The 56,995-nt window shown below is 71.8% G+C and carries 52 protein-coding genes, 1 tRNA gene and 2 pseudogenes (2 of these 55 running past the window's edge); 35 read left to right on the plus strand and 20 right to left on the minus strand.

The window, feature by feature from the left end:
- Nucleotides 1-970 carry the beginning of an immune inhibitor A domain-containing protein gene (locus MILUP08_RS03085; protein ID WP_007454637.1) on the minus strand. It extends 1,823 nt beyond the left edge of the window, so 970 of the gene's 2,793 nt are visible here — the first part of the coding sequence; its start codon is at nt 968-970; its stop codon lies off the left edge, out of view.
- 242 nt (nt 971-1,212) lie between these two features.
- Nucleotides 1,213-3,177, minus strand: coding sequence for an acetate--CoA ligase (acs, locus tag MILUP08_RS03090; protein WP_007454639.1), 1,965 nt, complete (start codon nt 3,175-3,177; stop codon nt 1,213-1,215).
- A 643-nt stretch (nt 3,178-3,820) separates the two neighbouring features.
- Between acs and MILUP08_RS03095 the strand changes: the two genes are divergently transcribed.
- Nucleotides 3,821-4,567, plus strand: a complete 747-nt coding sequence (locus MILUP08_RS03095) for a Fic family protein (protein WP_007454643.1) — start codon at nt 3,821-3,823, stop codon at nt 4,565-4,567.
- 277 nt (nt 4,568-4,844) lie between these two features.
- Here MILUP08_RS03095 and MILUP08_RS03100 read toward each other — a convergent pair whose 3' ends face one another.
- Nucleotides 4,845-5,648, minus strand: coding sequence for an HAD family hydrolase (locus MILUP08_RS03100; protein WP_007454647.1), 804 nt, complete (start codon nt 5,646-5,648; stop codon nt 4,845-4,847).
- A gap of 380 nt (nt 5,649-6,028) precedes the next feature.
- Nucleotides 6,029-6,646 (minus strand): DUF4240 domain-containing protein, encoded by a 618-nt coding sequence (locus tag MILUP08_RS03105; RefSeq protein ID WP_007454649.1) that lies wholly within the window; start codon nt 6,644-6,646, stop codon nt 6,029-6,031.
- A gap of 103 nt (nt 6,647-6,749) precedes the next feature.
- Here MILUP08_RS03105 and MILUP08_RS03110 point away from each other — a divergent pair, with 103 nt between their 5' ends.
- The 9 genes and pseudogenes from MILUP08_RS03110 (at nt 6,750) to MILUP08_RS03145 (ending at nt 13,839) form a co-directional block, all read left to right on the plus strand.
- Entirely contained in the window at nt 6,750-7,301 is a 552-nt protein-coding gene (locus tag MILUP08_RS03110; protein ID WP_039905271.1) for an RNA polymerase sigma factor, read from the plus strand.
- The gene (locus MILUP08_RS03115) at nt 7,301-8,302 is read left to right on the plus strand and encodes a CU044_5270 family protein (RefSeq protein ID WP_007454652.1); all 1,002 of its coding nucleotides are present in this window, start codon (nt 7,301-7,303) and stop codon (nt 8,300-8,302) included. Before MILUP08_RS03110 ends, MILUP08_RS03115 begins: the two co-directional genes overlap by 1 nt.
- A gap of 221 nt (nt 8,303-8,523) precedes the next feature.
- Nucleotides 8,524-9,627 carry a septum site-determining protein Ssd gene (gene ssd, locus MILUP08_RS03120; protein WP_007454653.1) on the plus strand — a complete coding sequence of 368 codons (1,104 nt, stop codon included), beginning with the start codon at nt 8,524-8,526 and terminating at the stop codon, nt 9,625-9,627.
- Nucleotides 9,624-10,834 (plus strand): annotated as a pseudogene (locus MILUP08_RS03125) (TadA family conjugal transfer-associated ATPase). The gene ssd and the pseudogene MILUP08_RS03125 overlap by 4 nt, the downstream one beginning before the upstream one ends.
- A gap of 521 nt (nt 10,835-11,355) precedes the next feature.
- Nucleotides 11,356-12,090, plus strand: a complete 735-nt coding sequence (locus MILUP08_RS34325; protein ID WP_237747025.1) for a type II secretion system F family protein — start codon at nt 11,356-11,358, stop codon at nt 12,088-12,090.
- Nucleotides 12,091-12,209: 119 nt separating this feature from the next.
- Nucleotides 12,210-12,773: a type II secretion system F family protein gene (locus tag MILUP08_RS03135; protein WP_237747226.1), complete on the plus strand. Its 564-nt coding sequence runs from the start codon at nt 12,210-12,212 to the stop codon at nt 12,771-12,773.
- Nucleotides 12,774-12,795: 22 nt separating this feature from the next.
- Nucleotides 12,796-12,963 (plus strand): DUF4244 domain-containing protein, encoded by a 168-nt coding sequence (locus MILUP08_RS34250; RefSeq protein ID WP_007454658.1) that lies wholly within the window; start codon nt 12,796-12,798, stop codon nt 12,961-12,963.
- Between the two features lie 113 nt (nt 12,964-13,076).
- Nucleotides 13,077-13,389 (plus strand): annotated as a pseudogene (locus MILUP08_RS03140) (TadE family type IV pilus minor pilin).
- A gap of 24 nt (nt 13,390-13,413) precedes the next feature.
- The gene (locus MILUP08_RS03145; RefSeq protein ID WP_007454661.1) at nt 13,414-13,839 is read left to right on the plus strand and encodes an Rv3654c family TadE-like protein; all 426 of its coding nucleotides are present in this window, start codon (nt 13,414-13,416) and stop codon (nt 13,837-13,839) included.
- Between the two features lie 357 nt (nt 13,840-14,196).
- On the opposite strand, the gene MILUP08_RS03150 is transcribed toward MILUP08_RS03145, so the two are convergent.
- From MILUP08_RS03150 to MILUP08_RS03160, 3 genes are all read right to left on the minus strand, one after another.
- On the minus strand, nt 14,197-14,775 hold the full coding sequence (locus MILUP08_RS03150) for an LURP-one-related family protein (RefSeq protein WP_007454662.1): 579 nt from the start codon (nt 14,773-14,775) through the stop codon (nt 14,197-14,199).
- Nucleotides 14,776-14,895: 120 nt separating this feature from the next.
- Entirely contained in the window at nt 14,896-15,099 is a 204-nt protein-coding gene (locus MILUP08_RS03155) for a hypothetical protein (RefSeq protein WP_007454664.1), read from the minus strand.
- A gap of 99 nt (nt 15,100-15,198) precedes the next feature.
- On the minus strand, nt 15,199-17,634 hold the full coding sequence (locus MILUP08_RS03160; protein WP_083915796.1) for a DEAD/DEAH box helicase: 2,436 nt from the start codon (nt 17,632-17,634) through the stop codon (nt 15,199-15,201).
- A gap of 131 nt (nt 17,635-17,765) precedes the next feature.
- Between MILUP08_RS03160 and MILUP08_RS03165 the strand changes: the two genes are divergently transcribed.
- The 6 genes from MILUP08_RS03165 (at nt 17,766) to topA (ending at nt 25,848) form a co-directional block, all read left to right on the plus strand.
- Entirely contained in the window at nt 17,766-18,122 is a 357-nt protein-coding gene (locus tag MILUP08_RS03165) for an STAS domain-containing protein (RefSeq protein ID WP_007454668.1), read from the plus strand.
- Nucleotides 18,119-18,556 carry an ATP-binding protein gene (locus MILUP08_RS03170; RefSeq protein ID WP_039905274.1) on the plus strand — a complete coding sequence of 146 codons (438 nt, stop codon included), beginning with the start codon at nt 18,119-18,121 and terminating at the stop codon, nt 18,554-18,556. Before MILUP08_RS03165 ends, MILUP08_RS03170 begins: the two co-directional genes overlap by 4 nt.
- 316 nt (nt 18,557-18,872) lie before the next feature.
- A complete protein-coding gene (locus MILUP08_RS03175; RefSeq protein ID WP_007454672.1) occupies nt 18,873-21,233 on the plus strand; it encodes a sodium-translocating pyrophosphatase in 2,361 nt (786 codons plus the stop codon).
- Nucleotides 21,234-21,335: 102 nt separating this feature from the next.
- Nucleotides 21,336-21,878 (plus strand): hypothetical protein, encoded by a 543-nt coding sequence (locus tag MILUP08_RS03180; protein WP_007454674.1) that lies wholly within the window; start codon nt 21,336-21,338, stop codon nt 21,876-21,878.
- Nucleotides 21,869-22,627 carry a hypothetical protein gene (locus MILUP08_RS03185; RefSeq protein WP_007454676.1) on the plus strand — a complete coding sequence of 253 codons (759 nt, stop codon included), beginning with the start codon at nt 21,869-21,871 and terminating at the stop codon, nt 22,625-22,627. Before MILUP08_RS03180 ends, MILUP08_RS03185 begins: the two co-directional genes overlap by 10 nt.
- A gap of 347 nt (nt 22,628-22,974) precedes the next feature.
- Nucleotides 22,975-25,848, plus strand: coding sequence for a type I DNA topoisomerase (gene topA, locus MILUP08_RS03190; protein WP_007454679.1), 2,874 nt, complete (start codon nt 22,975-22,977; stop codon nt 25,846-25,848).
- Between the two features lie 105 nt (nt 25,849-25,953).
- Here topA and MILUP08_RS03195 read toward each other — a convergent pair whose 3' ends face one another.
- Nucleotides 25,954-27,270, minus strand: a complete 1,317-nt coding sequence (locus MILUP08_RS03195; RefSeq protein ID WP_007454681.1) for a D-arabinono-1,4-lactone oxidase — start codon at nt 27,268-27,270, stop codon at nt 25,954-25,956.
- A gap of 226 nt (nt 27,271-27,496) precedes the next feature.
- Here MILUP08_RS03195 and MILUP08_RS03200 point away from each other — a divergent pair, with 226 nt between their 5' ends.
- Nucleotides 27,497-28,102, plus strand: a complete 606-nt coding sequence (locus MILUP08_RS03200; RefSeq protein WP_051065650.1) for a TetR/AcrR family transcriptional regulator — start codon at nt 27,497-27,499, stop codon at nt 28,100-28,102.
- A 21-nt stretch (nt 28,103-28,123) separates the two neighbouring features.
- Here the strand turns inward: MILUP08_RS03200 and MILUP08_RS03205 are convergent, their stop codons facing one another.
- The gene (locus MILUP08_RS03205) at nt 28,124-29,329 is read right to left on the minus strand and encodes an amino acid deaminase/aldolase (RefSeq protein ID WP_007454685.1); all 1,206 of its coding nucleotides are present in this window, start codon (nt 29,327-29,329) and stop codon (nt 28,124-28,126) included.
- A 317-nt stretch (nt 29,330-29,646) separates the two neighbouring features.
- Between MILUP08_RS03205 and tmk the strand changes: the two genes are divergently transcribed.
- From tmk to MILUP08_RS03235, 6 genes are all read left to right on the plus strand, one after another.
- Entirely contained in the window at nt 29,647-31,737 is a 2,091-nt protein-coding gene (tmk, locus tag MILUP08_RS03210; protein ID WP_272944017.1) for a dTMP kinase, read from the plus strand.
- The gene (locus MILUP08_RS03215) at nt 31,737-33,017 is read left to right on the plus strand and encodes a DNA polymerase III subunit delta' (protein ID WP_007454688.1); all 1,281 of its coding nucleotides are present in this window, start codon (nt 31,737-31,739) and stop codon (nt 33,015-33,017) included. The genes tmk and MILUP08_RS03215 overlap by 1 nt, the downstream gene beginning before the upstream one ends.
- 122 nt (nt 33,018-33,139) lie before the next feature.
- Nucleotides 33,140-33,469, plus strand: a complete 330-nt coding sequence (locus MILUP08_RS03220; RefSeq protein ID WP_007454690.1) for a YbaB/EbfC family nucleoid-associated protein — start codon at nt 33,140-33,142, stop codon at nt 33,467-33,469.
- Between the two features lies 1 nt (nt 33,470).
- Nucleotides 33,471-33,776, plus strand: coding sequence for a hypothetical protein (locus tag MILUP08_RS03225; protein WP_007454692.1), 306 nt, complete (start codon nt 33,471-33,473; stop codon nt 33,774-33,776).
- Nucleotides 33,776-34,456, plus strand: coding sequence for a hypothetical protein (locus MILUP08_RS03230; protein ID WP_007454694.1), 681 nt, complete (start codon nt 33,776-33,778; stop codon nt 34,454-34,456). The genes MILUP08_RS03225 and MILUP08_RS03230 overlap by 1 nt, the downstream gene beginning before the upstream one ends.
- A gap of 285 nt (nt 34,457-34,741) precedes the next feature.
- Nucleotides 34,742-35,581, plus strand: coding sequence for a PSP1 domain-containing protein (locus tag MILUP08_RS03235; protein ID WP_007454697.1), 840 nt, complete (start codon nt 34,742-34,744; stop codon nt 35,579-35,581).
- A 103-nt stretch (nt 35,582-35,684) separates the two neighbouring features.
- On the opposite strand, the gene MILUP08_RS03240 is transcribed toward MILUP08_RS03235, so the two are convergent.
- A complete protein-coding gene (locus tag MILUP08_RS03240) occupies nt 35,685-37,421 on the minus strand; it encodes a metallophosphoesterase family protein (protein WP_007454699.1) in 1,737 nt (578 codons plus the stop codon).
- Nucleotides 37,422-37,563: 142 nt separating this feature from the next.
- Between MILUP08_RS03240 and MILUP08_RS03245 the strand changes: the two genes are divergently transcribed.
- A tRNA-Thr gene (locus tag MILUP08_RS03245) sits at nt 37,564-37,640 on the plus strand.
- Nucleotides 37,641-37,804: 164 nt separating this feature from the next.
- On the opposite strand, the gene MILUP08_RS03250 is transcribed toward MILUP08_RS03245, so the two are convergent.
- Nucleotides 37,805-38,557: an AraC family transcriptional regulator gene (locus MILUP08_RS03250; protein WP_039905278.1), complete on the minus strand. Its 753-nt coding sequence runs from the start codon at nt 38,555-38,557 to the stop codon at nt 37,805-37,807.
- Between MILUP08_RS03250 and MILUP08_RS03255 the strand changes: the two genes are divergently transcribed.
- The 9 genes from MILUP08_RS03255 (at nt 38,548) to MILUP08_RS03295 (ending at nt 45,533) form a co-directional block, all read left to right on the plus strand.
- A complete protein-coding gene (locus tag MILUP08_RS03255; protein WP_237747026.1) occupies nt 38,548-39,831 on the plus strand; it encodes an MFS transporter in 1,284 nt (427 codons plus the stop codon). The two genes, MILUP08_RS03250 and MILUP08_RS03255, sit on opposite strands and share 10 nt — an antisense overlap.
- Nucleotides 39,832-39,936: 105 nt before the next feature.
- Nucleotides 39,937-40,836, plus strand: a complete 900-nt coding sequence (gene rarD / locus MILUP08_RS03260; protein ID WP_237747027.1) for an EamA family transporter RarD — start codon at nt 39,937-39,939, stop codon at nt 40,834-40,836.
- 196 nt (nt 40,837-41,032) lie between these two features.
- Nucleotides 41,033-41,368 carry a hypothetical protein gene (locus MILUP08_RS03265; protein ID WP_007454704.1) on the plus strand — a complete coding sequence of 112 codons (336 nt, stop codon included), beginning with the start codon at nt 41,033-41,035 and terminating at the stop codon, nt 41,366-41,368.
- Between the two features lie 18 nt (nt 41,369-41,386).
- Nucleotides 41,387-41,692, plus strand: a complete 306-nt coding sequence (locus MILUP08_RS03270) for a pore-forming ESAT-6 family protein (RefSeq protein ID WP_007454705.1) — start codon at nt 41,387-41,389, stop codon at nt 41,690-41,692.
- A gap of 37 nt (nt 41,693-41,729) precedes the next feature.
- Entirely contained in the window at nt 41,730-42,089 is a 360-nt protein-coding gene (locus MILUP08_RS03275; protein ID WP_007454706.1) for a DUF6507 family protein, read from the plus strand.
- On the plus strand, nt 42,086-44,338 hold the full coding sequence (locus MILUP08_RS33580; protein WP_007454709.1) for a YwqJ-related putative deaminase: 2,253 nt from the start codon (nt 42,086-42,088) through the stop codon (nt 44,336-44,338). The genes MILUP08_RS03275 and MILUP08_RS33580 overlap by 4 nt, the downstream gene beginning before the upstream one ends.
- Before the next feature lie 4 nt (nt 44,339-44,342).
- Nucleotides 44,343-44,693: a toxin-antitoxin system YwqK family antitoxin gene (locus MILUP08_RS03285; RefSeq protein WP_007454710.1), complete on the plus strand. Its 351-nt coding sequence runs from the start codon at nt 44,343-44,345 to the stop codon at nt 44,691-44,693.
- Nucleotides 44,694-44,876: 183 nt separating this feature from the next.
- Nucleotides 44,877-45,071 (plus strand): hypothetical protein, encoded by a 195-nt coding sequence (locus MILUP08_RS03290; RefSeq protein WP_144056856.1) that lies wholly within the window; start codon nt 44,877-44,879, stop codon nt 45,069-45,071.
- Between the two features lie 30 nt (nt 45,072-45,101).
- Nucleotides 45,102-45,533 (plus strand): hypothetical protein, encoded by a 432-nt coding sequence (locus MILUP08_RS03295; protein WP_007454714.1) that lies wholly within the window; start codon nt 45,102-45,104, stop codon nt 45,531-45,533.
- A 39-nt stretch (nt 45,534-45,572) separates the two neighbouring features.
- Here the strand turns inward: MILUP08_RS03295 and MILUP08_RS03300 are convergent, their stop codons facing one another.
- From MILUP08_RS03300 to MILUP08_RS03335, 8 genes are all read right to left on the minus strand, one after another.
- Nucleotides 45,573-46,538 (minus strand): DUF6177 family protein, encoded by a 966-nt coding sequence (locus MILUP08_RS03300; RefSeq protein WP_007454716.1) that lies wholly within the window; start codon nt 46,536-46,538, stop codon nt 45,573-45,575.
- Complete coding sequence (locus MILUP08_RS03305; protein WP_007454718.1) at nt 46,523-46,882, minus strand: hypothetical protein; 360 nt, start codon at nt 46,880-46,882, stop codon at nt 46,523-46,525. Before MILUP08_RS03305 ends, MILUP08_RS03300 begins: the two co-directional genes overlap by 16 nt.
- On the minus strand, nt 46,879-50,841 hold the full coding sequence (locus MILUP08_RS03310; protein ID WP_007454719.1) for a type VII secretion protein EccC: 3,963 nt from the start codon (nt 50,839-50,841) through the stop codon (nt 46,879-46,881). The genes MILUP08_RS03305 and MILUP08_RS03310 overlap by 4 nt, the downstream gene beginning before the upstream one ends.
- A gap of 15 nt (nt 50,842-50,856) precedes the next feature.
- Complete coding sequence (locus MILUP08_RS03315; RefSeq protein ID WP_007454721.1) at nt 50,857-51,825, minus strand: tyrosine-protein kinase family protein; 969 nt, start codon at nt 51,823-51,825, stop codon at nt 50,857-50,859.
- A 16-nt stretch (nt 51,826-51,841) separates the two neighbouring features.
- The gene (gene eccD / locus MILUP08_RS03320; RefSeq protein ID WP_007454722.1) at nt 51,842-53,170 is read right to left on the minus strand and encodes a type VII secretion integral membrane protein EccD; all 1,329 of its coding nucleotides are present in this window, start codon (nt 53,168-53,170) and stop codon (nt 51,842-51,844) included.
- Complete coding sequence (locus tag MILUP08_RS03325; protein WP_007454723.1) at nt 53,167-53,421, minus strand: hypothetical protein; 255 nt, start codon at nt 53,419-53,421, stop codon at nt 53,167-53,169. The genes eccD and MILUP08_RS03325 overlap by 4 nt, the downstream gene beginning before the upstream one ends.
- A gap of 136 nt (nt 53,422-53,557) precedes the next feature.
- The gene (locus MILUP08_RS03330; protein ID WP_007454724.1) at nt 53,558-54,415 is read right to left on the minus strand and encodes a patatin-like phospholipase family protein; all 858 of its coding nucleotides are present in this window, start codon (nt 54,413-54,415) and stop codon (nt 53,558-53,560) included.
- Nucleotides 54,416-54,498: 83 nt separating this feature from the next.
- Nucleotides 54,499-55,143, minus strand: a complete 645-nt coding sequence (locus MILUP08_RS03335) for a class I SAM-dependent methyltransferase (RefSeq protein WP_039907204.1) — start codon at nt 55,141-55,143, stop codon at nt 54,499-54,501.
- Nucleotides 55,144-55,229: 86 nt separating this feature from the next.
- On the opposite strand from MILUP08_RS03335, the gene MILUP08_RS03340 reads away from it, so the two are divergent.
- Both MILUP08_RS03340 and MILUP08_RS03345 read left to right on the plus strand, forming a co-directional pair.
- The gene (locus tag MILUP08_RS03340; RefSeq protein WP_007454726.1) at nt 55,230-55,637 is read left to right on the plus strand and encodes a VOC family protein; all 408 of its coding nucleotides are present in this window, start codon (nt 55,230-55,232) and stop codon (nt 55,635-55,637) included.
- Between the two features lie 66 nt (nt 55,638-55,703).
- Nucleotides 55,704-56,060 carry a VOC family protein gene (locus MILUP08_RS03345; RefSeq protein ID WP_007454727.1) on the plus strand — a complete coding sequence of 119 codons (357 nt, stop codon included), beginning with the start codon at nt 55,704-55,706 and terminating at the stop codon, nt 56,058-56,060.
- Nucleotides 56,061-56,137: 77 nt separating this feature from the next.
- On the opposite strand, the gene MILUP08_RS03350 is transcribed toward MILUP08_RS03345, so the two are convergent.
- Nucleotides 56,138-56,995 carry the 3' portion of a glycosyltransferase gene (locus tag MILUP08_RS03350; RefSeq protein ID WP_007454728.1) on the minus strand. 408 nt of this gene lie beyond the right edge of the window, so the window shows 858 of its 1,266 coding nt (coding positions 409-1,266); its start codon lies beyond the right edge, outside the window; its stop codon occupies nt 56,138-56,140.

Genomic DNA, 56,995 nt, shown 5'->3' on the forward strand with positions numbered 1-56,995 from the left:
CGCGGTCGGCCTGGTCCTCCTTGTCGTAGTCGGCCCACGGGAAGCTCGGGTCCTTGGCGGCGAGCGCGTCGATCGCGTCGGTCGCCAGTCGGCCTGCGCCGGCCGGGTTGTCCGGGTGACCGTTCATCGACTGCTCCCGGCCGGGAACCCAGTTGCCGTCCTCGTCCTTGGTGCAGCGGTTGGCGGCGTACCAGCCCTCGGAGTGCGGCACGCTGATCCACGGGCTGGCCTGCCCGTCGACCGTGTACGCGTTCTTGGACATCTCCAGGTACATGTTGTGCATGGTCCGCCCGGAGATGTCGATGCCCTTCTTGCCGTCCGGGCCCTTCATGTCCTTGCGGATCCGCTCGGTGATGCCCTTCTTGCTGTACAGCATCTTGTCGTAGTGCTGCGGCGAGAAGTCCGGCACCCACATCGAGTTGTTGTCCTCGTGCGGCAGCGTCGCCGGGTTCGGGATGGTGTTGTGCTTCGGTCCGTTCTGCACGGTGCCGGGCACACAGGTGCGGTCCTCGAACACCGTCTTCGGGACCATCACGCCGGTGAAGTCGTCGTTCGCCTTGTCGTTGAACTCGACGAGCAGCGTCAGCAGCTTCGCCGTCTGCGTGGTGGGCGACTGCTTGATCTGCCGCGGGCTCTTGCCCGTCTTGATCGACTTGGCTTCGATCTGCGCGAGCTGGCGCGCGGTCACCGGGTTGCCCCGGGCGTGCTTCTGGTCGAACGCCCGCGCCGAGTCGACGGCGGGGGTGTAGACGCCACCCTTGCCCTTGACCTCACGGCCGGTGGTGTCCGTCTGCACCTCGGGCTCGGCGTAGTTGATGTAGTACTCGTCGGCCCCGATCACCGCCCGGGGGGTGGTGGACGGCTGCGCCGACGCACTTCCACTCACGGTCAGTGAGGTGGCCGCGAGGGCGATGACGGGTAGCGCGACGAGTAGTCGTCGACGTGACCCCGGATGGGAGTTTCTGTTCATGCCGCTCCGTTTCTCGGGCATGGGCGGAGGAAGCCGGCCGGCTCCGGGCGCGCGGAGACGCATCGAGGTCAGCCGACCTCGTGAAACTAAATGAGAAACACGGCGAACGGCGGGAACGTGATGGAGGCGTTATTCGTCCAACCACCCGCGGCGGGTCGCGAGGTGTGGTCGTACCTCCACAAAAGATGACGATGGGTGACGGTCCGTCCGGACCGTCACCCATCGATGGTGTACGCCTGTCGTCAGTCCTCGTCGGACTTCGCGCCGCTCATCCCGGAGGAGATCAGCTCCATCACCGAGGAGTCCTGCAACGTGGTCACGTCGCCGAGTGACCGGTTCTCGGCCACGTCCCGCAGCAACCGCCGCATGATCTTGCCGGAGCGGGTCTTCGGCAGCTCCGCCACCAGCATGATCTGCCGCGGCTTGGCGATCGGGCCGAGTGTCTTCGCCACGTGGTTGCGCAGGTCCGCGATGAGCTGCTCACCCGCCTCGCCGGCGATGTCGGTGCTGCCGCGCGGGATGGCAAACGCCACGATCGCCTGACCGGTGGTCGGGTCGGTCGCGCCCACCACCGCCGCCTCGGCCACCGACGGGTGCGACACCAGTGCCGACTCCACCTCGGTCGTGGAGATGTTGTGCCCGGACACCAGCATCACGTCGTCGACCCGACCGAGCAGCCAGATGTGCCCGTCGTCGTCCTTCTTCGCCCCGTCACCGGCGAAGTACATGCCCTCGAACCGCGACCAGTACGTCTCGATGAACCGGTCGTCGTCACCCCAGATGGTGCGCAGCATCGACGGCCACGGTTCGCGCAGCACCAGGTAGCCGCCGCCGCCGTTCGGCACCGACTGGCCCTGGTCGTCCACCACGTCGGCGACGATTCCCGGCAGCGGGGCCATCGCCGACCCCGGCTTCGCCGCCGTCACCCCCGGCAGCGGGGAGATCATGATGGCGCCCGTCTCGGTCTGCCACCAGGTGTCCACGATGGGCAGCTCACCGCCGCCGACGTGCTGCCTGTACCACATCCACGCCTCGGGGTTGATCGGCTCACCGACGCTGCCCAGCAGCCGCAGCGACGACAGGTCGAAGCCGGCCGGGATGTCCTCGCCCCACTTCATCATCGTCCGGATCAGGGTGGGCGCGGTGTAGAGGATGGTCACGCCGTAGCGGTCGACGATCTCCCAGAACCGACCCTTGTGCGGGGTGTCCGGAGTGCCCTCGTACATGACCTGCGTGGCGCCGTTGGAGAGCGGGCCGTAGACGATGTAGGAGTGGCCGGTCACCCAGCCGATGTCGGCGGTGCACCAGTAGACGTCCGTCTCCGGCTTCAGGTCGAAGACCGCGTGCGTCGTGTACGACGCCTGCGTCAGGTAACCGCCGGTGGTGTGCAGGATGCCCTTCGGCCGGGCCGTGGTGCCACTCGTGTAGAGGATGAACAGCGGGTGCTCGGCGTCGAACGGCTGGGCCGTGTGCTCGGCCGACGCCGTCTCCACCGTCTCGTGCCACCAGTGGTCCTTGTCCGACCACGCCACGTCCTCGCCGGTGCGGCGGACCACGAGCACGTGCTCCACGGACGGGCTGTTCGCCACCGCCTCGTCCACCGTCGGCTTCAACGCCGACGGCTTGCCCCGCCGGTAACCACCGTCCGCGGTGATCACCACCTTGGCGCTGGCGTCCTGGATGCGGTTGCTCAACGAGTCCGCGGAGAAGCCGCCGAAGACCACACTGTGCGCCGCGCCGATCCGGGCGCAGGCCAGCATCGCGACCGCCGCCTCCGGGATCATCGGCAGGTAGATCGCCACCCGGTCGCCCGCCGTGACCCCCAGGTCGGTGAGCGCGTTCGCCGCCCGGCAGGTCAGCTCGTGCAGGTCGGCGTACGTGAGAGTCCGCGTGTCACCCGGCTCGCCCTCCCAGTGGATCGCCACCTTGTCGCCCCGGCCCGCCTCGACGTGCCGGTCCAGACAGTTGTAGGCCACGTTGAGCTGCCCACCGACGAACCACTTCGCGAACGGCGGGTTCGACCAGTCGAGCACCTCGTCCCACTTCTTCGACCAGGCCAGCCGGTCGGCCTGCTTCGCCCAGAAGGCGAGCCGGTCGGCCTGAGCCTCCGCGTACGCGTCGACGGTGACGTTGGCGTGCGCGGCGAGTTCGGCCGGCGGGGGGAACTGGCGCGTCTCGTTCAGCAGATTGGCCAATGCCTCGCTCATGCCGTGACTCCTCGTCCTCGGGGTGACCTGCGTCTCGCTGGGCCTGAGGGTAGTCGCGGGGTCCCCGGCCGGCGACCGCTGCCCACCCCGTCGCGCCGAGTGGCCCCCGCCGCGCGCCCGACGGCCCACCCGCCCCGCCCGGGCCTCACCCGGCGTGCCCGACCTCGCCCGAGCGGCCGGCGAGCCTTGATCGACACGGCCCGTCTGGCCCGGGGCGTCGTCCGGCCTCGCCCAGGCGGTCCAGGGCCTTGATCGACACGGGTTCCGTCCTCGGCCAGGCGGTCCAGGGCCTTCATCGACGCGGGTCCGGCCTCGGCCAGGCGGCCCAGGGCCTTCATCGACGCGGGTCCGGCCCCGGCCAGGCGGCCCAGGGCCTTGATCGACGCGCGTCCGGCCCCGGCCAGGCGGCCCAGGGCCTTGATCCACACGGGTTCCGTGAAATCGCGGTATCCGGGCCGGTCTGACACCGCGGTTTCCCTGATGTCGTGTTGACCTTGCCCGGCGCCGAACGGGTGGGCCGAGGCCGAGGGCCGCGGGCCGGCGATCAGTCGCCGGGCGGCCGGGCCGGGCCGGCGGGGTGGCCCGGGTCGCGTTGCGGGCGGGTGCGGCCTGGCGGGCCGGGTCGGGTCGCTAGCGTGGCGGGATGACCACCGACCCGCTCGCCCCGCTGCTCGCGCTCGCCGACGTCGCCGCCGCCGTCGACCGGGCCCGTGAGCGCTTCGACCAGGCGCTCGGGCACCGCGCGCTGCGCCGCAACGGTGGCCAGGTCGCGGCCGAGGTCAGCCTCCGGTCGGCGGTGGCCAGCGCCGCGCTCGAGGGCGCCGTGCACGAGCGTGAGGAGGTCCGGGCCGGCACCGTCACCGACCCGGTGCTCCAGGGGGCACTGCGGGTCGCCGGGGCGCTGCCCGGCCTGAGCGAACTCTGGCCGAAGGCCCCCCGGCAGGCACTCGCCCGGCTGCACGTCCTCGCCGCCCGCGACATCGTGACGGAGGCCGAGCTGGGCCGACCGGTGGCCGACCCGGTGGTCGCGGCCCGCCTCGACGGGCTCGCCGGTCTGGTGGCCGGCGGCACGAAGGTCTCCCCGCTGGTGCTCGCCGCTGTCGTACACGGAGAGTTGTTGAACCTGCGTCCGTTCGCCGGGCCGTCCGGCGTGGTGGCGCGCGGCGCCGCCCGGCTGGTGCTGCTCGCCAGCGGCCTCGACCCGCGCGGCCTGCTCGGCGTCGACGTCGGTCACCGGGAACGGGAGCCCGAGTACGTGGGCTCGGCCGGCGCGTTCGCCACCGGCACCCCGGACGGGCTGCGCTCCTGGCTACGGCACTACATGGCGGCCGTCGAGGTCGGCGCCGACCAGCTCAGCGCGATCGGCGACGAGGTCCTCGCCGCCGCCTGACCGCGACCGCGGCGCCGCCCGCCGCGTGAGCGCGACCGCCGCCTGACCTCGACCGCAGCCTGATGCGCCGCGCGAGCTCGATCCGCCGCGTGAGCGCGGCCCGCCGCGTGAGCGCGGCCCCTGCGTGAGCGCGGCCCGCCTCGTGCGCGGCCCGCTGTAGGAGCGCGGCCCGCCCCGTGCGCGGCTCGCTGTATGAGTGCGGCCCGCCTCGTGCGCGCGGCCCCTGCGTGAGCGCGACCGCGGACAAGCGGGCGGACCGCCGACGATGCGGCGAAGGTCAGGCGGTGGCGGCGGCGCGGGTGCGACGGTGCCGCCCGTACCAGGCGATGCCGATGGCGACGCCCACGCCGACCCCCAGGGCTGCCGCGGCCACCGGAACGGCAGGCCGCTCCCGCCAGCGACGACCCAGCGGGATCGGATGCCGGAACTCCAGCACCGGCCAGGCGTTCTCCGAGGCCAGCTTGCGTAGCTGCCGGTCCGGGTTGACCACGCTCGGGTGGCCCACGCACTCCAGCAGGGGACGATCGCTGTACGAGTCGGAGTAGGCGTACGAGTCGGCCAGGTCGTAGCCGCGCACGGCGGCCAGCTCGCCAACCGCCTCGACCTTGCTCGGACCGGCCGCGTAGAACTCGACCTCGCCGCTGTACCGGCCGTCCCGCACCGCCATCCGGGTGGCGATCACGTCGGTGACCCCGAGCAGTTCGCCGATCGGCCGGACCATCTCCTCGCCGGACGCGGAGACCAGCACCACGTCCCGCCCGGCCGCCTGGTGCTCCTCGATCAGGACGGCGGCCTCGGCGTACACGTAGGGGTTGATCAGCTCGTGGAGCGTCTCCGCGACGATCTGGCGGACCTGTTCCACCTGCCAGCCCTTGCAGAGCGCGGCCAGGTAGTCCCGTGTTCGGGCCATGGTCTGCTCGTCGGTGCCGCCCAGCCGGAACATCAGCTGCGCGTACGCCGACTTGACCACGTCACGCCGGGTGATCAGCCCGTCCCGGTAGAACGGCCGACCGAACGCCAGGGCGCTCGACTTGGCGATGACGGTCTTGTCCAGATCGAAGAAAGCGGCACTTCGGCCCACGGCGCGAAAGTCTAGCCGGATGGTCTATCGTCGGCGGGTGCCCGGGGTCAGGCCACCCCTCGGACCTGCGGGCGGGTGCCTCCAACTCCGCTCGGCGTGACCGCGGTCACACTCCGCGAGGAGATTTTCGCGCTGAGTGGAGTGAACAACACTCGACGTGACGGGCCCGCTCAGGCAGACTTGTTCGCACGACGAGCTTTCACATCCCGAAACAGACAGACCCTCGGCGGTTGCACCCCCCGTGACCGCCGAGTGGTTCGGCTCGACCCCCCCGGAGCCGAACCGTCGACGACCCCCGTCTCCCCCCGACGGGGGTCGTCCCTTTCCGGGGGAGCGCTCCCGCGCGGCGCAGCTGACCCCTCCTCCTACTGCACCGCGAGCTACTGCACCGCGAGTCGGCGGGCGCGGAACCGCTCGAAGAGCCGGGGCAGCCGCCTTCGCCACTCGTCCTCGTCACTCAGGTCCCAGCGCTCGTCGGCAGGCTCCGGGCCGGGGTGTGGTGGAGTAGTAACCGCGGACTGTGCCGCCTCGGCGGCGTCCCAGAAGGCCTCATCGTCACCCGTCAACCGCTCGTACGCCGTCTGCGCGGCGAATTGAAGAGCCTCGTCGCCGATCCACAGGTCGCGGCCTTCCGCTGCGCTGATCTGCCGTACCGCCGGATGGTCGGCGAGCGAGTCGGGGTCACGCGCAGCCGACTCGAAGGCGGCTCTGCCCAGGCCGACCAGCCCTGCCTGGAAATCGGAGAATCCGTCGTCGGAGAGAAACCCGTACTCGATGATCCAGCACGCCGCGCAGACATCCCAGGTGTCGGCGTGGTCGGCCACCTCGTCCAGCACCTGGTCGAACGCCACGATCTGCGACAGCGGGAGTCGCATCAGCTCCGCCACCAGGGCCTCGGCGACCACACTCGGCTGACCGTCGCGTCGGGGCTGGTCCGCCGCCACGCCTGCCGCGGCTCGTGCCCGCTCCACGACACTCCAGAACTCCTCCACATCCACGGCCAGGAGTGTCCCCGATGGCTGTGACAGGTTGGGGCGCGGTAATCGTCGGGCCTCCCGCGACACAAACAGGGTGAGAGTCGCCGAGGCAATGGGGGTTCGGGTGGGTCCACCGGGGAAGCGCGACGAGGGCTGGTTCACCAGCCTCTACGCCGCCGAGTACGCGCACATCGTGAGGTACGGCCTGCGCCGATTAGCCGATTCCGACGCGTCGGCGGAACTCGCACAGGAGGTCTTCGTCGTCGCGTGGCGTCGTCGCGGCGAGGTGCCGGACCGCAGCCTGCCCTGGCTGTACGGGGTGGCCCGGCGCCTGCTGGCCAACCAGTGGCGGTCCCGACGCGCCGCCCCGGATCTCCTGCCGATCGCCCACGCCGATCTGACGCGGGTGGCCGACCCGTCCGGCGCCGACCGCACTCTGGGGGTCGCCGACGTGCGGGCCGCGCTGGCCACCCTCAACGACCTGGATCAGGAGATCCTGCGGCTCGTCGGTTGGGAGGAGCTGACGGTGGCCGAGGCGGCTCAGGTCCTCGGCTGCACCCGCGCGACCGCGGCGGTGCGCCTGCATCGCGCCCGTCGTCGCCTCGCCGAGGCGATGTCGGACCCACCGGCCCGCTTCCGACGCCCGATGCTGGCCACTACCCGAGAGGATCTGTGATGGACGGAGCAGAACAAACCCGTACCCTTCTCGGCCCTGCCGACCCGGCCCGGACCATCGTCGTCGCGCCGCCACCGGTTCCGGCGCGCGAGCTGATCGAGCGTGCCGGCGCAACCAGCCCCGGGACAGGACACCGTCGCGTACGCCCGACGCGCCGGCTGGTCCTGACGGCCGGGACGCTCGCGGTCGCGGCCGGTGCCGTCGCAGTCCTCCGACCGTTCGACGAGCGGACGCCGGACGATCGGGGCGGACCCGGCGGCGCCGTGGGGACGTTGCTGGTGCCTGTCGCGTACCAGTTCGACGCCGACCCGCCGGCGGCCGGCCCGCAGCTACGCACGCTGGCCAGCAAGATCAAGGACACGGAGTACGACCACCGCAGCGGGCGCTACACGTACCACCACACGAAGGTGTGGGGTGATCCGGTGATGAGCTCCCCCGACGACCGTTACCACGTGGCCTTCGCCGGTGAGTCGAAGGTCTGGCAGGCCGCTGACGGGACCGGCAGCCAGAGCAACACCCAACTCGAACCGCAGTACCCCGATGAGGCGTCCCGCGACTACTGGCAGCGCAAACTCGCGGGTCCCGCAGTGGCTGACACTGCCGCGATGATCCCGTTGCCACCCATGGAGCTCACGCCGCCGCCGGCCGACCCGTCGCAGTTGCGCGAGCGGCTGAAGGTCCAGTACGGCGCGGGGGCGGCGAGCAAGGCGGTCGGCACGCTCTACGCGAGGTACGTCGTACCGCGGGCGACCCGGGCGGCGATCCTGCGGGTCCTCGCCGACGTGCCCGGTTTCCGCTGGCGGGGACGGGTGACCGACCGGGCCGGCCGAACCGGTGTCGCGGTCACCGTCGACGAGCGCGAGCACGACCAGCAGTCTCTGCTGATCTTCGACCCGAAGACGGGTGAGCTGCTCGCCCACGAGTTGCTGACGCTGACTCCGGTGCGGATCAGCGCGTACCAACTGATCCTGGACACGACCTGGACCGACCGGATCGGCTGACCGCCGACTTGTGGGGCCGCTCTCTCGGGAGCGGCCCCACCGTGTTTTCCCGGCAGCCGTGGTACCTGCGTAGGAACCCACTCGCATAGCAGATCGAACCTCTCGGCGGGCGTTGTCCACAGGTCCCGGAGTTGTCCACAGGCGAGGTAACGGGGGCGGTGTGCGGGGTCGATGGCGAGCAGGGTCGGCGGTGCATCCGATCCCGACCGCTGGAGGCCGCGATGGCACCCCGTACCTCCGTCCCGCCGATCCGACGGCTCCCGCTGGTCGTCACGGCGGACGGCGACCTGCTCGACGACCTGCTCCGGCTCGCCGCCGCGGGCGGCACCGAGGTCGAGCTCGCCGCCGACCCGGCCGCGGCCCGCACCCGCTGGGGTCCCGCGCCGCTTGTGCTGCTCGGCGCCGACCAGGCGCAGGCGTGCCTGCGCGCCCGACTGCCGAAGCGGCCCCGGCTGGTGCTGGTCGGCCGGGCCGGTCAACTCGACCCCGGCTGGCAGATCGCCGAGCTGATCGGCGCCGAGCACGTCGCCGCACTGCCCGCCGCCGAGCCGTGGCTGCTGGACCGCCTGGCCGAGCAGGGCCCCGGCCATCCGGCCGGCCCAGGTGCCCGGGTCGTCGCGTTGTTCGGCGGCCGGGGCGGGGCCGGCGCGAGCGTGCTCGCGGGCGGGCTCGCCGTGACCGCGGCGCGGGCCCGACTGCGCACCCTGCTCATCGACGCCGACCCGCTCGGTGGTGGCCTCGACCTCGTACTGGGCTGGGAGCAGTTGGAAGGGCTGCGTTGGCCGTCGCTCACCGACGCGGACGGGCGGGTGGACGCACCCGCGCTGGTCCACGCGCTGCCCAGCCGGGGCGACCTGGTGGTGCTCTCCTGGGATCGCGGCGAGATGCTGGCACTGCCCGCCGCCGCGATGGCCGCGACCGTCGACGCCGCCCACCGTGGCCGGGACTTCGTGGTGATCGACCTGCCCCGACAGCTGGACGATGCCGCCGTGGTCGCGTTGCAGGCGGCCGACCAGGCGTTCGTCGTCGTACCGGCGGAGCTGCGCGCCACCGCGGCCGCCGCCCGGGTGGTGGCCACGGCCGCCCCACACTGCGCCGCGCTCTCGGTGGTGGTGCGCGGGCCCGCCCCGGGCCGCCTGCGCGCCACCGAGGTGGCACGGGCGCTCGGGCTTCCTCTGGCGGGCACGCTGCGCCCCGAGCCCGGGCTCTGCCGGGGCCTCGAACGCGGCGAGGCGCCGGCGGCGGCCGGCAAGGGCGCGCTCGCCACTCTCTGCCGGCGGATCGTCGAAGACCTCACCGGCGTCCCCGCCACGGGTGCGGCATGAGCGGCCGGCCGGAGGAGGGCACCTTCGCGGCCCGGGTGCGGCAGCGGATCGCCGCCACCACCGACCCGGTCACCCCGGCGGCGATCGTGTCCGCCGTACGCGCCGAGCCCACCGCCGCGGTGTTGGGCGACACCGCCGTACTGCGGATCGCCGACCGTGTGCACGACGACCTCGTCGGCGCCGGGCCGCTGGCCCCACTGCTGGCCGATCCGGAGGTGACCGACGTCCTGGTCAACGGTGTCCGCGTCTGGGTCGACCGGGGCGCGGGCCTGCATCAGGTCGCGGTCCCGGTGGGCTCGGTCGAGGACGTCCGCCGGCTGGCGCAGCGACTGATCGCCAGCGCCGGTCGGCGGCTCGACGACGGCTCCCCGTACGCGGACGCCCGGCTTCCCGACGGCACCCGGCTGCACGCCGTGCTGCCGCCGGTGGCGACCGAGGGCCCCTACCTGTCCCTGCGGACGTTCCGGCACCGCCCGTTCACGCTCGACGAGCTGGTGCGCCAGGGGACGGTGCCCCGACCGGTGGCGCCCCTGCTCGCCGCCGTCGTCGCCGCCCGGCTGGCGTACCTGGTCACCGGCGGCACGGGCTCGGGCAAGACGACCCTGCTCAACACGCTGCTCGGGTTGGTGCCCGCCACCGAGCGGATCGTCCTGGTGGAGGACGCGGCCGAGTTGCAACCGGGGCACCCACACGTGGTCGGGCTCCAGGCGCGTACCGCCAACGTCGAGGGGACGGGCGTCGTCAGCCTCGGCGACCTGGTCCGGCAGGCGTTGCGGATGCGCCCGGACCGGCTGGTGGTCGGGGAGTGCCGGGGCGCGGAGGTGGTCGACCTGCTCGCCGCGCTGAACACCGGCCACGACGGTGGCGCCGGCACGCTGCACGCCAACACCCCGTCCGACGTGCCGGCCCGGCTGGAGGCGCTCGGCATGCTGGGCGGCCTGCCCCGCGCCGCGTTGCACGCCCAGGTGGTCGCCGCGCTCCAGGTGCTGCTCCAGGTACGCCGGGGGGACCGGGTCGTGTCCTGGAGTCGATCTGCCTGCTGCTCCCCGAGGGACCCGAGCGGTTGGCCAGCGTGGTGCCCGCCTGGATACGTGGACGCGGGTTGGGGCTGGCGGCGCGCACCTTCGGCACGCTCCTGCGAGACCGGGGCGTGGCGGTGCCCCCGATCCTGAGCGAGCCGTGGCCCGGATCGGCAGGTCCGTCATGACCGGCGGAACCGCACTGGTGGTGGGCCTGCTGCTGGCCGCCGCAGCCCTGGTGGCCTGGCCTGCGCGGACCGTCCGGGCACGCCGCCGCCGGGTGCTCGCGCCGGGCCACGGCGCTGCCGGCGCTGACCCGGACGACGCCCTGGTGCAATGGATCAGGGACCTCGCTCGCCGACCGGGCGGGCCGACCGACGAGTTCGGCGACGTGCCGGCTTCGGCCCACCCGGATGTCCTCCCGTCCCCACCGGGAGTGTCGGCGTCCAGCGGCGGGCGGACGGTTGTCGCCTGGTCCACTCGGGACCTCGACGGCAGTCCGAGCCGCCCGAGGGCGACCGGCGGCCCGGGGGGATCCACGCGGCCGGCCGGCCCGGCCCGTCCGCCGATCCGTCGGGATCCTCGCCGTCCGGCTGCCACTGCCCGCCCGGAGGCGGAGGCCCTGGGGGCCGTCGAGCATCCAGGCAGCAGCTTGGTCGACCCGGCAGGCCACCGCCTGGTCGTTCCGGCGGACCACCATCTTGTCGACGTGCCAGACCACCATCTCGTCGACCACGCGGGCCACCATCTCGTCGACCCGGCGGACCAGCGCCTCGTCGACCTGGCGGATCACGCCGCCGGCGGGTCGTCCGTGGCCCGGCCGGTACGCGGGCATCGATCGCCGAGGCGAGTGCTGCTGCTGGTCGGTGTGATGGGGGCAGGTGTCGGTGCTCTGTCCGCCGGGCCGGTGGCCGCGGTCGCCGTGGCCGGCTACGGCACGCTGGCCATGCGCGCCCTGCTCCGCTGGAGGGCGAACCGGCACGCCGAGCTGGTTCGGCGGCGCGGCCTGGATCTGCTCTGCGGTCTGGCAGCCGACCTCCGGGCGGGCCTGCCCGTCCCGCCAACCCTGGAGATCGCCGCCGGCGAGAGGTCGGGCGGAGCGGACCGGCTTCGCGAGTTGACCTCGGCCGCCGTGCGGCTGGCTGACCGGACCGGCGCACCGCTGGCCGAGCTGATCGAGCGGATCGAGGCGGACGCCCGCGCGACCGACCGGGGCCTGGCCGCCGCAGCGGCACAGGCGGCGGGTGCCCGCGCCACGGCCTGGTTGCTGGCGGCCCTGCCGGTCGGCGGGATAGGGCTCGGCTACGGAATCGGCGTCGATCCCCTGGCGGTGCTCCTGCACAGCACTGTCGGTGGGGTCTGCGCGGTCCTCGCCGTCGCGCTGCAGATTGTCGGCCTGTTCTGGGCCGAGCGGTTGGGCGCGGCGTCGGGGCGGGCCGGCTGATGTCCCCGGTGCGCGCGGGCGGCTCGGTCGCTCGCCTCGGCTCGCCGGACCGGGACGGTACGGGTCGCGGCGGTGTGCAGAGGCGGCGGCGACCAGACGCGATCCGGCTCGCGGCAGGGATGGCCGGGCTCGCCGTGGCGGTGGTCGTCGGGGGCTGGTTCGGGCTGCTCGGTGCGGTTCCGACCGCAGTCCTGCTTGACGTACTGCTGCGGAAGATCGAGTCTCCGGCGGCCCGCGGCCGGCGACTTCGGGAGGCTGCCGACCTGCCGCTCGCCGCAGACCTGCTCGCGGCGGCGATGCGGGCGGGTGCGCCGGTGGACCGCTCGGTGCTGGCCGTGGCCGAGGCGCTGGACGGCCCGCTCGCCAGCAGGCTGGCCCGGGTCGGTCGCACCCTGCTCCTCGGCGGTGGCCCGGCCGAGGCGTGGTCGGCGTTGGACGGGGTGCCGGGAGCGGAGCGGATGGCCGCGGCGGCATTCCGTTCGGCCAACAGTGGCGCCGCGCTGGCCGGTGCGCTGACCCGTCTCGCCGACGACCTGCGGGCCGACCGAGCCACCGCCGCCGAGGCATCGGCCCGTCGGGCCGGCGTGCTCATCGTGCTGCCACTGGGGCTGTGCTTCCTGCCCGCGTTCATTCTCGCCGGCCTGGTGCCGGTGATCGTCGCCGTCCTCGGCGACGTGCTCTGACCCATCGAGAAAGGAAAGACGCATGCGCAAACTCATCGCCCGACTCCGCGGCGACGACGGGATGAACACCGCCGAGTACGCCGTCGGCACGCTCGCCGCGGTGGCCTTCGCGGGGATCCTGTTGAAGGTGCTGACCTCCGGCAACGTTCAGTCGGCGCTGACCGCGGTCAGCGACCGGGCGCTCAAGTGATCGGGCGCCGGCAGGTCGGCCGTGCCCGGAGGACGGGTACCGCCGGGCGAGCGCGCGACGGTAGCCGGTGGGCCCACCTCGCCGGCGGCGACCGAGGCTCCTTCACCGCCGAGCTGGCGGCCGGCCTGCCGGCGCTCCTCCTGCTCCTGCTCGCCGGCCTGACCGCGGTCAACGCCGTCAGCACCCAGGCGAGTTGTCTGCACACGGCCCGGGAGGCGGCGCTGGCCGCGGCCCGGGGCGACAGCGACGCGGACGGGAGCGCGCGGCGCCACCGGGGCGGAGGTGTCGGTGTCGGTCGACGGCGACCGGGTGCAGGCGACGGTCCGCGCGCCGGTCCGCGCGCTGGGTGCCCGGCTACCGCGGATCACCGTGGTCGCCACCGCCGTCGCAGCCGTGGAACCAGGCGCCAGCGAGGGGGATTGGTGACGCTGCATCCTGCCGTTCGGTCACGTGACCGCGGCTACGGTCCCGAATTCCGAGCGACAGGGTGCCGAGGGACACGGCGCCGAGGGACTTGACGACGGTTGTCCGGACGCGCAGCGAGGTGGCGCAACCCTGCTGCTACTCGCGTTGGGGCTGGTCTTCGTGCTGGTCGGGACGTTCGGCGCCGCCGTCACCGCAGCGGGAATGGCGGCTCAGCGGGCGGCGGTGGCCGCTGATCTCGGCGCGCTGGCCGGCGCCGCCAGGGCGCTCGACGGCGACTCGGTGGCCTGCGCGTTGGCCGCGGACATCGCCCGACGCAACGCCGGCCGACTGGTCGACTGTCTTCTCGACGGGCTGGACGTGCTGGTGACAGTCGAGGTGGCGTTCACACCGCTTCCGGGCCTGACCCGGGCCGCCGCGTCGACGGCCCGCGCCGGCCCGGTGCGCGGCTGAACAAAGGCCCGGGGATTACACCGGGCTGGCCGGTCTCGCCGGGCTGCGGGTTGTGCCGAGCACGGGTTGCGCGGGGCTGGGCTACGGCCGGGCTGGGCCGGGCCACGGCCGAGCTGGACCGACGGCCGGGCCGGGCCACGGCCGAGCTGGACCGACGGCCGGGCTGAGCCACGGCCGGGCTGGGCCACGGCCGAGCTGGACCGACGGCCGAGGTGGGCCACGGCTGGGCTGGGCCATGGCTGGGCTGGACCGACCGCAGCCGGCTGGCCGGGACAGGGCTGAGGGCCTGTCCCGGCCAGTGGCCGAGAAGGTGGGCGGCTCGATGCGAGCCGGGGTGCGTCAGCGGGCCGGAATGCGTCAGCGGGCCTGGAGCGCGTCGAGGGCGACGGCCATCGCGATGACGAGTCGGCGGTCGATCTGCGGGTTCTGCACCTCGACGACGTACTTGTCGCGCAGGCCCCACTTCTTCACCACGGAGAAGACCGGCTGGCCGCCGGCGGTGAAGTCGAAGTGGTACGGCAGCCAGGACAGCGAGTCGACGAACCGGCGCAGCAGCGCCACCGGCAGGCTGCGCTCCTGGCCCGTCACCTGCGGCAGTCCGGCCTGCTCGACGTGCCAGGTGGAGCGGAGCAGGGACTGGGCGAAGTCCTTGCGGAACAGGCCGATCGCGTTGCCGGCCGCGTCGGTGACGTCGTACGTGGCGCCCAGGTCGATGCGCTGGCGGGCCTTGAAGCCGAGCAGGGGCTGCTGCTTGGAGTCGTCGGTGTAGATCGTCACCTGCTCCTTGAAGGCGAGCCGCTTCTGCTGCGCGAACGCCAGCAGCTCACCCTCGGTGCCGTCCGGCGCGACCGCCCGGACCTCGTACTGGTTGACCATCATCCGCAGCCGCTGGCGGATGTGGAACTGCTGCAGGGTCTGCAAGTTGTCGAGCTGCATGTGTTCTCCTCAGGGGGATGGTGCGCCGGAGTCTTGCACAGCCGGGCAACCACTGCCGGCCCGTGCCCCGGCGCTCCCACCCCCGACCGGTCCGCCCCGCCGGACCGGTCCCGACGACGGTCAGCGACCGTCCACGGTCACGCGTAACGACCAGGTGTTGAGCACCTGGTGGATGCTGCGCAGTCGCTCGTTGATCTGCTCCAGGCGTTCGGCCTGAGCCAGGGCGGCCAGCGCGGCCCCGAGTGCGATCTGCTGGTCGAGGGTGAGTTGGTCCTGATCGATGGTGTAGAGCAGGTCGACGGTCTCGGCGATCGTGTCGGCCACGGCTTCTCCTCGGGCGCGGGGGCGAACTACAACACAAGCATCGATGGAAGCGCTCCCAAGCCATTGTGCCCAGTGCCACCTGGATTCATGCAAGCTGCCTCAGGCGGGCAGATTCTCCAGCACCACGTCGAGCACCCGGATCGCGTCCGGCTTGGAGAGCGGGTTGTTGCCGTTGCCGCACTTCGGCGACTGCACGCAGGACGGGCAGCCGGTCTCGCAGCCGCACTCCGCTATCGCGTCCCGGGTGGCGCGCAGCCACGCCGACGCCGTCCCGTACGCCCGCTCGGCGAAGCCGGCGCCGCCCGGGTGCCCGTCGTAGACGAAGACCGTCGGCGCCTCGGTGTCCGGGTGCAGGGCGGTGGAGAGCCCGCCGATGTCCCACCTGTCGCACGTCGCTATCAGCGGTAGCAGGCCGATCGCCGCGTGTTCGGCGGCGTGCAGCGCGCCCGGCACGTCGGCCTGCTGGACCCCGGCGGAGGTCAGCGATCGGGGCGACAGCGTGAACCAGACCGCCACCGTGCGCAGCTCCCGGGTGGGCAGGTCGAGCGGCCGGGTGTCGATCACCTCGCCGGTGGCGATCCGGCGCCGCTGGTACGACACGACCTGGCTGGTCACGTCCACCTCGCCGAGGAACATGCCGACCGGGCCAGCGTCCACGTAGGAGCGCACCGACACCACGGACAGGTCGGTGACGTCCCGGGCGTGGGTGGACCAGTCCGGCTCCTCGGCGTGCACCAGCGCGCAGCCGTCGGCCAGGTCGAGGTCGTCGACCACGTACGAGACGCCCTGGTGCAGGTAGACCGCGCCGGGGTGGAGCAGGAAGTGCGACGAGCCACCGTCGACAGTGCCGAGGAGGCGGCCGGTGGCGGACTCCACCACGCAGACCGGGGCGCCGCCCTCGCCGCGCAGGTCCACCTCGGGGCGCTCGCGGTGCCGCCAGTACCAGCCGGTGGGTCGCTGCCGCAGCGCCCCGGCCTCGACCAACTGGTCGATGGCCTCCTTCGCCCCGTCGCCGAAGAGCGCCAGGTCGGCCGGGGTGAGCGGCGCCTCGACGGCGGCACAGGCCAACTGCGGCGCCAGCACGTACGGATTGGCCGGGTCGAGCACCGTCGCCTCGACGGGCGCACCGAAGATCGCCTCCGGGTGGTGGACCAGGTAGGTGTCCAGCGGGTCGTCCCGCGCCACCAGCACGGCGAGGGCCTCCTGGCCGGACCGCCCGGCGCGGCCCGCCTGCTGCCACAGCGACGCCCGAGTGCCCGGATAGCCGCAGATCAGCACCGCATCCAGGCCGACCAGGTCCACGCCCAGCTCCAGCGCGTTGGTGGAGGCCAGACCGAGCAGGTCGCCGTGCAGCAGCGCCCGTTCCAGCTCGCGCCGCTCCTCGCGCAGGTAGCCACCCCGGTAGGCGGCCACCCGGTCACCGAGCCCCGGGACCGCGTCGTCAAGCGCCCGACGCGCGTTGGTCGCCACCACCTCGGCGCCCTTGCGGGACCGGACGAACGCGAGCGTGCGTACGCCCTCGGCGACCGTGTCGGCGAGCAGGTCCGCGGTCTCGCGCAGCGCCGACCGGCGGACCTGGACGAGGTCCGTAGCGGCGTCGTGGTCGCCGGCCGCCTGCGCGGGCACCGGAGGGGAGGTCGAGTCGGGTGGGAGCAGCGGCGGCTCCCAGAGCGCGAAGGTCACCCCGCCGCGCGGCGAGGCGTCCTCGGTGACCGCCGTCACCGGCAGGCCGGTCAGGCGTCCGGCCGCGGTCGCCGGGTCGCCGGAGGTCGCCGAGGCGAGCACGAACACCGGGGTGGCGCCGAAGCGGGCGCACTGCCGGCGCAGTCGACGCAGCACGTGCGCCACGTGCGAGCCGAACACGCCCCGGTAGGTGTGGCACTCGTCGATCACCACGTACGCCAGCCGGCGCAGGAAACCGGACCACTGGGAGTGGCCGGGCAGGATGCCGTGGTGCAGCATGTCCGGGTTCGTCAGCACGAAGCGGGAGTGCCGGCGGATCCACTCCCGTTCGGCGCGCGGCGTGTCCCCGTCGTAGCAGGCGGGGCGTACCCCCTCCAGGTCCAGGCCGGCGACGGCCCGCAGCTGGTCGGCGGCGAGGGCCTTGGTCGGCGCCAGGTAGAGCACTGTGGCCCGGGGGTCGGCGAGCAGGGTGGCCAGCGCCGGGAGCTGGTACGCAAGCGACTTGCCGGACGCGGTGCCGGTGGCGACGATCACGTGGCCGCCGTCGTACGCCAGGGTGGCCGCCTCGGCCTGGTGCTGCCAGGGCGCGACCACGCCGCGACGGGCGAACGCCGCCCGCAGCTCCGACGGCGCCCACGCCGGCCAGGGGGCGGGCACCCCGACGCGGGCCGGCACCCGCTCGACGTGGGTGACCGGGTCGCCGGCACCCCGGGCGCGCAGCCGGCGCAGCAGGTCGACAGGCGCTGGTCCGGGGTCGTGACCTGCGGATACGGTGGGCGCGGCCGACGACTCCGGGTCGCGGCGCGGCGTAGGGCGCGCCGAGATGGAGTCGTTGGAGGTCACGTCCTGCACTCTCGCACTGGTGTTCGGAGATGAAAAGCCGGGGCCGGGGGTAAGGGGAAGCCTCCGCCGGTGACCGCAGGGTGTCCCGGCGGTAGTGGTTAGATGCCCAGGAGAGTTTACGGCTCTGGCGAGGAGGACCGATGGAGCTGTCGCTGGCGACGCGCACCGTGGGCGAGCACACGGTGCTCGAGGTCGGCGGTGAGGTGGACGTCTACACCGCGCCCCGGCTCCGTGAACGACTCCTCGAGCTGATCGACGGTGGCGCCCGACACGTGGTCGTGGACCTCGGGCGGGTGGACTTCCTCGACTCCACCGGGCTGGGCGTGCTGGTGGGCGCGCACAAGCGGCTGCGCACGGCCGGCGGCTCGTTCGCCCTGGTCTGTGACAAGGAGCCGCTGCTCAAGATCTTCCGGATCACGGCACTGGACCAGGTGTTCCCGCTGCACCCCACGGTCGAGGCGGCGGTCGGTGCGGGTCCGACCGGCGCCAACGCGTGATGGCGACGGTCCGGCTCTCCTTCTCCCCGGCGCCGGTGCACGTGCGTACCGCCCGACTGGTCGGCGTCGCCGTCGCCCGGCGTGCCGGTGTCCGCGAGGACCTGCTGGACGAGGTGCGCCTGGCCATCGGTGAGGCGTGCACCCGGGCGGTGGCCCTGCACCGGCAGTACGGCCTGGCCGATCCGGTGCTTGTGGAGATGTCCGACGGCGGCTCGTACGCGGTGCGGGTGGTGGACCGTGCGCCGATCGAGGCCGGCATCGGGCTGACCGCGTTGCCGCCGGACGAGCTGGCCAACGAGTCGCTTACCGACGAGGCGCTGACCACGGGCGTGGGGTTCGCCCTGCTCGCGGGCTTCGTCGAGGACCTGCAGGTGCGCCCGGTCGACGAGGGCATCGGCACCGAGGTGCGGATGGTGTGGCCGGTCGGCCGCTGATCTGTTCCGCTGGTCAGGCCGCATCCCCGTCGGGGATGCGGCCTTCTCGTCATGGATCGGGCCCTATATCAGATTTCGTTTCATAACACAGCGACGAAGATCATCGCGACACGGTGCCACCTCGATGTGACCTCGAACACTGTGGAGGGCTACAGTACCCGGGTTGTCAGCAAGTGATCCAACCCGCAGCCAGCGGGTATGGGTGGGCATCGCTGGTCCGCTGGGGTGGGTTGGCGCGCGCTTGCGAGTCCGCATCCAGGCGTCGACAGGTGCGTCTCCACCGTCGACGCGAGTGTTCGGTAACAGGAGGACACAGATGTCCGAGACCTTGGCCGCCGATGGCGGCGGGCTTTCCCTTACCGGAAGCAATGTCACGTACGTCGTCATCGCCGCGGTCATCGCGCTGGTGGCGCTCGTCTTCGCGGCAGCGCTGACGAAGACGGTGCTGGCAGCCGGCAAGGGCACCACCAACATGCAGGAGATCTCGGGGGCGGTCCAGGAGGGCGCCTCGGCCTACCTGCTCCGCCAGTTCCGCACCTTGGCGATCTTCGTCGTCGTCGCCGTGGTGCTGCTCTTCCTGCTGCCGGTGCACGACACCGACGGCAGCGAGATGGCCGTGAAGATCGGCCGCTCGCTCTTCTTCATCGTGGGCGCCGTGTTCAGCGCGTCCATCGGCGGCGCCGGCATGTGGCTGGCGACCCGCGCCAACCTGCGCGTGGCCGCCGCAGCCCGGGAGCGACAGGGTGGCCGCGAGGCGGCCATGAAGATCGCCTTCCGGACCGGCGGCGTGGTCGGCTTCCTCACCGTCGGCCTCGGCCTCTTCGGCGCCGCGCTCGTCGTCCTCGTCTACCGGGGTGACGCGCCCACGGTGCTTGAGGGCTTCGGCTTCGGCGCCGCGCTGCTGGCGATGTTCATGCGGGTCGGCGGCGGCATCTTCACCAAGGCCGCCGACGTCGGCGCCGACCTGGTCGGCAAGGTCGAGCAGGGCATCCCCGAGGACGACCCGCGCAACGCCGCCACCATCGCCGACAACGTGGGCGACAACGTCGGTGACTGCGCCGGCATGGCCGCCGACCTGTTCGAGTCGTACGCGGTGACGCTCGTCGCCGCGCTGATCCTCGGCCGCGCCGCCTTCGGCGAGGACGGTCTGGTCTTCCCGCTGATCATCTCCACCGTCGGTGTGCTGGTCGCCATCGTCGGCGTCTTCATCACCCGGCTGCGCACGTCCGACCGCAGCGGCCTGACCGCCATCAACAGGGCCTTCTACCTCTCCGCGGTGCTCTCCGCGGTGCTGGTGGCAATCGCCGCGTACGCGTACCTGCCGGCGACCTTCGCCGAGCTGGAGGGCGGGCTCGACGTCACCGACCGCAACCCGCGGCTGGTGGCCATCGGCGCGGTGGTGATCGGCATCGTGCTGGCCGCGGCGATCCAGGCGCTGACCGGCTACTTCACCGAGACCAACCGCCGGCCCGTGCAGGACATCGGCAAGAGCTCGCAGACCGGCGCCGCCACGGTGATCCTCGCCGGCATCAGCATCGGACTGGAGTCGGCGGTCTACTCGGCGCTGCTGATCGGCGCCGGCGTCTTCGGGGCGTTCCTGCTCGGCGGCAGCTCCATCACGCTGTCGCTGTTCGCGGTGGCGCTGGCCGGCACCGGCCTGCTCACCACTGTCGGCGTCATCGTCGCCATGGACACCTTCGGACCGATCTCCGACAACGCCCAGGGCATCGCCGAGATGTCCGGTGACATCGACGAGCACGGCGCCCGGACGCTCACCGAACTGGACGCGGTAGGCAACACCACCAAGGCGATCACCAAGGGCATCGCGATCGCCACCGCCGTGCTGGCGGCGACCGCGCTGTTCGGCTCGTACACGGACACCCTGCGCACCGCGTACGCGGACGCCGGTGTGGGCGACGTCGGGACCGAGATCCTCAACTCGCTGAACGTGGCCAACCCGCGCAACCTGGTCGGCCTGATCATCGGTGCGGCTGTCGTCTTCCTCTTCTCCGGGCTGGCCATCAACGCGGTGTCCCGCTCGGCCGGCGCCGTGGTGATGGAGGTTCGCCGGCAGTTCCGTGAGCTGCCCGGCATCATGGACCGCACCCAGCGCCCGGAGTACGGCAAGGTCGTCGACATCTGCACCCGGGACGCGCAGCGCGAGCTGATGACCCCCGGCCTGCTCGCCATCCTGGCGCCGATCGCGGTCGGCTTCGGCCTCGGGCCCGGCGCGCTGGCGGCGTACCTCGCCGGTGCGATCGGGGCCGGCACGCTGATGGCGGTCTTCCTGGCCAACTCCGGTGGCGCGTGGGACAACGCCAAGAAGCTGGTCGAGGACGGCGCGTACGGCGGCAAGGGTTCCGAGGCGCACGCCGCCACGGTCATCGGCGACACCGTCGGTGACCCGTTCAAGGACACCGCCGGCCCGGCGATCAACCCGCTGATCAAGGTGATGAACCTGGTCTCGCTGCTGATCGCGCCCGCCGTGGTGGCGTACAGCGTCGGTGACGACCGCAACGTCGCACTGCGGGTGGGCATCGCGCTGGTCGCGACGCTGATCATCGTTGCGTCGGTGGTCTTCAGCAAGCGCAAGGGCATCGCGATGGACGACTCCGACGCCGGCGGCAACACCGGCGCGGGCAGCGCCGACCACCGGCCGGAGACGGTCAACGCCTGAGCGACACCGGCACCGGGGTCCCCGCTCGACGTACCCGTCGGGCGGGGACCCCGGCCGTCCGGACCGGTGCCACGCCTGCCCGAAGGCCGTACGCTGCAACGCATGCGTACGTGCCGGGCGTCAGCCGCCGGAAAGCTCACGGTGGTCCTGGCCACGCTCGTCGTCGTCCTCGCCGGCTGCGGTGGCGGACCCAGCCCGCGGGCCTGGGCGGCGTCGGTCTGCGGCGCGCTCACGCCGTGGCGCTCCGAGATCAGCAAGTTGACGAGCAGCACCGATCAGCAGATGACGGCGCAGACCACTCCGGCGCAGGCCAAGGAGAACCTGGTGCGGCTCTTCGGTGGTGCCGAGCAGGCCAGCGAGACCGCGCGCCGCAAGGTCGAGCAGGCCGGCATCCCGGAGACCGACAACGGCGAGGCCATCTCCGCCGGGTTCCGCGGCTCGCTGAGCAAGATGCGGGACGCCTACGGCCGGGCCCGGGACACCATCGAGGGGCTGGGCACCGGCGAGCCGGCCGCCTTCTACGACGGCGTGCGGGCCGCCGTCGAGACGCTGAACAAGGAGTACGACGCCAGCGCGCTGGACACCAGCAAGCTCAACTCCGAGGAGTTGAAACAGGCCTTCGACGAGGTGCCGGAGTGTCACTGAACGGGCTCGGTGACTCTGCGGCGGCGCAGCCGCTGGAGGCGCTGTTCCCCGCACCCGAGCCCGATCCGCCGGACGCCGGCGCGACGACGTCGGGTGCCGGCCGGCGACGTGGCGGCCCGACCCGATCGGAGCCGAGTCGTCCCGGGCCGCCGCCCGCCGACGACGCGGGGCGGCAACTGGTCTTCTTCGGCGCGGATGCCGCCGAACCGGCGGTCGCCGACCTGGCCGGGCTGTTGGCCGGCCCGGGTGAGGTCGTCCGGATGGGCGGCACGGCCCGTCTCGTGGTGCGGGTGGACGCCGCCTGGCGGGTGCACGTGCTCGTCGCCGAACTGGCGCTGCGCGGGTTGGCCGCGAGCTGGGAGCCGACCGAGGACGAGCGACACACCGTTCGTACGTCGTACACCCGTCTGTTGAAGCCGCTCGCGGTCGCCTGGCTGCACGGCCCGACGAAGCGCCCGCCGGCCGTCTTCCACCTGACCGGTCGGCGGCTGCGGCTCTGGCTCGCCGCCGCCGGGACGCCGGAGCCGCCCGGCGGCTTCCTGCTGCGGCTCGGCGAGGGCGACCGGGAGTCGTGGGACGCGATCGGCGCGGCCCTCGCCGCCGCCGGTCTGGCCGGCACGTTGCTCGGCCCCGACGAGGGCGGCCCGGCGTACCGGATCACCGGTCGGCGCCGGTTGGCGCGGCTCGCCGAACTGGTCGGCGGACCGCCGCCGGCGGCGCCAACGGACGCTTGGCCCACCGAGGGCTGAACCAGTCAATTCGCCCGAGTCGGGAGGGGTGGCCGGGTGTCCGGTGCCGGACAACGACGGGTTGCTCCGGGACGAAACGGGCGGGTTGCGGCTCGGTCGATGGTCCGCCATCGTCACAGTGACCCGCTTCGAGCCCTACTCACGGTGTACGGTGGCGCCGTCCGGCAGTGCCGAGCGCGGCGGGGCGGAGTTGACCGCCGCGTCGCAGCGGATTGCCGCCCGCGAAACCCGAAACGCGGACGGCGCGTTACGTTGGACATCCGGACCGCCGGTGCCGCGGCGGGGTCGAGAGCGGTCGCTGTTCCCGGCGCCGGCAGGCCACGAGCAGGAGTGAGGTCGACAGAGACGTGCCGAGCAAAGCTGGAACCACCCGTCTGGTCATCGTCGAGTCACCGGCGAAGGCCAAGACGATCTCGGGCTACCTCGGCCCGGGGTACGTCGTGGAGGCCAGCTTCGGTCACGTCCGCGACCTGCCGCGCAACGCCGCCGACGTGCCGGCGAAGTACAAGGGCGAGTCCTGGGCGCGGCTCGGGGTGGACGTGGACAACGGGTTCCACGCGCTCTACGTCGTCTCCGCCGACCGTCGGCAGCAGATCAGCAAGCTGGTGAAGCTGTCCAAGGAGGTCGACGAGATCTTCCTGGCGACGGATGAGGACCGCGAGGGCGAGGCGATCGCCTGGCACTTGGTGGAGACGCTCAAGCCCAAGGTGCCGGTCAAGCGGATGGTCTTCCACGAGATCACCAAGCCGGCGATCCAGGCGGCGGTGGCCAACCCCCGGGAGATCGACCGCGACCTGGTCGACGCCCAGGAGGCCCGGCGGATCCTCGACCGCCTCTACGGCTACGAGGTCTCCCCGGTGCTGTGGAAGAAGGTCATGCCGAAGCTCTCGGCCGGCCGGGTGCAGTCCGTGGCGACCCGGATCGTGGTCGAGCGGGAGCGGCAGCGGATGGCCTTCCGCACCGCCGAGTACTGGGACATCCTGGCCACCCTCGCCGTGGCGAACGCCGGTGAGGGGCCCCGCAACTTCAACGCCACCCTGGTCGCGCTCAACGGCGACCGGATCGCCACCGGCAAGGACTTCGAGCCGACCACGGGTCGGGTCCGGGCCGGCGCTGGCGTCGTCCACCTGGACGAGGGCGGTGCCCGCGGGCTCGCGGCCCGTCTGGAGGGCCGGCCGTTCACGGTCACCCGCGTCGAGGAGAAGCCCTACCGCCGTCGCCCGTACGCGCCGTTCATCACCTCGACCCTCCAGCAGGAGGCGGCCCGCAAGCTGCGCCTGTCCTCGCAGCAGACGATGCGCACCGCGCAGCGGCTCTACGAGAACGGCTACATCACCTATATGCGTACCGACTCGGTGAACCTGTCGGAGACCGCCATCTCGGCGGCCCGCCGGCAGATCGTCGAGCTGTACGGCGATCGCAGCGTTCCGCCGGAGCCGCGTCGCTACACCGGCAAGGTGAAGAACGCGCAGGAGGCGCACGAGGCGATCCGCCCGGCGGGGGACAACTTCCGCACCCCGGGCGAGGTGGCCAAGGAGCTGTCCGCCGAGGAGTTCAAGCTCTACGAGCTGATCTGGCGGCGGACCATCGCCTCGCAGATGACCGACGCGGTCGGTTCCAGCGTGTCGGTGCGCATCCGCGCGGTCTCCACCTCGCAGGAGGAGGCCGACTTCGGCGCGACCGGCAAGACGATCACCGACCCGGGCTTCCTGCGGGCGTACGTCGAGTCCAGCGACGACGAGAACGCCGAGGCCGAGGACGCCGAGCGTCGGCTGCCCACCCTGGTCAAGGACCAGCCGCTGACCGCCGACGAGTTGGCCGCGCAGGGCCACCACACCCAGCCGCCGTCGCGCTACACCGAGGCGTCGCTGGTCAAGGCCCTGGAAGAGCTGGGCATCGGCCGCCCGTCCACCTACGCGTCGATCATGCAGACGATCCAGGACCGGGGGTACGTCACCAAGCGCGGCCAGGCGATGATCCCGACGTTCCTGGCCTTCGCGGTGATCGGGCTGATGGAGCTGCACTACCCGCGCCTGATCGACTACGACTTCACCGCCACCATGGAGAACGAGCTGGACGAGATCGCCGGCGGTGACCACGCCGCTGTCGACTTCCTCACCGCGTTCTACTTCGGCAGCTCCAACGGCGCCGGTGACCAGGACATCGCCCGCTCCGGTGGGTTGAAGAAGCTGGTCACCGAGAACCTCAGCGCGATCGACGCGCGCAGCGTCAACTCGATCCCGCTCTTCACCGACGACGACGGCCGCGAAATCGTCGTCCGGGTCGGCCGGTACGGCCCGTACCTCCAGCGTGAGCTGCCCGGCGGTGAGCAGGCGGCGGCCTCGGGTGCGGCTTCGGGCTCGGGTGAGGGCGAGGAGAGCGGCCCCCAGGGCGACCGGGCGCCGATCCCCGAGGGCCTCGCCCCGGACGAGCTGACCCCGGAGAAGGTGCACGAGCTGTTCCTCGGCGGCAGCGGCGAGCGTAAGCTCGGCGACGACCCCGCCACCGGCGAGCCGATCGTGCTGAAGTCCGGCCGCTTCGGCCCGTACGTGTCCAGTGGCGAGCGGAAGTCCTCACTGCTGCGCTCGCAGACGCCGGACTCGCTCTCCCTGGAGGAGGCGCTGCGGCTGCTCAGCCTGCCCCGGCTGGTGGGCGTCGCGCCCGACGGCGTCGAGGTGTTCGCCAACAACGGTCGCTACGGCCCGTACGTGAAGCAGGGCGAGGAGTTCCGCTCGCTGGAGTCCGAAGAGCAGATGTTCACGGTCACCCTGGACGAGGCGTTGGCCCTGCTGGCCGCCCCGAAGACCCGGGGCCGGCGGGCCGCCGCGCCGCCACTGCGGGAGATGGGCGTCGACCCGTTGACCGAGAAGCCGCTGGTGATCAAGGACGGGCGCTTCGGGCCGTACGTCACCGACGGCGAGTTCAACGCGTCTCTGCGGCGTGGGCAGACCCCGGAGGCGTTGAGTCTCGAGGAAGCCTCGGAGATGCTGGCCGACAAGCGTGCCAAGGGCCCTGCGCCGCGCAAGAAGGCGGCCGCGAAGAAGGCGCCCGCCAAGAAGGCCACGGCCACGAAGAAGGCCACGGCCACCAAGAAGACGGCCGCCGCCAGCAAGTCCACGGCCGCGAAGAAGACCACGACGGCCAAGGCCACCTCCACGGCGGCGAAGAAGACCCCGGCCAAGAAGGCAACCCCGCGCAAGGCCGCGTCCAGCACGGAGTAGAGCCCGTACGGAGATCGACTCGGTTTCCCGGAAATCGGGGTGTCCCAAGCAGAAGGACACCCCGATTTCACCGAAGCCGAGTCGATCACACGCGCCCGGCCCGGCTCAGGCGCCGAGGACGTGGGTCAGGTGGGGGTTGGTGAAGACGCGGTGGGGGTCCAGGCGGTCGCGGACCGCCTGGAAGTCCGCGAAGCGGGGGTACGCCGTCGCGAGTGACGCGGCGTCGCGGTAGTGCAGCTTGCCCCAGTGCGGACGACCGCCCAGCTCGGTGGCCACCTTCTCGAAGGCCTGGAAGTACGGCTCGTACGGCATGCCGACGTACTGGTGCACGGCGACGTACGCGTTGTCCCGGCCGTAGCCGTGCGACAGCCAGATGTCGTCGGCGGCGGTGAAGCGCACCTCGACCGGGAACAGGACCTTGAACGGCAGCCCGTCCACGATCCGTCGCAGTGCGGTGAGCGCCTCGGGCAGCGCCTCGCGGGGTAGGCCGTACTCCATCTCGACGAAGCGGACCCGGCGCGGGGTGCAGAACACCCGGTCGGAGCGCCCGGTGTACTGCCGTTCGGTGAGCGCGCGGGCGGAGACGGCGCTGATACCGGGTGCCAGCGCCGGCACGGCCCGGCCGAGGCGGCAGGCGCCCGCGAAGACGGTGTTGGACAGGAAGTCGTCGTCCAGCCAGCCGCGCCAGCGGGGCAGTGGCCGATCGTTGGCGGGTACCCGGTCGTTGGCCTTGACCTGGACCCGGGACGTGTACGGGAACCAGTAGAACTCGACGTGGTCGTGCCGGCCGATGAGCGCGGGCAGTTCGCCGAGCACGTCGGCCAGTTCGGCGGGACGTTCGTGGGCGCGCAGGACGAAGGCGTCCACGCAGCGCAGGGTCACTTCGACCAGGACGCCGAGCGCGCCGATCGACACTCGGGCGGCGGCGAAGACGTCGGGGTGCTCGTCGGCGGAGCAGCGCAGCACCTCGCCGGTGCCGGTGACCACTGTGAGGGCCTCGACGAAGGTGGACAGGCAGCCGTAGCCGGCGCCGGTGCCGTGGGTGCCGGTGGAGATCGCGCCGGCGACGGTCTGCGCGTCGATGTCACCGAGGTTGGGCAGTGCGAGGCCGTGCCGGGCGAGCAGCCCGTTGAGGGTGTGCAGGGTCATTCCCGCCGGTACGGTGACGAGTCGACGCGCGACGTCGACGCTGACGCCGGTGTCCAGCTCGGACAGCTCCATCCGCCGGTCGTCGGCCAGGGCGACCGCGGTGAAGGAGTGGCCGCTCCCGGCGACGCGGATCCGGCCTCCGGCGGCGGCGGCGATCCGGACGGCTTCGGCGACGTCACTCGGCGAGCCGGGGCGCAGGATCGCGGTGGCGCTGCCACGCTGGTTGCCGGCCCAGTTGGACCAGCGGGCGGTGAGCGGTGCGGTGCCGACCATGCGCGCTCCTCGTTCATGAATATGAACTGACTTCATATCAGGAACGTTGTACCTGGTAAATACCGCAATTGCGATCCGCTCGTTGTACCGGTAGTCACGGACTCGTGACGTGGAGATATGTTCATCCGTCGAAGGGGGGTGGCGCCGAGTGTCCACACCAGCCGCCACGACCGGGCCGCTGCGCCGCGTACCGGTGCAGGGTCGAAGTGTCGCGCGGGTACAGCGCATGTTGGATGCCTGCGCCGAACTCGTCGACGAGGTGGGGTACGAGGGTCTGACCACGACCCTGCTCGCCGAGCGGGCCGAAGTGGCGATCGGGTCGGTCTACCAGTTCTTCCCGGACAAGCGGGCGATCGTGCAGGCGTTGACCCTGCGCACGATGGAGTCCTACCTCCAGCGGCTCGACGAGCGCTTCGCCTCCGACGAGATGACCCACTGGTGGGACGGCGTCGACGCGGGCATCGACGAGTACATCACGATGCACCGCACCGTCCCCGGCTTCCGTACCCTGCACTTCGGCGACGTGGTCGACCTGCACCTGCTCGATGAGCAGCGGGACAACAACGGCGTGATCGCCGACCAGTTGGCGCGGGTGCTCGTCGAGCGCTTCGGGCTCACCGACGTACCGAAGCTGCGCTTCGTCCTGGAGATCGCGGTGGAGGCCGCCGACGCGTTGATCAAGCTCGCGTTCCGGCGGAAGTCCGACGGCGACGAGCGGGTGCTGCTCGAGGCGAAGGCGCTGATCCGGGAGTACCTGCACCGTCAGGTCGACGGGCGCGACAGCGGCCACTCCGCCGCCGAGCAGCAGGCCGAGGCCGTCCAGCACGCCTGAGTCGGCGCGCGGGGCGGCCCGTCAGAGGAACGCGTGGCCCTCGCCCCGGTAGGTGGGCACGGTCGCCACGACCGCGTCCCCCTCGACCAGGTGCAGCTCGTTGACCCGTTCGCACAGCTCACCGGCCTTGGCGTGCCGGAACCACACCCGGTCGCCGACGCGCAGGGTGGCCGCCGCCGCGCCGGAGAGCGGGGTCTGCACCTCACCGGCGCCCTCGGTGCCGACGAGCTTCAGACCGGCCGGCAGCCACGGCCGAGGCAGCCGGCTGTCGGCGGCCTGACCGGAGGCGATCCAACCGCCGCCGAGCACCGTCGCCAGCTCCGGCGTCGGCCGGCGGACCACCGAGCAGGCGAAGAACGCCGCCGGGGTGGGGCGCCAGGCGCGGTACGCGTCGAACAACGTCGGCCCGTACAGGCCCGATCCCGCGGTGACCTCGGTGACCGCGGGATCGGCGCTTGTCGCGGCCACGCTGCCGGTGCCGCCGCCGTTGACGAACTCCAGGTCGGCGTGTTCGCGTACCGCAGCCACCGCCGCGCCCCGGCGGGCCAGCAACTCGCGGTACGACCCGCGCTGGGCCAGCCGGATCGCGCCGGCCAGCAACGTCCGCCCCGGCGGCGCGTCGCCCAGGCCGGCGATCTGCGCCTCGTACGACATGAGCCCGACCAGCCGGAAGCCTGCGCGGCCGGCGACGGCGGCGGCGAGCGCGCCGGCCGCCCGGGCGCTGTGCACCGGTGAGCGGCGGACGCCGACGTGCACTCCGCGCAGTGGTCGCCAGGAGGCGTCCAGGTCCAGGCAGAGCCGCAGCTCGGCGCGCTGCCCCGGGGCTCGGACGGCGTCGATGAAGTCCAGTTGCCCGGTGCCGTCGATCATCAGGGTGATCGCGGCGGCGAGCGTCGGGTCGGCGGCCAGTTCGGCGAGCGCGGCCCGGTCGGCGCTCGGGTACGCGACAAGCACGTCGTCGCTCAGGCCGGCCCGGACCAGCCAGATCGCCTCGGGCACTGTGAACGCCATCACGCCGTGCCAGCCGGGTCGGGCGAGCGCCCGGCCGATCAGCTCCCGGCTGCGTACCGACTTGCTGGCCAGCCGCACCGGTTTGCCGGCGGCGCGGTCGGCCAGGGCCGCCGAGTTGGCGTCGAAGGCGGTGAGATCCACCACCGCGTACGGGGGGTCGAGATGGGCGGTCGCCCGGTCCAGGCGGTCGCGCAGTTTGTCGCTTTCGATGGCCACGTGTGCACGCTAACTGTCCGACGGGAAATGCGAAATAGGCTCGCGTACGTCCCGGGCTGCGGCCGGTGCCTCCGGCGGCCTAGGCTCAGCGAGCAGGAGAATGTCGCCGGTGGGGCGGCCCCCACCGGGTCTAGAGTGTTGCACCGGGGGTGCCCAGCGATGGGCCGGCACGTGGAGGTACGGCCATCGAAAGCCAGAACAGCGGCGAGTCGCCCGGCGTGTCGCGCGCGGGTGACCAGTCGGGCAACGCCGCCAACCAGCCCAGCTCCGGTCAGGTCGATCCGTCCGGCTACGCCGCGATCCGCTCGGTTCTGCGGATCAGGCCGTTCCGGCGGCTCTGGATCGTGCTCGGCGCGGCCTCCTTCGGCGACTGGCTCGGTCTGCTGGCCACCGCCCTGTTCGCCGCCTCGCAGGTGCAGGGCAGCACCGCCCAGGGCGCCGCGTTCGGTGGGGTGACCGCGATCCGACTGCTGCCCGCGCTGGTGCTCGGTCCGGTGGCCGGCGTCTTCGCCGACCGGTTCGACAGGCGCTGGACGATGGTCATCTGTGACCTGCTGCGCTTCGTGCTCTTCGCGTCCATTCCGCTCTACGCCCTCTCCGGCGCAGCGGGCGGCCTGGTGGTCGGCTGGGCGCTCATCGCCACCTTCCTGATCGAGTCGATCACCCTGCTCTGGATCCCGGCCAAGGAGGCCGCGGTTCCCAACCTCATCCCGCGGGCCCGGCTGGAGGCGGCCAACCAGCTCACCCTGATCACCACGTACGGCCTCACCCCGATCGCCGCCGCCCTCGGCCTGGCCGTGCTCGACCGGGGCGTCCGTGGCGCAGTCGGCGGCGATCTGCCCTCCTGGGCCGAGCCGGCCCAGCTCGCGCTCTGGATCAACTCCCTGTCCCGGCTCGCCACGGCACTTGTGGTGGCATTCGGGATCAAGGAGATCAGCGAGGCGCAACGCGGTGAGGTCGCGCGTGCCGAGCAGAGCATGTTCCGGCAGTTCTCCGAGGGCTGGAAGTACATCGGTCAGACCCCGCTGGTGCGTGGCCTGGTGCTTGGCATCTTCGGCGCGTTCGCCGGTGGCGGCATCGTGGTCGGCACGGCCAAGTTCTTCGCCAACTCGCTCGGCGCCGGCGACGCCGCGTTCTCGCTGCTCTTCGGCGCCATGTTCGCCGGTCTGGCCCTCGGCATCGGTCTCGGTCCGATGATCGTCAAGGACATGTCCCGACGCCGGTGGTTCGGCATGAGCATCGTGCTGGCCAGCGCCGCCGTGATGACCCTCGCGTTCGCCATCCACCTGTCCATGGCGATCGTCGGCGCGGTCCTGGTCGGCGCCGGTGCCGGAATGGCCTTCCTGGCCGGCACCACGCTGCTGGGCGGCGAGGTGGCCGACGAGGTGCGCGGGCGGGTCTTCGCGGTGGTGCAGATCGGCACCCGGCTGGTGCTGATCCTGGCCATCGGGCTGAGCAGCGTGCTGGTAGGTGTCGGCGGCTCCCGCAAGCTGACGATCGCCGACCTCGGCATCTCCGTCTCCTCCACCCGCCTGCTGCTGCTGGCCGCCGGCGCTGCCGGCATCTTCGCCGGGATCAGCGCCTTCGGCCAGATGGACGACAAGAAGGGTGTCCCCGTCCTCGCCGACCTCTGGGGGTCGATCCGGGGTCGCCCGCTGATGCCCTCCGAGCCGTTCGTCTCCGCCGGGCTCTTCGTGGTGTTCGAGGGCGGCGAGGGCGCCGGCAAGTCCACCCAGCTCGCCGCGCTCGCCGAGCGGCTGCGTGGCCAGGGGCGCGACGTCCTGGTCACCCGCGAGCCGGGGGCCACTGCCGTCGGTAAGCGGATCCGGTCGCTGGTGCTGGACACCTCCGGCGACGAGGCGCCCTCCCCGCGCGCCGAGGCGCTGCTCTACGCCGCCGACCGGGCGCACCACGTGGCGGCCGTGGTCCGGCCCGCGCTGGTCCGTGGCGGCGTGGTGATCAGTGACCGGTACGTCGACTCGTCACTCGCCTACCAGGGCGCCGGGCGGACGCTCCCGGTCGACGAGGTCTCCTGGCTCTCCTCCTGGGCCACCGGCGGGCTCAAGCCGGACCTGGTGGTGCTGCTCGACGTCGAGCCGCGGACCGGCCTGTCCCGGGTCGCCTCGCGCAACGCGGGCGCCGACCGGCTGGAGGCCGAGTCGATCGCCTTCCACGAGCGGGTCCGCTACGCCTTCCTGGACCTCGCCGCCGCCGACCCGAAGCGCTACCTGGTGCTCGACGCCTCCCGCCCGGCCGACGAGATCACCGGGCTGGTGGTCCGTCGCGTGCAGGAGATGCTGGGCAAGCCGGGCGGCATCGTGCACCCGCGCCCCGCCCAGGGTCCGGACACGTCGGTGCAGCCGGAGTTATCCGACGCGGAGCTGGTGACGATGGAGCACAAGACCTGATGCCGGACGTCTTCGCCGATCTGGTCGGCCAGGACGAGGCGGTCGCCGAACTGCGCCGGGCCGCCGGCGCGGCGGCGGCCGTGCTGCGCGCCGGCGCCGCCGACCGGTCACCCGCGCTGGTCACCGCAGGCCCGGCCGGCGCCGCCGAGGCAGCGCCCGAGGCCTGTGACACCGAGCCCGGCGCGCTGGACCCGTCGACCGGGATGACGCACGCCTGGATCTTCACCGGGCCGCCCGGTTCCGGTCGCTCGGTCGCCGCCCGGGCCTTCGCCGCCGCCCTGCAGTGCACGTACGGCACCGGCTGCGGCGAGTGCCCCGGCTGCCACACCACGATGGGCGGCACCAACGCCGACGTCCGGATGGTGGTGCCGGAGGGGCTCTCCATCGGCGTCGGCGAGATGCGCGCGCTGGTGCTGCGGGCGGCCAGCACCCCGTCCGGCGGCCGCTGGCAGGTGGTGGTCATCGAGGACGCCGACCGGCTCACCGAGGCGGCCGGCAACGCACTGCTCAAGGCCATCGAGGAGCCCCCACCGCGCACGGTCTTCCTGCTCTGCGCCCCGTCCACCCACCCGGACGACATCTCGGTGACCATCCGGTCGCGCTGTCGTGTCGTACCCCTGCGGCAGCCGCCGGCCGCGGCGGTGGCCGAGGTGCTGGTCCGTCGGGACGGCATCGCGCCCGACGTGGCGCAGTGGGCGGCGGCGGCCGCGCAGGGGCACGTGGGTCGGGCCCGCCGGCTGGCCCGCGACCCGGAGGCCCGCAAGCGGCGTGAGGCGGTGCTCGCCGTACCGCGGCGGCTGACCGGCGTCGGCGCGGCGTTCGACGCGGCGTCCGCGCTGATCGAGGCGGCCGAGGCGGAGGCCGAAGCGTCGGTGTCCGAGGCCGATGCGACCGAACGGGCCGCGCTGGAGACCGCGCTCGGCGCGGGCGGCACCGGCCGGGGCGCGGCCGGCGCGATGCGCGGCGCCGCCGGGCAGCTCAAGGAGCTGGAGAAGCGGCAGAAGTCACGGGCCACCCGGGCCCAGCGGGATGCGCTGGACCGGGCGCTCGTCGACCTGGCCGGCTTCTACCGGGACGCGCTCACCATGGCGCTGCGGGCTCCGGTCGACCCCGTGCACACCGACACCGCCGCGCTGGCCGGCGCGGGGGCCCAGAAGTGGGACGCCGAGGGGTCGCTGCGCCGGCTGGAGGCCGTCCTCGCCTGCCGGGCGGCGATCGAGGCGAACGTCAAGCCACGGATCGCGGTCGAAGCCATGATGCTCGCTCTCTGGAAGGGCTGACCCGCAGCTCCAGCCGGTTGTCCACAGCCATCGACACGCGCGATTGCTGTGCGGTACGGTCCGGTGTGCCGTGGTGACGGCAACGGCACGCTCAGTGAGGGGCCATCCGGGAGGAGTCGCCGATGCCGCGGGGGGAGATCGACGAGGCCTGGATCGAGGAGGCGGTGCGGCGCTACCGCCGCATCGAATCGCTGCAGGCCGAGTTCGACCAGGCCGTGTCGACAGTCGAGGTCACCGTCCGGTCGCCGGACGGGTTGGTCGAGGTGGTGGTCACCGCCGGCGGGCGGATCACCGACGTCCGGTTCCTCGGGCCGCTGCACACCCGCAGCCCACGAGACGTGGCCGGCTCGGTGCAGGCCGCCGTCACCGCGGCCGCCGACGCCGCCGAGTGGGCCCGGGAGAAGCTGCACAACGAGACGTTCGCCGCCTACCGACCGCTCGCGGGGGCCTGACATGGACACGCTGCGCGCGCTTGCCTCCCGGCTCGACGAGGCGAGCGCCACGCTCACCACCCTGTCCCACACGGTCACCGCCAGCGACCCCGCCCAGGCCGCGTTCGGTGCCGACGCACCGGGCCGCCCCGGCGAGATCGGTCGGGCGCTGCACCGCCAGTGGACCGCTGCCACCGACGACCGGGCCCGCGAGGCACGAGCCGCCGCCGGTCGGCTCGCCGCCGCCGCCTCGGCGGTCCGCGAGGCCGCCGACCGGTACGCCGAGGTCGACCGCGCGGCCCGCCGCCGGATCATCGGGGAGCCGTGATGGACCCACTGGAGCGGCTCGCCGAACCGGGCCTCGACCTGCTCGGCCGGGTGGACGCGTTGCTCGCGGCCGGCGTTCCGGAGGGGCACCGCGTCTGGCCTCTGCTGCGCCGGATGCAGGTGCTGCCGGGTGACGCCGTCCGTGGCTTCCTCTACCTCCACCCGGCGCCGCTCGCCAGCGCCGGGCACGCGGTGCGCCGGCTGGTCCGGGGGTACGACGACGTCGGTGCCGCGCTCACCGACCCGGTGCTCTGGTCCGGCCCGGCCGCCTCGGCGTACGGGCAGGAGCGCGCGGCGTTGCTGCGCCATCTTGACGAGGGCCCGGAGAGCCTGGTCGGTCGACTGGACTCCACCGCCGGGTACGCGGACGCGCTCGCCGACTGGGTGGAGGGCAGCCGGCTCGCCCTGGCCCGCACGATCGCCGACGTGCTGCGCTCGGCCGAGGCGGTGGCCGTGGTCGCCGCCACCGCCGCCGGTCCGCCGACCCGCCTGACGCCGGTCGGGCCGGGTGTCGCCGACGCAGCCGAGATCGCCGCGCGGGTGCTGGCGGTGCTGTGCGTCGCGTACGACGGCGCCGAAACGCTGCTGCGCCAGTGGGCGCCGAGCCTGGCCGAGTCCACCTGGCGGTCGCCGATGGACGGCCGTCCCCGCTACGACCAGCCCACCCGGGTCGGCTGGTAGCCGATCGCCGCGTCCCCGGACAGGCCACGGCGTCGCTCGCGGGCGCCCGAGCAGAGTCGGCGCCCACGGCGACGCCGTGGTCTTCCCCCTGCACCCCCCGCAGGTCTGCCTCCACTCAACGCCGCCCGGAGACGTTTGTCCCCCACCCGCGGCCGGATTCAACCGTCCGGGCGAGGCTCAACGGCACGACGGGTGGCCCGGCAATAGGTCGAGTCGACGGTCATGGATGGCGATGGCGGGATCGGCCGCTGCGTCCTTTGCGGTGATGCGTCGTAAGGTGGGGGGATGGGCATGCTCTGCGCGGTCAGCTTCAACCGGTACGGGCGCCTCTACTACCTCGACCCGGGCGAGTTGCGCCCGCAGGTGGGCGACCGGGTGCTGGTGCCTACCGACGACGGGCCCGAGGTGGCCGAGTGCGTCTGGGCCGCCCAGTGGGTGACCGAGGAGACCGACGGTTTCCCCCGGCTGGTCGGGCTGGCCGGCGACGACGACCTGCGCCGGGACGAGGCGCTGCGCCGACGTAAGGCCGAGGCGAAGGTGGCGGCGAAGCGGCTGATCCGTGCGCACGGCCTTCCGATGAAGGTGGTGGCAGTCGACCACGTGCTCGGCTCGGGCGACGGCGGCGGCGAGCGCAGCACCGTCTACTTCACCGCCCCGCACCGGGTGGACTTCCGTTCCCTGGTCCGTGACCTGGGCGCCACCCTGCACTGCCGGGTCGAGCTGCGGCAGCTCTCGGCACGGGACTCGGCGCGCGTCCAGGGCGGCATCGGCTCCTGCGGTCGGGATCTGTGCTGCGCGACGTTCCTCACCGACTTCGAGCCGGTCACCATCCGGATGGCCAAGGACCAGGATCTGCCGCTGAACCCGCTGCGCATCTCGGGGGCGTGTGGCCGGTTGATGTGCTGCCTGAAGTACGAGCACCCGCTGTACCAGCGTTTCCAGGCGACCGCGCCGGCCGTCGGCAGCCGGGTCTCCACCCCCGAGGGCGACGGTCGGGTGGTCGGCCACAGCGTGCCGCGCGACGCGGTGACCGTCCGCCTCGACGCCGACGGCTCCCGCTGCTCCTGCTCCCGCGCCTCCGTCTGCGCTCCCCGCCAAGCCCACGACCAGCACTACACCCCGTAACTCCCCTTGCTCGCGGGTCAGCTCGCGGCGCTCAAGAGGTTGGCGTCACCCGGGGCCCGGTTTCTGACGCGAACCTCTTGATCAACCGGCGCCTGGGTCGGGGTCAGCGCAGGACTATCGGGGATTCCGTCAGGTGGGGGTTCAGCGGGGTTTTCGGGGTCAGCCAGCTCGCGGTGGGGGAGTCGTCGGGGTTCACCTGCCAGTCGCGGGAGACCCGGTCCACCCCGATCGGGTAGACGGTGAGCGTGCCGTCCGGGTCGATGCGCAGCCGCAGGAACGACTTGGAATCCTCGATGCCCTGCCCGGCGAACAGTTCGTTGACGTTCACCCCGAACGAACCGGCGACCAGCAGGTACGCCGCCACCAGCTGACTGGCCACCAGGCCGATGACCGGGCCGTACAGCACTGCCGCTGCGGCCGCCGGCAACGGCCACGGCCAGTCGTAGAACGGCAGCGCCAACCAGACCCACGTGCCGCCTGCGGCCAGCGCCACCTGGGCCACGCCGTGGCTGACGCCGAGAATCCAGTGCCGCGCATGCCGCTTGCCGTTGGCGCTGGGCGGCTTGGCGAACAGAGCCGCCGCCACCACGGTCACGAGCACCATCAGCACCAGCGGGACGCTGAACAGTCGCTGGTTGGTGCTGTCGGCCCAGTTCGCCGTCGCGCCCGCCATGGCCAGCATCAGCAGGGTGTGCAGGGTGCCGAGCAGGGTGGTGAAGCCCGGATTGCGGAAGGGCAGTCGGGCGAAGATGCCCCAGCCGTAGCGTCGGGAGCGGGCCGCGTCCGGATAGCGGGCCACCAGGTCGTACGGCTGGGTGCGGCTGGCCCGTCGGGTCAGCGTGTCCCGGGGCGGCACCTCGATGCGTTCCGGCAGCTTGTGCGTGGGGTACAGGTACGCCCCGCCGCCGCCACAGGTGATCAACTGCCGGTCCGGGCCGGCATAGCGGGCGTAGTGGTGCAGGTCGCCGGAGAGCAGCAGCCGCACCTGCGCCCCCGTCGGGTCGATGATGGTCCGGACGAAGTAGTCGATCGAGTCGTACGCCGTGGGGTCGTCGGCGGCCTTGACCCACGTCGGCGACGGCGCCGCGATGATCACCTTTGACTCCGGGGTGAGCCGCCGGGCCACCTCGTCGAAGTAGGCCAACTGCGGGTCGTCCAGGTACGAGCCGGACTGGTCGTCCACGCCCAGCAGCCACCAGCCGGCCGGCAGCTCCACAGCGAAGTACGACCGCGACTGCCCGGTGCGCCAGCCGGCGAAGTTGCGGTCCCGCGAGCGGACGAACAGCCGCAGGAAAGCGGTCAGGCCGTCGTACCAGTCATGGTTGCCCGGCACCGCGAACAGCGTGGGACGGTCGGGCGGGGTCGCCGGCAGCGCGGCCTGGTAGGGCCCCTTGCACCGGTTCTCGTACTCCGCGTAGGCCGCCGACGGGTACACCTGGTCCCCGCCCATCACCAGGGTCTGCGCCCGGGGCAGCCGGTGCCCGTCCACTGTCAGCTCCGGCTGCGCCAGCAGGTACGCGACGGAGTAGGTGGCGTGGAAGCCGTCACCCAGGTCGGCCACGTAGTCGAGCCAGAGCCCGCCGTCCGGCCCGGCCTGGCGGAAGATGTCGTCGCCGAAGGCGTTCTGCAACTCGCGCTTGTCCAGGTAGGCGCCGAAGAGGATCGCCAGCAGCGTCCGGATGCCGGTGCTGATCAACAGGAACGGGGCCAGCCAGGGCACCGGCTTGCGGGGGGTGAAGCCCAGCTCCAGCGGATCGGTGGAGCGCGGCCGGCGAGGGGCCCGCTCCCCGTCGGGTTGCTCGCCCGTCGGGGTCTGGTGATCGTCGCGTTCGTCACTCACGCGCCGCAGCGTAGTACCGGTGCCCGTGAAGCGCTGTCCGGTAATCCGCCAGATGGTGCTGTTGTCCGGTTGGTGCCAGCGGAGGCGCTGGGGTATCCCGTTCGGCCCGGGGTCGGGGGGTGCCGTACACTTGCTGATCGTTGCCGCCTTAGCTCAGTCGGCTAGAGCGACGCACTCGTAATGCGTAGGTCGACGGTTCGATTCCGTCAGGCGGCTCCACTGAAAGGCCCAGGTCACCGGCTTGATCGCCGATCATGACCTGGGCCTTTTGCTTGACCGATGTCGTGTAGCCGGGCCGACGCCACGAGCACCTCACGATCCTCGCTCGGCACACACCGAGCGGGGCGTCGCTCGTATCGGTGGGACCGCAACGCTCGGTCGACTCAGGTGCCCGGCCGGCTCCGGCAGTACTCGCCCGGAGTCATCCCGAAGTAGGCCCGGAACGCCTGGATGAACGAGCTGGGGCCGCTGTAGCCGCTGGCAGCGGCGGTCGTGGTCACCGACTCGCCCTCGGCGATCAACCTGAGCGAGTGCTGCAATCGCAACTGCGTCCGCCAGTGCGGGAACGACATTCCGGTCTGCTCCCGGAACAGCCGGCTGAGGGTACGCGCGCCGGCCCCCACGGCCATGCCCAACTCGGCGAGGGTGCGGTGGTCGGTGGGGTCGTCGAGCAGGATCTCGGCAAGGTCCCGCAGTCGGGGATCGGCCGGGTACGGCAGGCGCAGGCGTAACGTGGCCGCCCGGACCAGCTGGTCAAGAGCCACGCGTTCGAGGTTGTCCCGTTCGTCGTCGGTCAGCTCCTCGCCGTCGGTGAGGCTGACGATCACCTCGCGCAGCAGGGGCGAGACGGATAGGGCGGTCGGTTGGTCCACGCCCAGCGGGTTCAGTGGACGGTCGAACATGATCGCGCGCATGTCGGTGGGTCCGTACGCCCGATGGGCATGGGCTACGCCGGCCGGAATCCATACCGCCCGGTCCGGTGGCACCGTCCACATCCCCGTCGGCGTCGACACTCCGAGCACGCCGTTGCGGGGGCAGACAAGCTGGTGGCGTGCGTGGTCGTGCCAGTCGATCCGGTCACGGTCGGCCAAGGGCACCCGGGCGGGGCCGTCCACATCTTGGCTGCTTGGCGACATTAATCGGCAGGGTATCAATAGCCGGCATCCGGGATGATCGGGCATTCTTCCTCCAGCAACCCGCAAGAAGAGAGCTGATGGTGGCGGAGACGAACAGCCGAGCCAACCCTGGTCCGGCGCTGGCAGTGGCCGAGGAGTCGGACAGACAACCGTCGGCGTGGCGGCGGATGCGCCTGTGGGGCGCGGCCCACGCGGTCGACGACCTCTACCAGGGTCTGGTGCCGGCCTGCGTTCCGTACTTCGTACTGGATCGCCACTACAGCTACGTCGCCGCCGGCGGTCTCACGCTCGCAGCGACCCTGGGCAGCTCAATTCCTCAGCCCTTCATCGGCGTCGCCGTCGATCGTTGCCGGCTCGACTGGTTGGCTGGGGCGGGAGTGACGCTCGCCGGAGTCGGGCTCGGTCTCTCCGGTCTCATGCACAGTTACGTGGCGGTCTGGCTTCTGCTCCTCGCGTCGGGACTCGGCGTGGCGATGTTCCATCCGGCCGCCGGAAAGTCGGCCCGGGTGGCGGCGGGCGACAGCACGACGGCGATGAGCATCTTCGCCGCCGGGGGCAGCGTCGGGTTCTTTCTGGCGCCCGTGCTGGCCACTCCCGCCCTGATCGCGATGGGCGTCGGAGCGACAGCGCTCTTCATCCCGCCGGCTGTGCTCATGGGTTTCCTGCTGTACCGGAAGCGGCTACAGCGGCCGGCCGCGCGCGACGTTTCCCACAACGGCCGGGACCGCTGGGTTCCGTTCCTGGTACTGACCTGCATCGAGACCGTCAGGTCGGTCGCCTTCTTCGGCGCGATCACCTTCATCGAGTTGTTCTGGATACGCCACCTCGGCGCGGGCAAGAGCCTCGCCGGCGCGGCGCTGGCGTGCTTCCTGATCGGCGGAGTGGCCGGGACGCTGCTGGGAGGCCGGATCGCCGACCGCGTCGGGATGGTGCGCACCGTGCAGCTCGGCGCGATCGTCGCCATCCCCGCGCTCGTCGGCCTGCGACTCACGCCCGGTGAGTACCCACCGCTCGTCTTCGCCGTGCTCGCCGGCATCGCCCTGAACATCCCGTTCGCCGTGCTGGTCAAGCTGGGCCAGGACTACCTGCCGACGCGACCCGGCACCGCGGCGGGTGTGACGCTCGGGCTCGCCGTGAGCATCGGCGGCCTCCTCGCGCCCGTCCTCGGGGTGGCCGCCGAGGCCTGGGGCCCGCAGGGAGTGTTCACCATCATCTGTCTGATTCCCCTGGTGGCGCTCGCCCTCGGTGCGTTCCTGAGCGAGCCGCAGAAGTGACGGGGTACGCCGACCCGGGCGACAGGGTGATCGAGGCCGGGGACGTCGATGTCGTGCGGGAGGGCCGCCCGACACGCAGCGCTTTCTCGCGAGGTGATCTCCGCCGTGGCCGGTGAACGCCGATCCAGCACGGGCGTGCTGGCCGGAACCGCGGCGTACGTCATCTGGGGTCTGTTGACCCTCTACTGGCCGCTGCTGGAGCCGGCGCCCGCGCTGGAGATCCTCGCCCACCGCATCGTCTGGTCGCTCGTCTTCGTCGTCATCGTGCTGACGGTCCAACGCGACCTCAGCTGGTTGCGGGTGCTGCACCGCCAGCCCCGAGTCCTGGCGCTGCTGGCGGGCGCCGGCTGTTTCGTGGGCGCGAACTGGGGTCTCTACATCTGGGCGGTCAACAGCGGGCGGGTGATCGAGGCGGCCCTCGGCTACTACATCAACCCGCTCTTCAGCGCCCTTCTCGGCCTGGTGGTGCTGCGGGAGCGGATGGCGCTCGCGCAGTGGGCCGGCGTGGTCCTGGCCACGGCGGGCGTCGTGTGGCTGGGGATCGACGCCGGACGGCCGCCGTGGGTGGCGCTCGCCCTCGCCGCCACCTTCGGAATCTACGGGTTGTTTCGCAAGTGGGCGGCCATGCCGAGTTGGCGGGCGTTGGCGGTGGAGACGGCGGCGCTGGCCATTCCCGCCGCCGCGTACATCGCCTTTCTGTCGACGGCTGGCCGGAGTCACTTCGGGGACAGTCCGGTCCGGTCCGCGTTGTTCCTCAGCACCGGTCTGATCACCGCGCTGCCGCTTGTCCTGTTCGGCTTCGCGGCCGTCCGGACGCCCCTGACGGTCCTCGGGATGCTCCAGTTCCTGCTGCCGACCATGCAGTTCGTCATCGGCTACTTCGGACTGCACGAGTCGGTCAGCACCGCTGGCCTGGTCGCCTACTGCCTGGTCTGGGCCGGCGCGGCGTTCTTCCTGGCCTCCTACGCCTGGCGGCAGACCCGTCCCGAGGACCGCCGCACGTAGGACCTCCTCGCGGAGGGGCCGTCGCGCTCGACGCAGGTCGGCTCGTCGGTGGCTGGTGCGTTCGGCGATGCGGCGATGCGGCGATCGTAGGCGGCATCATCGTTGTCGGCATGTGTCAAATTCACGCGTAGCTTTGTGGCACGGGCCTCGTAGCATAGACGCGGGACGTTGGATCGCAGAGTGCGGGAGGAGCGGCATGAAGTTCGACATGGGAGCACAGACGCTCGGCAGCCTGACCAAGCAGACGCAGGGGTCGTCCGATGATCTCGGTTCTCTGATCAAGCAGCTGATCGCCGCGGCGGAGCCGTTGCAGGGCAATTTCAACGGTGCTGGCCGGGTTGCCTTCGATTCGTTCAAGGCCAACGCGGATTCGATCACCGCGAATCTCAACTCCGCCCTGGGAGCGATTCTCGGAGGCCAGAGTGGAATGGACTCCGCCTTCGGTCAGGGTGACACCGAGATGGCGGACAACGCCTCGTCGACGGCGGGCACGGCGAACTTCGACGCGGCCAGGTTCTCGAGCAGCCGCTGATCCGGGGGAGTGACAGTCATGACCACAGACCGACGCAGTTTCGACACGGGCACGTCGCAGCAGGTCCAGGGCGACCTCGCCACCATCGTCGCCCGGCTGGAGGCAGTGATCTCGCAGCGCAGCGCCGACGTGGCGGGAGCCATGGCCGACTTCCAGGCCGACGGTGTCTCCGAGGACTACCGGACCGTCGAGGATCGGTGGAACCGCGCCGCGGGCGAGGTCCGCACGATCATCGATCTGGTCAAGACCACCATGACGAAGAACGACGAGACGGCGAACACGACGCTGTCCCGGGCCCGCTCGGCGGTCCAGTCCATCGGTTGAGCCGTTTCCGACGAGTTGTTGACGAGGGAGCACGAGCGTGAGCGCCTGGGACATCTCCCCCGGTGGGGTGCGCGACGTCCTGAATCGCACCCATGCCGCGGCCACCCCTTTCGAAGGGCAGATGACGAGCTTGAACTCGGCGCTTGAGGGATCCGCCACCGAGTCCAGTTCGGAGATCGTGGGCCAGGCACTTCAGGGCTTCGTGGAGTCCATTCGGACGGATCTTGAGTTCGTGTTCACTCGCACGGGGGCGTGCATACAGGCTGCCGCGCAGGCGACGAACGCCTACGTCGAAGGTGACCTGGAGATGGCCGCGAACGCGCAGCGCAGCGCCGCGGCAGCGCCGGACCCGTCGGCCACGATGCCGGGGCCGGGCCGTGGGGCGGTGCCCCGATGATCAATCCGGGGGAGATTCCGCAGATCCCCGGCAACATGGACGTGCTGGCCACCCACGCCCAGACGGTCCGGACGACCGGCGGTGACTTCGCCAACACCGGCCAGGCGGTCGACAGCACCTTTCAGGGGCTGGCGGCGGTCTACAAGGCGCCGGAGGCGACGCAGCTGTTCGCCGCCACCGGCCCGGTACGCACGGTGTCGGCCTCGGTCGGTGAGGACATCCAGGCCGTCGGAGCCGCCCTGGCCACGTACGCCAGCGAGGTCAAGGAGATCAAGGCCCAACTCGCGGCCCTGAAGGGCCAAGCGGAGCAGTTCGTCGGCTCGGTCAAGGACGACGAGGACTGGCGCGAGGACGAGGGCAAGGTCAACCAGCACAACGGCCTGATCACCGCGGTCAACACGCAGGTGGCGGCATTCTTCGAGGCGCAGCGCAAGTGCGCCAACACGATCAACGCGCTGTACGGCGGTCGTCAGTATCGAGCCGACAACGCCGACGGCCAGGCCGAGGACGGCGAGTACGGCTTCACCGCCGACATGCTCAACGCCGCTGCCGGTGAGGACGGGGCCCTGCCGTGGGGCAGCAACGAGGAGCACGACCGCGGCTTCTTCGGCGACGTCGGGGCGTTCTTCGTCGGCGTCGGCGAGGGTTTCGTCACCATGCTCGAGGACCTGGGCGGACTGATCGGCCGTGATCCGACCACCGGCGAGTGGAGTTGGGGCACCGCCGGCAACTCCTGGCTGGGGCTCGGCAAGTTCGTGTGGGCCGTCTCGATCTACATCAACCCGGTGACGATCGTGATCGACCAGACGGTCGGCATGCCGTTCATGGAGAAGCGTGAGGCGGGCAACCTCCTGCTCAACGCGGGCAAGAGCATTATCGCGTACGACACGTGGGGCGAGGACAAGTCGAAGGCTGCGGGCCTGGCGACGTTCAACATCGTCTCGGCTGTGGTCGGCACCAAGGGCGCCGGCTCCGGGCTGCGTGGCGCGGGCGCCGCGATGAACGGCATCCGGGGCAGCGCCACCGCCGCCCGGGTCAGCGCCGCGCTGATCCGCACCGGCAACTGGCTCGACAAGCTGCCCACTGTCGGCGAGGTGGCCATCAACTTCGCCAAGAAGTTCGACATCAAGATTCCGCAGCTCGGGCTGGCCCCGGCGATCGTCGGTGACGTGCCGATCGGCCGTGGCTTCGAGGTCGACATGCCCAGCACTCGCGGCGGCGACGTGATGCACATGGACGGCGGCAACGGCCCCGGCGGCAACCTGCCCGGCGGACACCCGACGGGCGGTCACGTCCCGGGTGACCTGACGCCCGGTGGGCACATCCCGGGAGATTCGACACCCGGCAACCACACGCCCGTCGGCAACCTGCCCGAAGACAACCCGCCCGTCAGGACCCGGACCGAGGACAACACAACGCCTGGCAACCTTCCTGAAGACACGCCCGGCAACCTTCCGGACGACCATTCCCCCGGCAACGTCCCGGACGACACGCCCGGCAACCTTCCGGACGACCATTCCCCCGGCAACGTCCCGGACGACACGCCCGGCAACCTTCCGGACGACACCCCGTATCAGCCCAATGACCAGCACCCCATTCCCGCCGACCGCGCCGGTCCACAGGAACTCGGCCGGCTGGAGGGTGACCTCACCCGCGACACCGACGGTCTCATCACTCATGTTGACGGTAAGCCACTCGACGAGCATCTACGTGACGTCGCGACCCAACGCACCGACGAGATTCGCAATATGCGCGACACGGGCGTGATTTCGGCTAAGGAGACCGGCCCCGTCAACTCGGTCGCGGTGGACCTGCGTACAGGCGAGGTCTTCGAGGGCGTCAACGGGCGTCCGCGGGACGCCATCCCGGAGGGCAACCTGCACCCGGTACTGCGGGAGCGCCTCGACCAGATGCGTGCCGACGGGCCGTACCCACAGTACAACCGCGACGGCACTCCGATGATGCGCGACGGCCAACAGGTCACGACGCCGTACCCGCACGGCGACAACCCGCTGCGGCATGCCGAGGTCAAGGCCGTCAACGAGATGTTGTGGCGGCGTGGTCCGAACGTCGACGCATCAGTCATGTCCGAGTTCCGGGTCGACAACCGATTCCCGTTCCGTGCCGATGGGCAGGTGCCCGCGCCATGCTGCGCCAACTGCCATAGGCTGCTGGCGGGCACCCCCAGCAACGCCGGGCGCCTCACCTACGACAGCGGCCACCCCGACAGCCAGTTCATCCCGGAGTAGCAATATGCGAGTCGAGTACGACGACGTTGAGACCGAGGACGACCTGCGGGTGACCTACCAGGGCGACCTCTTCACCGGCGAGGTGGTCGAACGCTCACCGCAGGGCCAGGTCATCGCCATCACCACGTACTTCAACGGCATGGAGGACGGCCTCTCCACCGAGTTCTATCCGAGTGGCGAACGCAAGGCCGAGGGCAGCGCGCGTTATGGCACGGCTGTCGGCGTCCACCAGGAGTGGCACCGCAACGGCAACCTCGCCGCCCGCCTCGAATTCGACGACCAGGGCAAACTACTCAGCCGCCATCGCTGGGCCGAGGATGGCACCCCCATCGAGAGCTTCGTCGCGGAAAGCTGAGCTAATCAGACTGGTCCACGCCACCGCGCAGGCTGTGGCCAACGAAGTCGGATCCGCCTCCGACTAATTGGAGTTCATGCGCGACGGGCGGGACGGGGCCTGGGTCGGGAGCTGAGCGATCAGACCGTAGGGAGCTGATGTCCTGTGCCCGGTCCCTGGGTTGCGCCCGAAATCCTGGCCGCCGTGCCAATTCCATGGCGGTTGGCGGATCCCGTCGAGCGTGGCAAGGCGACGCGCGAGCTGCTGCCCGGACCGCAGCAGCGGATCGAAGCCCTACGGGCGTTGGGGAGGTGCCTCGCCTACCTGGTGCACGTCCGGGACCGTCACGGCGACGAGCCGGACTGGGGGCTTCCCAAGGCGTTTTTCGACGACTACTAGTTCATCCTGTACGCACGGCTAAAGCAGTCGATGCCGACCCTTGCCGATGTCACGCCGGAGAAAGTGCGCGACTGGGCCGAGGCATACCTGAACCCGGAGGACGTCTTCGGCGTCACGTGGACCACGCCACCGGACGAGGTCATCGACAGCGTTGGTCGATCGTGGGTCTTCTACATCCTGCAAGGAGCGACGGAGAGTCTGGTCCGCTGGTTCCGCCGCGTGGGCCCTGATCACCTGGACGATGTGGAACGAGCCCGGGTGGTCAACATGCTCAAGGAGGCCACACCTCGTTTGCAGTGGCGCCCGACGATCATTACCATCCCGACGATTCTGGATCTCGGCGGCCCGGAGGAGAAGGGCTACTTCGATCGGTTGGCGAGGGATCCGGGCCTTCACGAGAAGACCCGCGCCGAGGCGGAGAGCGTGAGCTCGTTCATCGACCGCCAACACGAGCCGATCTAGGGATTGGTCAAGCCGTAGCCGCGCAGCACCGCGGTCGATCTAACGGGGGACGCTCAGGCCGTAGCGACGCATCACCGCGCCGAGCGTCTCGTACGGGGCGCCGGGGCCGCCGTCCAGTCGATACCACCACGCGCGTCGGGCGCCCCGCCCCAACGGACGGCCCATGACCACGTCGTGCGCGGACTCGACGGGGTTCTCCTGGTGGCCGACCAGAATGCCCCACGGCAGCGCCGGCATGCTCGGCGTGCTCGACCGCAGCCCACCGGACCGGCCCGGGTGCACGGTGACGATCATGCTGCGGGCGGTGCCGGCCAGCTTCTCGGCGAGTCCCTCGACTGCCGTCTCGTCGACAGTCGACAGGGGAGGGCCGGCCAGCCGGAGTTGTTCGCGGATGCCGACGTCGACCCGCTCGACCGTCAGCACTCCGAGGGTGGCCGAGGCGTGCTCGCCGCCGACGATGGTCAGGCTGGTGGGCGCCGGTGCGCGCGTTCGACAGAATGCCGTGAGTTCGTGGCGTGACCACGGTTCGGTGACCGGTTCGGCGACGCCCCACCCGGCCGGGTCGCCGCCGGTGAGAGCACGGACGGCGGCTTCGGTGCTGGCGCCCAGTCGCAGGGCCTCGGTGGCGGGGTGCAGGGTGACGATCTGGATCTCCAGGCCGCCGGTCCACGGTGCGTCGTCCGGCGGCGAACCGGCGGGCTGCGAGGCATCGGTGCCGGCGAAGCGGTGACCGTCCCAGTGCAACGGGAGGCCGGTGAGCCCGTCGCGGTACCTGTCGCCCGCCCGCACCACCCACTGTCCCTGTGCCTGGGCGAGCATCATCTCCAACGGGTACGTGATCACGCCGTCCGCCGGCGTGACGACCTGGAGCAGCAGTCCGTCGCGTACCGCGTCGACTGCGGCTTCCGCGAGCCAGGGCGCCAGGCCGACCACCGCGCGGTCCTGGTGGAGGACGACGGCCCGGTCGGTGATCGTGTCGGTCGCGCCGTTCATCGGCTCTCCCATGTCAGCCCTCCCGTGATCTCGACCAGCGCGGCGGTGAAGCGGCGAGCCACCTCCGCGGCCTGCGGGTCCGCGCCCGGTGCCCGGCTCTCCACCCACCACACCGGTTCGGGCACGTCGTCGCCGGGGGCGAGGCCCAGCAGTCGCTGCGCCTCGCCGGGAACGCGCACCAGACACGCGGTCTCGACGCTCAGGAGCAGACGCCCGTCGCCGGGGTCGAACAGCTGCACCAGCCCCGCCGCCTCGATCGTGTCCATCTTGAGCTCGGAGCCGGCCGCGAGCAGGGCGCCGAGCATCGCGGCCGCATCGGGCTCGGCACGGCACAGCGCCACCGCATCGAATGTCATAGGTGCTCCTTCGTCTGGCCGGTGAACGCGGTCTGCACCATGCGGGGGCCGTCGCCGGGGCGGATCAGCTGCGCGCGGCCGGTTGGCAGGACCATGGGCCGTACGCCCGAGAAGAGCTGACCCTCCGTCCGGTCGCCGGACATGAGCAGGCTCAGGCAACCTGCCTCGCGGACGGCCAGCGGGAACGGCTCGAACAGACCGCGTGAGGCGCCGGCCACCCGCCGGGCCATCACGACGTGCAGCCCGGTGTCCCGACCGGCCGCCACGTGCGGGACCAGCGCACCGAGCGGCTGCGTGGCGGACGCGGCAAGGATGTCGTAGTCGTCGATGAGCAGCACGATCCGGGTACGCGCGGCCTCGGACGACTGCCGTTTCGCCAGCTCGTCGCCCACCGCCCTGGACAGTTGCTGGGCGAGCGTCGAGTTCGGGGCGTACCCGCCGCAGTAGGAGTCGGGGACCACGTCGGCGAGTGCGCGGCGGGGGTCGAACACGGCGAACACCAGCTCCTCGGACGTGTACTGCCCCATCAGCTCCTCGGCGACCAGCCGCAGCAGGTTCGTCTTTCCGGTCCGGGGGTCTCCGAGGACGAGGAGGTGCTGGTCGCGGCCGAACAGGTCGACGGCGGCGGGGGCGAAGTCACTCTCGTAGCGGCCGAAGGGAACCACTCCGTGGCCGGCGGGGGCGCCGGCGAGGTCGGCAACGGGGAGTACGGCGGGGAGGACCCGGACGGGTGGCGGCAGCGCCCCCGTCCAGGCTGCTCGCACCAACCGGGTGGCTGCGATCAGACCGGCGTTGGCCGGGTCCGGGATTCCGTCCAGGCGGGGCAGCGCGACCTGGGCGAACAGCTTCTCGCTGGTGAGAGCCCGGCCGGGCTGGTCCGGTGGGACACCACGGGCCTGCCGGCCGTCGATACTCGACTCGGCGGGCTCGGTGAGCCGCAGCTCCACCCGGTTGGCGAAGGCGACCTGCTGCGCGGCACGGACCTCGTTCCACCGCCGGGCGGTGCCGATCACGTGGATGCCGTAGCGGCCGCCCCGGGCGAGCAGGCCGTGCACCTTTGTCTCCAGACTCTCGAACTCGGCGTTGAGCTGGCCGTACCCGTCGATCAGCAACACCACGTCGACGCAGCCGACCTCGGTGCGCACGCTCTCGTCGGCGTGCCGCAGGTCCTCCACCGTGTCGAACTGGTGCCGGCTGAAGATGCGTTGCCGCTGGGCGAGCATCGCGTGCACCTCGTCGACGACGCGGCGGACGCGTTCGCGGTCCTCGCGGCTGGCGACGCCGCCCACGTGCGGGAGCCCGGCAAGCCCCGACAGGCCGTTTCCCAGCAGGTCGATGCCGTAGATGCCGACGTCGGTGGGGCGATGGGTGGTGGCCAGGCCGAGCGCGAGGGTACGCAGCGCTGTCGTCTTGCCGCTGCCGGGCCCGCCGAGGACGAGCAGGTTGCCGCCGCTGCCGGCGAGGTTCAGCACCCAGGGGCCCTGCCACTGACGGGCCGGATCGTCGAGACGACCCAGCGGGACCGGCAACCCGACTCCGGAACGCGACAGGTCTCCCAGGCGTACGCCCTCCGGCGTGGTGACCACCCCACCGCCAGCCTCGTCGAGCGTGAGCAGGGATGGCAGGGGCGGCAACCAGATCGCCGGGACCCGCTGCCCGCTCGCCGCCATCTGCCCCACCACTGTCGACAGCAGGGTCGGCCCGGTGGTGCGGCGGGTCGCCTTCGGCTCCTCGGGCACGCTCTCGTCGGCGTCGGTGCGCGCGGTGCCGAACAACGGCATCGGCTTCGCCAGCGGCCCGACGATCGGGGCGAGTTCGGCGTCCGCGCCGTTGCTGAGCGGACCGGAGACGTACGCGGCCTTGAACCGCTGGTAGATCGACACGTCGACCTTCAGGTAGCCGTTCCCGGGCAGCGGCGGCAGGTGGAACGCGTCGACCGTGTCGAGGACGGTGCGCGACTCCATCTCGGTGAGCGTACGGAGGCCGATCCGGTAGGCGAGGTAGTTCTCCAGGCCGCGCATCTTGCCCTGTTCGACGCGCTGGCTCGACAGCAGCAGATGTACGCCGATCGACCGTCCGATCCGCCCGATCCGCAGGAACAGGTCGATGAACTCCGACTTGGCGGCGAGCAGTTCACCGAACTCGTCGATGAGCACGAGGAGGTGGGGCAGCGGTGGCAGGTCGGTGCGCTCGCCCTGGGCGGCGCGGAGCATGTGGTACTCGGTGATGTCGGTGACCCTGCCGGCGTCCGCGAGCACCTGCTGACGGCGCTGCACCTCGCCGTCGAGGCTCGTGTACATCCGCTCCACGAGTGCCGCGTCGGCGACCAGGTTGGTGATCAGTCCGGCCAGGTGCGGCAGTTCGCTGAACGGCGCGAAGGTGGCCCCGCCCTTGTAGTCGACGAGGACCATCGCCATCCGTTCCGGCGGGTGACTAGCCGCCAGGGCGAGCACGAGCGTACGCAGAAGTTCGCTCTTGCCCGAACCGGTCGCTCCGACGCAGAGCCCGTGCGGCCCCATCCCGAGCTGTGCGGGCTCCTTCAGGTCGAGCAGCACCGGGCGCCCCGCCGGGTCGACCCCGATCGGGACGCGGAGGAAGTCCCGTTCTCCCCGCGGCCGCCAGAGGTTCGCCAGATCCAGGTCGGTGGGGTCCGACAGGCCCAACAGGTCCTGGAAGTCGGCAGGTGGCGTGCCGGTGCCGTCGTCGTAGGAGTCGGCGGACAGCCGCAGCGGCGCGATGCTGCGGGCCAGGCCCTCCACGAGTGGGGCCGGTGCCTCGTCGAGGGTGCCCCGTACGGTCACCGCCGGGGACGCGGTGAGATCGTCCAGGGTGAGCGAGTCGCCGTCGATGGTGATCCGGCGGGAGACGTCGCCGGGTTCGTGCAGCCGGTCGGCGAGCAGGTGCACCACGGTGATGCCGAGGCTGGCCAGACCGACTGTCTGGTCGGGGCTGGCCAGCACGCGGGCGAGTTCACCGTGTGCGTCGTCGATGACCAGCAGCCGCGACCGGGCCTTCGCCTCCGTACGCCCGACACCGTGGCGGAACGACTTCAGCGCACTGGTGGCCCGTTCCTCCAGATCCTCCCCGAGCAGCTCGACGAGCGTCTGCACGGCGGTGACCAGCAGCGGGGTCGGACCGGACGGGCCGATCGACGTCCGGTCGAGCAGATGTGGCAGCCACCGTGCCCACCGCCAGGCCCGGGCCCGCTCGGGGGTGGTGATGATCGCGAGCTGCACGTCGTCGGGAGCGTGGAACGTGGCGACCTGCAGGAGGATCGCCCGGGCCAGGGCGACCGCCTCCGCGTAGTTCGGCGTTATCACGCTGACATCCCCGGCGCAGTCCAGGTTCGCCCGCAGCGGCAGCCCTGGTGTCAGCGCGAATCGGTGGATCAGTGAGCGCGCCTCGTGGCGCATGAACGGGTCGAGGGGATTGGTGGGGGTGCTCTGCTCGCGCAGCTCGAGCGTCCGGACGGGCAGCGAACCCATGCCCAGCCGTACGTGCAGAAAGTCGATGTCGGCGCGTCGGCGTTCCCACAGTCGGGCCGGGCTGCGGATCACGTCGAGCAGCCGATTCACCGGCGGGTCGAGAAGGTTCGCCTCCTCCCGCAGACGCTGCTCGGTCTCGCGCAACTGGTCGCGCAGCTCCTCCAGGTAGTCCTGGTAGCGCTCACGCTGCGCCCGGCGCTGCCGGCCGGCCTTGCCCAACTGGGTGAGGTACATCGCGCCGGCCGCGCCCAGTGCCGCCACCATGACGACCGCGCCCAGAGCCGCGAACCCGGAGCCGCGCAGGAACATCATCATGCTCATCGCCACACCCGCACCGGCCATGGGCAGCAGCGCCTGGAGCCCCATCGCGGACTTGCCGTCGGGCAGTTGCGGTGGTGGGTCCAGCACGAGTGGATCCATTGCGGACATCGGGCGGGCCATCCGGGCGGGACGATGCACCATGCGCGTCGACATGCGGGGAGCCTCCGGTCACATTCGCCGAGCGCGACTCAGAGCCAACGCGGCGGCGCGGGTCGCCTCCACGAGCGTCGCCTCGCCGATCCGCGACGGTGTGATGAGCGCACCGGCGGCAAGGTGACGGTCGTAGGGCAGCACCACCATCGGTACGCCGGTCTGCTCGATCAGCTCACGTGCGGCGCTGTGGATCAGCGTCGCGCGGCCGTGCGGGTTGCTCGCGCTCAGCACGACGACCACCCGCGTCAGCCAGGACCCGTATCCGTCGTCGACGATCCGGCGCAGCGTCTGGTACGTGCCCCGAACGCCGTCGGGTGTCGCCGCCGCGACGAGCACCACCGCGTGCGCGTCGGCCATCACCCCCGCCGGGGTACGGGCCTCCAGGCCGGGCGGGCAGTCGGTGACGGTGACGGCGAAGAGGCGCGACAGCGCGCGTGTGACAGAGGTGCACAGGTTCGGGTCGGTGGTGCCGCTCGGCAGCACCCAGAGGCCCGTCCCGGTGCGGGGCAGGAGTGGTTCGAGGGCGCGCAGGTCGCCGCCCCGGGCCGCGAGCAGACCGGGTCCCAGTCGTTGCAGCGACGGTTCGCTCGGGGCGCCGAGCCGCCAGGTCAGCGAGCCCTCGTACGGGTCGGCGTCGGCTGCGAGCACCGGATCGGCACGCCGCGCGGCGAACACCGACGCCAGCAGCGCGGCAACCGTGGTCTTCCCCGCGCCACCCTGTACGGAGGCCACCGCGATCCGCCGGCCGGTGTGCACCGGTGCCTGCACCTCGGCGGCGAGGTCGACGAGTTCCCGGGTCTGTCGGCCGCTGGCGAACATCCGGCTGGCGCTGCGCCACGTACGCCGTAACGCGGAGTCGCCGAAGGGAGGCCGACGCCCGATCGACAGCTCGTCCGGCACCGACGCCGGTGCGCCGGCCGGCGGCAGGGTGCGCGGCGGTGCCGGGACTGGCGGTGCCGGGCCGGGCACCGGTGGAGCGCTCATGCCACCGCCTCAGTCATCAGAAGGTGTCGAGAAGTCGCGAGTAGAGCCCGTACACCCCGACGGCGACGGGAACCAGCGCCATCACGGTCAGGGCCTCGACGCGGTCGGCGACCTGCCGGCCTCGCGCCAGGACGTGCGGCGGTGGCCGGTACGCCAGGATCGCCAGGGCCACCGCACAGACGCCGAGCGCCGCCACCGCGGTGGCCCACCACGTGTCGGGTCGTTCCCGTATCCAGCACATCAGCAGGCCGCCCGCGATGGTCAGCGCGCCGGTCACCAACGCCACCACCTCCGCCGCCAGCGGGAAGGCGCGCATCCGCAACAGCAGGGCGCCGCCCACCAGGGCTGCCAGCGCCAGCCTCCACGGGCCCGGTGCCGACGCGAGGATGAGCCCGGCGAACGTCGCCGACGTCGCCGCCGCGATCGCCGCGACGGCCAGCCCGCGATGCGCGGCGTCGACTGCGGCCTGGACCGATACGCGGCTCACCGGCTCGTCGTTGCTGCGGCGGTCGTCGAGACGGGTGAGGCCCGATGCGATCATCGCGAATCGCGGGAGCAGCCCCAGGACGCCCACCGACGCGATCGCCAGCACCGCCGCGACCCGCTCGGCGGGCATGCCGAGCAGCAGCGGCACGCTCCAGCCCGCGACCAGAAGCAGGATCGTGCCGCCGCCGAGGACCCCGGCACGCCCATTGCCCGTCACGGCACCCAGGGCAAGGACGGCGCAGCCGATCCCGACGGCCCCCAGTGCCCAGCGGAGGGTGGGGGTTTCCGTCCAGCCGGGCACGGTGGTCAGCACCATCGCGGCGCCGCTCAGCAGCACCGCCACCCCGATGGTCCGTCTGCCCGTTGTCCCGACGAAGAGGCCGGCGAGGGCGATCGCGCCGCCGACGACGCTGACCACGGCCGGCCCGAGTTGCGGGCCGGCGAGCAGCGCCGCCACCGTGGCGGCCACCAGGCAGGCCGCGGTGGCGGTCCACGTCCGTGCAGCGTCGCCCCACCGACCGTGCCGGCGATGGAGATCGTCGCCGACCTCGTCGGAGACATCGTGGACGATCGCCGCCGGTGGGGCCTCGGAGATCGGGTCGACCCGTAGCAACGCGCCGTCGGGAACGGCGGCCTGGCGAAGGCTGCCGGCCGGATCGAGCACCGTGCCGTCGAGGGTGCTGATCTGGTACCCCCGCGAATCGTCAGTGGGCGGGTGACCGACCAGGGCGACGACCTCGGGCAGCAGCAGGCCGAGCGGCTCGTCGGCGGGCAGCACGAGGTCGATGCGTCGGTGCGGACCGGCCAGGGTCACCCGACTGAGGTGACCGGCGGAGGCGAGGGTCTGCGGTTGCGTCATCGTGGACCCGCTGGTTGGGTCGGCGCCGGATTGCGTGCCTTCTGCTGCTCGGCGACGACGTTCTGCAGGAAGGACCAGCCCACACACACGGCGCAGGCCACCGCCGCCAGCACGAGACCGGTGCGCAACCACCTGAACCCGTCACCCGTGGCGCGGACCCGGCGCTGCCGGCCCCACAGCAGCAGCTCACGCATGCGGGCACGGCGAACCGCGACCGACTCGATGAGCTGAGTGTCGAATTCCCGGGCCACGGCTCGATTCTATCCACGGCCGCTAATTCGATCGGGGGCTGCGATCTCGCGGTGCCGGGTCGGCCCGGCGTGACCACGCACTGATGGTGATCAACGCTGCGGGTCGGCGCGTACACCCGGTCCGAGGTCGCTGGGCCTACGGGTTGCTTGTCGTCGCCAGCGCCGCGGCCACGCGCGGCGCCTCGTGCCGACCCTGGTCCCGCCCGGCGGCCACGAGCGCGGGCACGACGGACCGGTCCATCACGCTCGTCCCCTGCGCCCGCTTGGACGCCGGGTCGCGTGTCAGCAGCTCGACCCGGCGGCGGGCGTCCAGTGCGGCCCGCTGCCGCTCGATGCGGGCCCACGGTCCGATGGCGGCGGTGCTGGGCGCGAGGGCGATCACCGGACCGTCTCCGGGCGCGAGGTCGAGATTGAGGGCGGACCGCATGCCGCCGTCCATGTACCGGCGACCGCCGATGGTCACCGGCGCGGCGGATTGCGGCATGGCGCAGCTCGCGGCGACGGCATCCAGAAGGGGCGCGCCGTCGCCCCGCGTGAAGACACGCAGAGCGCCCGACTCGACGTCGACGGCGGTGATGCGGAGGTCGGCGTCCGTCCAGGTGTGGTCCGGCAGCCGGGCCTCCGCGATCCGGCGCTGCCGCGACGGGTCGTCGATGCGGGACGAGAGGGCGAGTCGGCCGAGGCGGCGAGCGGCCTGCTCGGGGTCGCGGACGAACAACTGCGCCCGTGCGAGCCGCAGGAGGGCGAGGAAGCCCAGCGCGGGGGCTGTCTCGTGGGTGACGCCGTGGCGCTGGCGCTCGTACAGCTCGGACAGGGGCGTCCCGCCGGCGACCTGGGCACCCACCACGGCACCGGCGCTCGTGCCGATGACCACCGCGTCCGGGGCCACGGTCACGCCCTCGTCCGCGAGGCCCGTGAGGACGCCCACCTCCCAGGCGATGCCGACGACCCCACCGCCACCGAGGACCCAGACGGGCCGCGCGTCGTCCGCCATCATGCCTTCTTCCCGTCAGGGCAACTGCAAACAGCGTTCGCAGTTCAAGCTAGCAGGGGTGGCGGAGGGCTGACAACGGGAGATCACGGCTCTCGTCGTCCGAAGGTGATGCCGCCGAGCTTGCTCTCGGGCGAGGTGATGGTCATCTCGGCCTCGACCGCGAATCCGTTGTCGCGCAACCAGGTCGCGACCTGGGCCGGCCGGCGGCGGTGCACGTGGAGCTTCATCGGGTGGCCGCCGTACCCCTCGGTCTTGAACGTCGTCTCGTCGCCCACGTGGTAGCCGACCAGCAGCGGGCCTCCGGGGCGTACCACCCGCCGGAAGTGCGCCAGGACCTGGCCGAGCCGCTCGTCGGGAATGTGGATGAGCGAATACCAGGCGACCAGGCCGGCCACCGAGCCGTCGGGCAGGTCGAGATCGGTCATGGAGCCGACCTCGAACCTCAGGGCGGGGTGGTCGCGGCGGGCCACCGCGATCATCCCGGGGGAGAGGTCGATCCCGAAGGCGTCGACGCCCAGCTCGTTCAGGTGCGCCGTGATGCGACCCGGCCCGCAGCCCACGTCCGCGACCGGGCCACCACCCGCTGCGCGGACGAGGTCGGCGAACACCGCCAGAGCCCCCCGCTCGTAGGGTGCCTGCTCGAGGAAGTCCCGGACCAGGTGCGCGTAACTGACCGCGACCGTGTCGTAGGACGTGCGGGTGTCTGCCAACCAACCGTCGCCGTTCATGGCGGCCACGCTAGAGGACGAGGTCACCAACGCCCGCGGTGTCCATACTGAACGCCGTGTCCGCCCGACCTGTGGAGGTGCCGTCCATGCCCGCTGCGCCACTGATCATCAGTCTGCCGATCGCCGATCGCCCGACCTCGTACCGCTTCTACCGCGACGGTCTCGGCCTGGAGACGGTGGGTGAGCTGGCCGATGATGGCCTCCCCGAGCCGTTGCAGTTCGTGGTGAACGACGGGCTGCACCTGATGCTCATCCCGACCGGTGGCTTCGGTTGGGTGATCGGCGGACGCGACGTGGCACCGAGGGGGCAGAGCGAGTGCCTGCTCGGCATCGGCGCCGCCACCCCGGCCGAGGCGGACGCGATCGCCGCGCGGGCGCGCGCCGCCGGCGGCGAGGTGGTCACCGCGCCGACCGCACAACCCTGGGGGTACGCGGGCGTCTTCGCCGACCCGGACGGCCACCTGTGGATGGTGTCGGTCGAGCCGCAGACCTGACCACGAGCCGTCGGACACGGGTTGTCCGGGACCGCTGCACCGAGTCACCGCCGTTAGGGTGACGTCATGGCGGTACGTGGACTACGGCGGATCATCGTCTCGGTGGCCGATCGGGAACGGGCGCTGGCGCTCTACCGGGATGCGTTGGGTCTGGCGGAGAAGTACAGCGCGGGCGACATGGTGGTCCTTGCCGTTGCGGACACCGGGGTCGAGCTTCTGCTGCACGAACGGCCACCCACGCCAGGGTTGGCCGGTGTCGCCGCGAGCTTCCTCGTGTCGGATGTCGACGAGGCGACCGCCGCAGCGCAGAAGGCTGGTGCCCAGGTCGTCGACGCCCCCGCCGATCAACCCTGGGGTGAACGACAGTCGGTGCTCACCGATCCGGACGGTCACGTCATCTGCCTGGTGGCGCCGACGGTCTGACCGCCCCCCGCCCAGGGCGGCTGAGCAGCTGCTCATGCCCTGCTTGGAACAGGGGCTCGTTACGCACCGCGCCGGTTTCAGATGGTCAACAGGCCGCCGTTGCGTACGGTGTCGTCCTTGATCGCGATGAGATTCGCCGAGACGTACGAGATGTTGTGCGTCTGGTGCCACTCGCTCGGGTAGTACGTCACCAGCCGTGACGTCTGGAAACGGCACGTGATTTCAGGAACGAACCGAGAATACTTGGCGTCAGTGAAGTACCAGAACGAGTTCTCGTTGTAGAACGCCACGTGGGTCGGATCCTGGTAGGCCCCACGACCGTCGGTGCTGGGTGTCAGCGACAGCAGCATTCCGTTCGGCGCGAGCAGTCGGTACAACTCGTTGAACAGAGCGACCTTGTCCGGCACGTGTTCCAGGAAGTCCACTGCACGGATGACCCCGACGCTGTTGTCGGGCAGGTCGACCCCGTTCGTTATGTCACAAACCATGTCGACGCCCGGCCCGTCGTGGTAATCCAGACCCAGATAGCCTTCCGGCTTGTTGTGTGCCGCACCGAGGTCGAGGGCCAGGAGCCCCTGTCGCCGCGACCAGGTCAGCGCGTTCTGTTGAATGTTCCGGTCGTATATCGCAACGGTGCGCTGCTGGATGCGAGCGTTGACATCCGGGATGCGCTGCGTGTTCTTGGCATGCATGCGCTGCAGGTACAGGCACTTCTGAATATGGTGGAACTCGCTGACCTGGTAGATCCGAGCGATGAGATCGGCGTCGTCAGCGACGTCGAGCGACTCGTCGTACCCGCCGACCTTCTCGTAGATGTCCCGGCGGAAGGCGCGCACGTGGTTCGGCGCGTACCAGATGAAGCTCACATTGTGCGGCGTCGGCGGCATGGCACGGCAGACCAGCACCTCGCGGCCGTCCACCTTCTCGTCGTAGTG

Source organism: Micromonospora lupini str. Lupac 08 (genome assembly GCF_000297395.2).
Lineage (GTDB): Bacteria > Actinomycetota > Actinomycetes > Mycobacteriales > Micromonosporaceae > Micromonospora > Micromonospora lupini.

Bases quoted from the DNA above. Each gene is read 5' to 3' on its own strand.
- MILUP08_RS03115 (WP_007454652.1), top strand. From the start codon at position 7,301: ATGGACGGAGCAGAACAAACCCGTACCCTTCTCGGCCCTGCCGACCCG.
- MILUP08_RS03315 (WP_007454721.1), bottom strand. From the start codon at position 51,825: ATGAGCGCTCCACCGGTGCCCGGCCCGGCACCGCCAGTCCCGGCACCG.
- eccD (WP_007454722.1), bottom strand. From the start codon at position 53,170: ATGACGCAACCGCAGACCCTCGCCTCCGCCGGTCACCTCAGTCGGGTG.
- MILUP08_RS03330 (WP_007454724.1), bottom strand. From the start codon at position 54,415: ATGGCGGACGACGCGCGGCCCGTCTGGGTCCTCGGTGGCGGTGGGGTC.
- MILUP08_RS03340 (WP_007454726.1), top strand. From the start codon at position 55,230: ATGCCCGCTGCGCCACTGATCATCAGTCTGCCGATCGCCGATCGCCCG.
- MILUP08_RS03235 (WP_007454697.1), top strand. From the start codon at position 34,742: ATGGGCATGCTCTGCGCGGTCAGCTTCAACCGGTACGGGCGCCTCTAC.
- MILUP08_RS03175 (WP_007454672.1), top strand. From the start codon at position 18,873: ATGTCCGAGACCTTGGCCGCCGATGGCGGCGGGCTTTCCCTTACCGGA.
- MILUP08_RS03165 (WP_007454668.1), top strand. From the start codon at position 17,766: ATGGAGCTGTCGCTGGCGACGCGCACCGTGGGCGAGCACACGGTGCTC.
- MILUP08_RS33580 (WP_007454709.1), top strand. From the start codon at position 42,086: ATGATCAATCCGGGGGAGATTCCGCAGATCCCCGGCAACATGGACGTG.
- MILUP08_RS03200 (WP_051065650.1), top strand. From the start codon at position 27,497: ATGTTGGATGCCTGCGCCGAACTCGTCGACGAGGTGGGGTACGAGGGT.
- acs (WP_007454639.1), bottom strand. From the start codon at position 3,177: ATGAGCGAGGCATTGGCCAATCTGCTGAACGAGACGCGCCAGTTCCCC.
- MILUP08_RS03285 (WP_007454710.1), top strand. From the start codon at position 44,343: ATGCGAGTCGAGTACGACGACGTTGAGACCGAGGACGACCTGCGGGTG.
- MILUP08_RS03310 (WP_007454719.1), bottom strand. From the start codon at position 50,841: ATGTCGACGCGCATGGTGCATCGTCCCGCCCGGATGGCCCGCCCGATG.
- MILUP08_RS03230 (WP_007454694.1), top strand. From the start codon at position 33,776: ATGGACCCACTGGAGCGGCTCGCCGAACCGGGCCTCGACCTGCTCGGC.
- MILUP08_RS03265 (WP_007454704.1), top strand. From the start codon at position 41,033: ATGAAGTTCGACATGGGAGCACAGACGCTCGGCAGCCTGACCAAGCAG.
- MILUP08_RS03305 (WP_007454718.1), bottom strand. From the start codon at position 46,882: ATGACATTCGATGCGGTGGCGCTGTGCCGTGCCGAGCCCGATGCGGCC.
- ssd (WP_007454653.1), top strand. From the start codon at position 8,524: ATGGCACCCCGTACCTCCGTCCCGCCGATCCGACGGCTCCCGCTGGTC.
- MILUP08_RS03225 (WP_007454692.1), top strand. From the start codon at position 33,471: ATGGACACGCTGCGCGCGCTTGCCTCCCGGCTCGACGAGGCGAGCGCC.
- MILUP08_RS03195 (WP_007454681.1), bottom strand. From the start codon at position 27,270: ATGGTCGGCACCGCACCGCTCACCGCCCGCTGGTCCAACTGGGCCGGC.
- MILUP08_RS03250 (WP_039905278.1), bottom strand. From the start codon at position 38,557: ATGTCGCCAAGCAGCCAAGATGTGGACGGCCCCGCCCGGGTGCCCTTG.
- MILUP08_RS03095 (WP_007454643.1), top strand. From the start codon at position 3,821: ATGACCACCGACCCGCTCGCCCCGCTGCTCGCGCTCGCCGACGTCGCC.
- MILUP08_RS03215 (WP_007454688.1), top strand. From the start codon at position 31,737: ATGCCGGACGTCTTCGCCGATCTGGTCGGCCAGGACGAGGCGGTCGCC.
- MILUP08_RS03270 (WP_007454705.1), top strand. From the start codon at position 41,387: ATGACCACAGACCGACGCAGTTTCGACACGGGCACGTCGCAGCAGGTC.
- MILUP08_RS03300 (WP_007454716.1), bottom strand. From the start codon at position 46,538: ATGGGAGAGCCGATGAACGGCGCGACCGACACGATCACCGACCGGGCC.
- MILUP08_RS03220 (WP_007454690.1), top strand. From the start codon at position 33,140: ATGCCGCGGGGGGAGATCGACGAGGCCTGGATCGAGGAGGCGGTGCGG.
- MILUP08_RS03150 (WP_007454662.1), bottom strand. From the start codon at position 14,775: ATGCAGCTCGACAACTTGCAGACCCTGCAGCAGTTCCACATCCGCCAG.
- MILUP08_RS03345 (WP_007454727.1), top strand. From the start codon at position 55,704: ATGGCGGTACGTGGACTACGGCGGATCATCGTCTCGGTGGCCGATCGG.
- MILUP08_RS03335 (WP_039907204.1), bottom strand. From the start codon at position 55,143: ATGAACGGCGACGGTTGGTTGGCAGACACCCGCACGTCCTACGACACG.
- MILUP08_RS34250 (WP_007454658.1), top strand. From the start codon at position 12,796: ATGCGCAAACTCATCGCCCGACTCCGCGGCGACGACGGGATGAACACC.
- MILUP08_RS03295 (WP_007454714.1), top strand. From the start codon at position 45,102: ATGCCGACCCTTGCCGATGTCACGCCGGAGAAAGTGCGCGACTGGGCC.
- MILUP08_RS03135 (WP_237747226.1), top strand. From the start codon at position 12,210: ATGGCCGGGCTCGCCGTGGCGGTGGTCGTCGGGGGCTGGTTCGGGCTG.
- MILUP08_RS03180 (WP_007454674.1), top strand. From the start codon at position 21,336: ATGCGTACGTGCCGGGCGTCAGCCGCCGGAAAGCTCACGGTGGTCCTG.